This window comes from Bradyrhizobium sp. USDA 3364, assembly GCF_054056355.1.
The window spans coordinates 5,945,949-6,003,619 of the sequence record NZ_JBSRYG010000002.1 but is presented as its reverse complement, the minus strand read 5'-3'; the positions used below and the strand labels follow the sequence as shown (position 1 = coordinate 6,003,619).

At 63.8% G+C, this 57,671-nt stretch carries 47 protein-coding genes and 1 pseudogene (2 of these 48 cut by a window edge); 15 read left to right on the top strand and 33 right to left on the bottom strand.

The window, feature by feature from the left end:
• Both ACVILL_RS28120 and ACVILL_RS28115 read left to right on the top strand, forming a co-directional pair.
• Positions 1–5,195 carry the 3' portion of a glycosyltransferase gene (locus ACVILL_RS28120; RefSeq protein ID WP_456734380.1) on the top strand. It extends 520 nt beyond the left edge of the window, so only the last 5,195 of its 5,715 coding nucleotides appear in the window; the start codon falls outside the window, past its left edge; the stop codon is at positions 5,193–5,195.
• Positions 5,192–5,773 (top strand): hypothetical protein, encoded by a 582-nt coding sequence (locus ACVILL_RS28115; protein WP_456732026.1) that lies wholly within the window; start codon positions 5,192–5,194, stop codon positions 5,771–5,773. The genes ACVILL_RS28120 and ACVILL_RS28115 overlap by 4 nt, the downstream gene beginning before the upstream one ends.
• Positions 5,774–6,122: 349 nt before the next feature.
• Here the strand turns inward: ACVILL_RS28115 and ACVILL_RS28110 are convergent, their stop codons facing one another.
• Positions 6,123–6,797: a response regulator transcription factor gene (locus tag ACVILL_RS28110; RefSeq protein ID WP_456732025.1), complete on the bottom strand. Its 675-nt coding sequence runs from the start codon at positions 6,795–6,797 to the stop codon at positions 6,123–6,125.
• A 234-nt stretch (positions 6,798–7,031) separates the two neighbouring features.
• On the opposite strand from ACVILL_RS28110, the gene ACVILL_RS28105 reads away from it, so the two are divergent.
• Complete coding sequence (locus ACVILL_RS28105; protein ID WP_456732024.1) at positions 7,032–8,234, top strand: serine hydrolase domain-containing protein; 1,203 nt, start codon at positions 7,032–7,034, stop codon at positions 8,232–8,234.
• Between the two features lie 22 nt (positions 8,235–8,256).
• Positions 8,257–9,846, top strand: coding sequence for an ABC transporter substrate-binding protein (locus ACVILL_RS28100; RefSeq protein WP_456732023.1), 1,590 nt, complete (start codon positions 8,257–8,259; stop codon positions 9,844–9,846).
• 8 nt (positions 9,847–9,854) lie between these two features.
• Here ACVILL_RS28100 and ACVILL_RS28095 read toward each other — a convergent pair whose 3' ends face one another.
• From ACVILL_RS28095 to ACVILL_RS28055, 9 genes are all read right to left on the bottom strand, one after another.
• Positions 9,855–11,258 (bottom strand): amidase, encoded by a 1,404-nt coding sequence (locus ACVILL_RS28095; protein WP_456732022.1) that lies wholly within the window; start codon positions 11,256–11,258, stop codon positions 9,855–9,857.
• An 86-nt stretch (positions 11,259–11,344) separates the two neighbouring features.
• The gene (locus ACVILL_RS28090; RefSeq protein WP_456732021.1) at positions 11,345–12,106 is read right to left on the bottom strand and encodes an SDR family NAD(P)-dependent oxidoreductase; all 762 of its coding nucleotides are present in this window, start codon (positions 12,104–12,106) and stop codon (positions 11,345–11,347) included.
• Positions 12,107–12,166: 60 nt separating this feature from the next.
• Complete coding sequence (locus ACVILL_RS28085) at positions 12,167–12,877, bottom strand: ABC transporter ATP-binding protein (RefSeq protein WP_456732020.1); 711 nt, start codon at positions 12,875–12,877, stop codon at positions 12,167–12,169.
• A complete protein-coding gene (locus tag ACVILL_RS28080) occupies positions 12,867–13,586 on the bottom strand; it encodes an ATP-binding cassette domain-containing protein (RefSeq protein ID WP_456732019.1) in 720 nt (239 codons plus the stop codon). The genes ACVILL_RS28085 and ACVILL_RS28080 overlap by 11 nt, the downstream gene beginning before the upstream one ends.
• 3 nt (positions 13,587–13,589) lie before the next feature.
• Positions 13,590–14,663 carry a branched-chain amino acid ABC transporter permease gene (locus ACVILL_RS28075; RefSeq protein WP_456732018.1) on the bottom strand — a complete coding sequence of 358 codons (1,074 nt, stop codon included), beginning with the start codon at positions 14,661–14,663 and terminating at the stop codon, positions 13,590–13,592.
• Positions 14,664–14,676: 13 nt separating this feature from the next.
• Entirely contained in the window at positions 14,677–15,543 is an 867-nt protein-coding gene (locus ACVILL_RS28070; protein ID WP_456732017.1) for an ABC transporter permease subunit, read from the bottom strand.
• 92 nt (positions 15,544–15,635) lie between these two features.
• Positions 15,636–16,874, bottom strand: coding sequence for an urea ABC transporter substrate-binding protein (locus tag ACVILL_RS28065; protein ID WP_456732016.1), 1,239 nt, complete (start codon positions 16,872–16,874; stop codon positions 15,636–15,638).
• Between the two features lie 34 nt (positions 16,875–16,908).
• Positions 16,909–17,904 carry an acetamidase/formamidase family protein gene (locus ACVILL_RS28060; RefSeq protein ID WP_456732015.1) on the bottom strand — a complete coding sequence of 332 codons (996 nt, stop codon included), beginning with the start codon at positions 17,902–17,904 and terminating at the stop codon, positions 16,909–16,911.
• A 16-nt stretch (positions 17,905–17,920) separates the two neighbouring features.
• A complete protein-coding gene (locus ACVILL_RS28055; protein WP_456732014.1) occupies positions 17,921–19,321 on the bottom strand; it encodes an amidase in 1,401 nt (466 codons plus the stop codon).
• Positions 19,322–19,740: 419 nt separating this feature from the next.
• Between ACVILL_RS28055 and ACVILL_RS28050 the strand changes: the two genes are divergently transcribed.
• Positions 19,741–20,904, top strand: coding sequence for a transporter substrate-binding domain-containing protein (locus ACVILL_RS28050; protein ID WP_456732013.1), 1,164 nt, complete (start codon positions 19,741–19,743; stop codon positions 20,902–20,904).
• On the top strand, positions 20,901–21,500 hold the full coding sequence (locus ACVILL_RS28045) for an ANTAR domain-containing response regulator (protein ID WP_456732012.1): 600 nt from the start codon (positions 20,901–20,903) through the stop codon (positions 21,498–21,500). Before ACVILL_RS28050 ends, ACVILL_RS28045 begins: the two co-directional genes overlap by 4 nt.
• 10 nt (positions 21,501–21,510) lie before the next feature.
• Here the strand turns inward: ACVILL_RS28045 and ACVILL_RS28040 are convergent, their stop codons facing one another.
• The 15 genes and pseudogenes from ACVILL_RS28040 to hutI all read right to left on the bottom strand — a co-directional run bounded on the left by ACVILL_RS28040 (position 21,511) and on the right by hutI (position 39,751).
• The gene (locus ACVILL_RS28040; protein WP_456732011.1) at positions 21,511–23,799 is read right to left on the bottom strand and encodes a VWA domain-containing protein; all 2,289 of its coding nucleotides are present in this window, start codon (positions 23,797–23,799) and stop codon (positions 21,511–21,513) included.
• Positions 23,800–23,813: 14 nt separating this feature from the next.
• Positions 23,814–24,626, bottom strand: a complete 813-nt coding sequence (locus ACVILL_RS28035) for an AAA family ATPase (RefSeq protein WP_456732010.1) — start codon at positions 24,624–24,626, stop codon at positions 23,814–23,816.
• 50 nt (positions 24,627–24,676) lie between these two features.
• The gene (locus tag ACVILL_RS28030) at positions 24,677–25,696 is read right to left on the bottom strand and encodes an alpha/beta fold hydrolase (RefSeq protein WP_456732009.1); all 1,020 of its coding nucleotides are present in this window, start codon (positions 25,694–25,696) and stop codon (positions 24,677–24,679) included.
• Positions 25,697–25,731: 35 nt separating this feature from the next.
• Positions 25,732–27,066 carry a purine-cytosine permease family protein gene (locus ACVILL_RS28025; RefSeq protein WP_456732008.1) on the bottom strand — a complete coding sequence of 445 codons (1,335 nt, stop codon included), beginning with the start codon at positions 27,064–27,066 and terminating at the stop codon, positions 25,732–25,734.
• A gap of 99 nt (positions 27,067–27,165) precedes the next feature.
• Positions 27,166–28,203, bottom strand: coding sequence for an aliphatic amidase (locus ACVILL_RS28020; protein WP_456732007.1), 1,038 nt, complete (start codon positions 28,201–28,203; stop codon positions 27,166–27,168).
• Between the two features lie 29 nt (positions 28,204–28,232).
• Positions 28,233–28,925 (bottom strand): urea ABC transporter ATP-binding subunit UrtE, encoded by a 693-nt coding sequence (gene urtE, locus ACVILL_RS28015; RefSeq protein ID WP_456732006.1) that lies wholly within the window; start codon positions 28,923–28,925, stop codon positions 28,233–28,235.
• Positions 28,918–29,670 carry an urea ABC transporter ATP-binding protein UrtD gene (urtD, locus tag ACVILL_RS28010; RefSeq protein WP_456732005.1) on the bottom strand — a complete coding sequence of 251 codons (753 nt, stop codon included), beginning with the start codon at positions 29,668–29,670 and terminating at the stop codon, positions 28,918–28,920. The genes urtE (ACVILL_RS28015) and urtD (ACVILL_RS28010) overlap by 8 nt, the downstream gene beginning before the upstream one ends.
• Positions 29,667–30,806: an urea ABC transporter permease subunit UrtC gene (urtC, locus tag ACVILL_RS28005; protein ID WP_456732004.1), complete on the bottom strand. Its 1,140-nt coding sequence runs from the start codon at positions 30,804–30,806 to the stop codon at positions 29,667–29,669. The genes urtD (ACVILL_RS28010) and urtC (ACVILL_RS28005) overlap by 4 nt, the downstream gene beginning before the upstream one ends.
• A gap of 16 nt (positions 30,807–30,822) precedes the next feature.
• Complete coding sequence (gene urtB / locus ACVILL_RS28000; RefSeq protein WP_456732003.1) at positions 30,823–31,692, bottom strand: urea ABC transporter permease subunit UrtB; 870 nt, start codon at positions 31,690–31,692, stop codon at positions 30,823–30,825.
• A 124-nt stretch (positions 31,693–31,816) separates the two neighbouring features.
• Positions 31,817–33,067: a transporter substrate-binding domain-containing protein gene (locus tag ACVILL_RS27995; RefSeq protein WP_456732002.1), complete on the bottom strand. Its 1,251-nt coding sequence runs from the start codon at positions 33,065–33,067 to the stop codon at positions 31,817–31,819.
• Between the two features lie 127 nt (positions 33,068–33,194).
• On the bottom strand, positions 33,195–33,836 hold the full coding sequence (locus ACVILL_RS27990) for an ANTAR domain-containing response regulator (RefSeq protein ID WP_016845707.1): 642 nt from the start codon (positions 33,834–33,836) through the stop codon (positions 33,195–33,197).
• The gene (locus ACVILL_RS27985; protein WP_456732001.1) at positions 33,833–34,987 is read right to left on the bottom strand and encodes a transporter substrate-binding domain-containing protein; all 1,155 of its coding nucleotides are present in this window, start codon (positions 34,985–34,987) and stop codon (positions 33,833–33,835) included. The genes ACVILL_RS27990 and ACVILL_RS27985 overlap by 4 nt, the downstream gene beginning before the upstream one ends.
• A 306-nt stretch (positions 34,988–35,293) precedes the next feature.
• Positions 35,294–36,961, bottom strand: a complete 1,668-nt coding sequence (hutU, locus tag ACVILL_RS27980; RefSeq protein ID WP_456732000.1) for a urocanate hydratase — start codon at positions 36,959–36,961, stop codon at positions 35,294–35,296.
• Positions 36,962–36,979: 18 nt separating this feature from the next.
• Positions 36,980–38,540 (bottom strand): annotated as a pseudogene (gene hutH, locus ACVILL_RS27975) (histidine ammonia-lyase).
• Positions 38,537–39,751, bottom strand: coding sequence for an imidazolonepropionase (hutI, locus tag ACVILL_RS27970; protein ID WP_456731999.1), 1,215 nt, complete (start codon positions 39,749–39,751; stop codon positions 38,537–38,539). Before hutI ends, hutH begins: the two are co-directional and overlap by 4 nt.
• 85 nt (positions 39,752–39,836) lie before the next feature.
• Between hutI and ACVILL_RS27965 the strand changes: the two genes are divergently transcribed.
• The 5 genes from ACVILL_RS27965 to ACVILL_RS27945 all read left to right on the top strand — a co-directional run bounded on the left by ACVILL_RS27965 (position 39,837) and on the right by ACVILL_RS27945 (position 44,572).
• Positions 39,837–41,195, top strand: coding sequence for a formimidoylglutamate deiminase (locus ACVILL_RS27965; protein WP_456731998.1), 1,359 nt, complete (start codon positions 39,837–39,839; stop codon positions 41,193–41,195).
• Entirely contained in the window at positions 41,192–41,935 is a 744-nt protein-coding gene (hutC, locus tag ACVILL_RS27960; RefSeq protein WP_456731997.1) for a histidine utilization repressor, read from the top strand. Before ACVILL_RS27965 ends, hutC begins: the two co-directional genes overlap by 4 nt.
• Before the next feature lie 137 nt (positions 41,936–42,072).
• Positions 42,073–43,017 (top strand): ABC transporter substrate-binding protein, encoded by a 945-nt coding sequence (locus ACVILL_RS27955; RefSeq protein ID WP_456731996.1) that lies wholly within the window; start codon positions 42,073–42,075, stop codon positions 43,015–43,017.
• A complete protein-coding gene (locus ACVILL_RS27950) occupies positions 43,017–43,790 on the top strand; it encodes an ABC transporter permease (protein WP_456731995.1) in 774 nt (257 codons plus the stop codon). The genes ACVILL_RS27955 and ACVILL_RS27950 overlap by 1 nt, the downstream gene beginning before the upstream one ends.
• Positions 43,787–44,572 (top strand): ABC transporter ATP-binding protein, encoded by a 786-nt coding sequence (locus ACVILL_RS27945; protein ID WP_456731994.1) that lies wholly within the window; start codon positions 43,787–43,789, stop codon positions 44,570–44,572. The genes ACVILL_RS27950 and ACVILL_RS27945 overlap by 4 nt, the downstream gene beginning before the upstream one ends.
• Before the next feature lie 3 nt (positions 44,573–44,575).
• On the opposite strand, the gene ACVILL_RS27940 is transcribed toward ACVILL_RS27945, so the two are convergent.
• The 7 genes from ACVILL_RS27940 to urtA form a co-directional block, all read right to left on the bottom strand.
• Complete coding sequence (locus tag ACVILL_RS27940) at positions 44,576–44,923, bottom strand: FmdB family zinc ribbon protein (protein WP_456731993.1); 348 nt, start codon at positions 44,921–44,923, stop codon at positions 44,576–44,578.
• A 98-nt stretch (positions 44,924–45,021) separates the two neighbouring features.
• Positions 45,022–46,251, bottom strand: a complete 1,230-nt coding sequence (gene fmdA, locus ACVILL_RS27935; RefSeq protein ID WP_456731992.1) for a formamidase — start codon at positions 46,249–46,251, stop codon at positions 45,022–45,024.
• Between the two features lie 35 nt (positions 46,252–46,286).
• Positions 46,287–46,976, bottom strand: coding sequence for an urea ABC transporter ATP-binding subunit UrtE (urtE, locus tag ACVILL_RS27930; protein ID WP_456731991.1), 690 nt, complete (start codon positions 46,974–46,976; stop codon positions 46,287–46,289).
• An 11-nt stretch (positions 46,977–46,987) separates the two neighbouring features.
• Positions 46,988–47,743 (bottom strand): urea ABC transporter ATP-binding protein UrtD, encoded by a 756-nt coding sequence (gene urtD / locus ACVILL_RS27925; protein WP_456731990.1) that lies wholly within the window; start codon positions 47,741–47,743, stop codon positions 46,988–46,990.
• Between the two features lie 12 nt (positions 47,744–47,755).
• Positions 47,756–48,889 (bottom strand): urea ABC transporter permease subunit UrtC, encoded by a 1,134-nt coding sequence (gene urtC / locus ACVILL_RS27920; protein WP_456731989.1) that lies wholly within the window; start codon positions 48,887–48,889, stop codon positions 47,756–47,758.
• Between the two features lie 17 nt (positions 48,890–48,906).
• On the bottom strand, positions 48,907–49,833 hold the full coding sequence (urtB, locus tag ACVILL_RS27915) for an urea ABC transporter permease subunit UrtB (RefSeq protein WP_456731988.1): 927 nt from the start codon (positions 49,831–49,833) through the stop codon (positions 48,907–48,909).
• A gap of 118 nt (positions 49,834–49,951) precedes the next feature.
• Positions 49,952–51,214 carry an urea ABC transporter substrate-binding protein gene (urtA, locus tag ACVILL_RS27910; RefSeq protein ID WP_456731987.1) on the bottom strand — a complete coding sequence of 421 codons (1,263 nt, stop codon included), beginning with the start codon at positions 51,212–51,214 and terminating at the stop codon, positions 49,952–49,954.
• 173 nt (positions 51,215–51,387) lie between these two features.
• Here urtA and ACVILL_RS27905 point away from each other — a divergent pair, with 173 nt between their 5' ends.
• The gene (locus ACVILL_RS27905; protein ID WP_456731986.1) at positions 51,388–54,756 is read left to right on the top strand and encodes a hybrid sensor histidine kinase/response regulator; all 3,369 of its coding nucleotides are present in this window, start codon (positions 51,388–51,390) and stop codon (positions 54,754–54,756) included.
• Complete coding sequence (locus ACVILL_RS27900; RefSeq protein ID WP_456731985.1) at positions 54,746–55,672, top strand: response regulator; 927 nt, start codon at positions 54,746–54,748, stop codon at positions 55,670–55,672. Before ACVILL_RS27905 ends, ACVILL_RS27900 begins: the two co-directional genes overlap by 11 nt.
• An 8-nt stretch (positions 55,673–55,680) precedes the next feature.
• Here the strand turns inward: ACVILL_RS27900 and ACVILL_RS27895 are convergent, their stop codons facing one another.
• Positions 55,681–56,643: an AraC family transcriptional regulator gene (locus ACVILL_RS27895; RefSeq protein ID WP_456731984.1), complete on the bottom strand. Its 963-nt coding sequence runs from the start codon at positions 56,641–56,643 to the stop codon at positions 55,681–55,683.
• A gap of 132 nt (positions 56,644–56,775) precedes the next feature.
• On the opposite strand from ACVILL_RS27895, the gene ACVILL_RS27890 reads away from it, so the two are divergent.
• Both ACVILL_RS27890 and ACVILL_RS27885 read left to right on the top strand, forming a co-directional pair.
• Complete coding sequence (locus tag ACVILL_RS27890) at positions 56,776–57,312, top strand: carboxymuconolactone decarboxylase family protein (protein ID WP_456731983.1); 537 nt, start codon at positions 56,776–56,778, stop codon at positions 57,310–57,312.
• Between the two features lie 36 nt (positions 57,313–57,348).
• On the top strand, positions 57,349–57,671 hold the 5' portion of the coding sequence (locus tag ACVILL_RS27885; RefSeq protein WP_456731982.1) for a YkgB family protein. It continues 184 nt past the right edge of the window; only the first 323 of its 507 coding nucleotides appear in the window; the start codon lies at positions 57,349–57,351; its stop codon lies off the right edge, out of view.

The window sequence follows — 57,671 nt, the reverse complement described above, 5'->3', positions numbered from 1 at the left end:
GCGACAAATCAGAGCGGGATATCCGACTGCTCGAAGCGGCGCTCGAACTTGAGCCCGACAACGCTCGGTACTGGTTTTATCTTGCGTGGTCCTACCGAGATGCCGGCCAATATGGCAAAGCCGCCGCAGCCTTTGCCAAGCGCGCGGGTATGGGAGGCTGGGACGAAGAGGCGTGGATGGCGCGGCTGCAGCACGCACGTTGCCTGCGAGATCTGGGCGACGAGGATGGATTCGTCAGCAAGGCACTCGAAGCATTCAAGCAAAGGCCGACACGCGCGGAGCCCCTTTACGATCTAGCACGATACTATCGAGAACGCGGCAGGCATGAGACGAGCCTCCACTTTTCCGAGCTCGGACTTTCTATACCTGCCCCCGAAAACGACATCCTTTTCGTCGAAACCGACGTCTATCAGACCGGTCTGCGTGAGGAGTTCTCGGTCGCCGCAAATTATTGTCAGGATGCCGCTCGCTGGGACCGTGGCTACTCGATCTGCAACGATCTGGCGCTCGACCGAGCAATTCCGGACGCCCCACGTGAGCTTGCGCGGACAAATCTGTTCTTTTACCTGCAGCCGGCAGAGCGGCTCTTTGGATCATTTTCTGCACGACCGGTGGATTACGATGTCCCCCAAGGCTATCGGCCAACCAACCCCTCCGTCTCGCGTCATGGAAATGACCTCTATCTCGTGCAGCGGGCAGTGAATTTTCGGCTGCTCAAAGACGGCACCTACGAGACGGACAACGGCGCTCCCATCCGAACGCGCAACTTTCTGCTACGGCTGAACGCGGACCTCGGGGTGCAAGCGGCGGCCGAACTTCTGCAGCCCGCCGACTACCCAACAGCCCAATTCGAGGAAGTGCAAGGACTCGAGGATATTCGTCTGTTCAGCTGGAATGGCTCGCTATGGGGCATTTCATGCGTCCGCGAACTGAATGCCGAGGGCTGGTGCGAACAGTTGATCGCCCGGATTGAACAGCGAAGCAATACGGAAACCCGGCTCGCTGAGTGGCGCGTGCTCCGTCCTGAGGGCCCACGCCTCCACGAAAAGAACTGGATGCCACAAGCCAACGGCGCCGCTCTGCGCTTCGTCTACTCGTGCGACCCGACCAGGATTGTAGACGATAGGGGTAAATTCGTCTCAGCGAATGCTGCTGGCTTTGCGGTCGAACAGTTCCGAGGCGGAACGCAACTCATTGAATTCGACGAAGGCTGGCTCGCACTCGTCCACGAAGTTCACTGGCAGAACGATCGAAGGTTCTATCAGCATCGCTTTGTATGGTTCGATCGCGAAAGCAATCTGAGCCGGCTTAGTCGCCCGTTCTATTTCAAGGACAAAGGGGTCGAGTTCGCGGCCGGTCTGGCCTGGCATCCGGACGGCCGTCGCTTGCTCGTATCCTACGGTGTCGCCGATAGCGAATCCTGGATCGCCTCGATTGAGGCAGCCGAAGTGCGTGCTTCACTTGAAGGTAATTCGGCGGCGCCAACCGAGGTTTCTGCTGCGCCGTCTCCCCATCGGTCCGAGAACGAGCGCAGAAGTAAAGAACCCGCGGTCAAGGAGTCAGGGTTGTCGAAACCAAGTGGAAAGTCGATCGGCCTGTGCATGATCGTCAAGAACGAGGCGGCGGTTATCGTCCGTTGCCTCGACAGTGTCCGACCGATGATCGACTATGTGTTGATCGAAGACACCGGCTCGACCGACGGCACGCAGGACATCATTCGACAGTGGCTCGACAGGAACGGATTGGCGGGCGAAGTCATCGACGAACCCTGGCGCGATTTCGCATACAACCGGTCGCATGCGCTCGCTTGCCTGCGTCGGAACCCGGACGTCGATTACGCCCTCATCATCGACGCCGATGACGCCCTCACCATCGAGCCGGAATTTGACATCGCCGCGTTCAAGTCTGGCATGACCGCAGACCTCTATGACGTCACCATCAACCACAACGGCGTCCGTCATTATCGACCGCACCTGTGCAGTAACAAGAAGGAGTTCCATTTTCGCGGCGTCCTGCACGAATTCGTGGAAGCGCCGGCCGATGCCCACGGTCGGGAGACCGCCTCGGGCTTTGCGATCCAGATTGGCGGCGGCGGTGCGCGCAGCCAGGACCCCACGAAGTACCGCAAGGATGCTGCGCTGCTAGAGGGCGCCCTACAGAACGAGACGGACGCGTTTCTCCGCTCCCGTTACACGTTCTACCTTGCTCAAAGCTATCGCGACTGCCACGAGCCTGAGAAGGCTCTCAGGCACTACTTGGCCCGGGCTGAAATGGGCTTTTGGCAGGAAGAGGTTTTCATTTCACTCAATGCTGCGGCGCGACTCAAGGAAGCGCTCGATCATTCTGAAGACGACGTGATTGCGGCCTATCAGCGAGCCGCCGATTCTCAGCCCGCGAGAGCTGAAGCATTGCACGGTGCGAGCCGCTACTGCCGTTCAAAGGGTCGCAACAAGGAGGGAGCTGACTTCGCCCGCCGCGGCATTGACCTACCGATACCTATTGGAGCGCTCTTCGCCGAAGAATGGATCTACGAGTTCGGGCTACTCGATGAATTCGCCGTCAACGCATATTGGTCTGGCGATTATCAAGACTGCATAGACGCCTGCCTTCGTATTCTTCAAAGCCGGTCAATCGATGAAGGCCTGAGGCGCCGCGTAGAAGACAATCTGCGCTTTGCGACGGACCGGATCTCCGAAAGCATCGACCCACCGAATGTAGCCGACGTACCCGACGAAAATCGCCCGCTTCCTAAAGTACTGATAGCAATCCTTGCCAAAAGCAAAGCTGGCCACCTGCCGTTGTTTCTGGAGTGCATCGAGGCGCTCGACTATCCGTCGGAGCGGATCGCGCTTTACATCCGGACCAACAACAATCGGGATGATACCGCCGAAATTCTCCGGGACTGGCTTCAGCGTGTCGGACCGCGGTATTCGCACGTAGAATTCGACGATAGTGATGTATCGGAACGCGTTCAGGACTTTGCGGACCATGAGTGGAACGGCACTCGCTTCTCCGTGCTAGGTCGAATCCGCCAACACAGCATGAACCAGACTCTGGCTCTGGGATGCGACTACTATTTCGTGGTCGACGTCGACAACTACCTGCGCCCCCTCACCCTGCGGCACCTTGTAGAGCTCAATCTTCCGATCGTGGCGCCTCTGCTCAAGTGTGTCGACGCCGATCGGCCGCTGTACTCGAACTATCACCAGAAGATCGACGCGAACGGATATTTTCTTCCGAGCGACGAATACAACAATATTCTCAGCCGGTCGTCGCCAGGCCTCCACGAGGTGCCGGTGGTACATTGCACATATCTGGTTCGCGCAGACGCCATACCGCAATTGACCTACGATGACGGATCGGGCCGCTATGAATATGTCGTATTCGCCCACAGCGCGCGCCGCGCGGGATTGTCCCAGACATTGGACACTCGCGAAATCTACGGATGGCTGACCTTCGCGTCCGATGGGGAGGCAATCCGACCGCTGATCGCCGCAGAACTTCCAGCAAAATCGGCGCAGAAAGCAGCAAGAGAGGACGGCGCTCCGCTCAGTAGTGGGAAACGAACGATACGGCTGAAGGAGTATCCTGCGAACATATCCTTGTCTCACACACCTTCAGATGAATACGTCGAGAGTCGAAAGCACAGCCTCGTCCGCAAGCCTTATCTCCTGGAGACTGATGCCATCGGCTTCATTCGCGGATCAAAATCTCCGGCTGTAGCGGCTCAAAGTGTGATTGTTCTAGGCGACAGCGTGGTCGAGGGCATGTACCTCGATCCCGATGACCGGTTTTGCGCGAAGCTCGAGACGATTCTTCGCAGCGAGAAGCAGCTTGATGTTATCGTAAGAAACGGCGGCTACAGCGGAGCTACGACGCTCCATATGCTGAATTTGTTTCTCAACAAGATCATTCCGCTCAAGCCCGACCTCGTCATCCTGATGACGGGGATTGTCGATGTCGACGTGGCGAACCTGGAGGCCAGCTTTTGGAGTCGTGATTGCTGGCTCGAGCCGATCATTGACCTGAACACAAACAACTCGTGGCGGGATCACAACACCCTCTCTACACCGACCTTTGAGGATCGTCGTCGACTGCTGGATATCTTTTCGTCCGTCGCTCGATCCTTTGGCATCGAACTCTGGTTCGCGACCGTTCCCCATCGCCAGGGCGAAGGAGCCGATCCGGCTGTGGAGCGAAGTCGCTTGTCCATCAACGAGACGACACGCGCTGTCGCTCGTGCGGGAGGGCACGCCCTTTGTGATTTAGAGGCACAACTCGCCCACCGCACCGATATTTTTCAAGATGCTTTTCACCTAAACTCGGTCGGCGCCGAGGTCGTGGCTCGCTCGATCATTGCAGATGGCCTAGGTTCGTTCCTCCTCGCAAAGGAATCGACGGTGCCTGACCTCCCCATGGAGAAGGACGGGCGATCAAGGGATGAGATTTGTGTACTCAACTTGGACCAGAGCACCATTCGCTGGGACAAGTTCAAAGCCCGCAATGCCCACCTGGCCAACTTTGAACGAATTTCAGCGATCGAGGGCACCAAGCTAGATCGCCTCCAGCTCGAAAAGCAGGGCCTCATCGCGCCCGGACTTGACTACGGCGCCGGAGCCTTGGGCTGTGCGCTCTCTCACATTCAACTTTGGCAAAAGGCTGCGTCTCAAGAACATCCTGTGACGATTTTCGAGGACGACGCCCTTAGCCATCCCGCGTTCGACGAGCATCGAGCAGCCGTGCTGGCACAACTTCCCGCCGACTGGGATATCATCTTATGGGGCTATGTTTACGATCCGCTTTTCCTTTGGGTCGATCTTGGATTCTCAGCTGCGGAGCTTCGGTTTTACGATCGAGCCGAACCCTTTGCCTGGAGCGATACCACGGACGGCCGCCCAATTTATCGTCCCCATCGTCTTAGACACGCTTTCGGCACGCAGGCATACTCGGTCAGTCCACGTGGAGCGAGCCGTCTCTTGAATGCAGTGCTGCCCCTCAGGAAGCAATTGGTACCGTTTCCTGGAACGCCAATCGTAAATCAGGATCAGGGGATCGACGGCGCCATGAACAATGCGTACCAGACAATGCGTAGCTTCGTTTGCATTCCTCCCCTCGTCGTCCCAGCGCGACGATGGTCTCAGCGACCGCTTGAGAAGCGGATAGTCGCGTATGCCGCCAGTGCGGAAATGCCGTGAACAATTGCGACCTTAAGAAGGGAAACGACTTGAGACTGCAAAACGTCCCCTTGTTGGAGGTCCAGGCACGATGGGGCTACAGCGAGTTGACCGGTTCTCCGGCGGCCCGGCATTATTCTGATTTAGGGCATCTTGTCGCGAAGCGATTGGACGGGACTTCGTTCGAGCAGCTCTCCGACGCCGAACAATATGAACTTGCTTTTGGTACGGCGTGCGCTCGGCCGGTCCTGCTCGCGTTTCTGACGGGAGTGACTTCGTTCGACCTTGTTAAGGTTGGACGGACCAGATTGGGCTCGATGTTCGTGCCGCCAAATGTGTGGGATCCTGAGAGCGAGGGACGTTTCGTTTCGTTCGCTGAATACATGGGAACGACCAGCGCCAAGCCGGACGATCCCAGAAATGTAGTGCCTAGGGGAACCAACTATGAGTCTCCCGCAGATCCGATTACGTTCGGTCGGTCGTTTAGCTTTCCAATATTGATCGATGGCTTTCACCGCGCCGCCGGCTTCTGGAAGTACGGTCCACCCAACGGGACGTTGCCCGCCTACTTTCCGTCAGGTCTGGTGATAGAGGACTGAGTTCCGCTCGTCGGTAACCCTGCGAAGCGGTTACCGTGCTTTCTACCTTTGCGTGGGGCCCATGGGTGCGATCGGCGCCCGGCTTTCCCTGCGCCCTCTTCGAGAGATGCCGGAACGAAGGGCAAAGCTCAGACAATTCATGTCGCGAGAACGCGGATGTTTGACTCCCGCTGGCGCAACATACTCGATGTAGTCCCGGGCAAGCCCAACGCGACCCATAACCACCAACGATCATTGCTGCACGACGCTGGGGCCGCAGCTTTCTCCTACGCAAGCCTGTGGTAACGGGTCCCTGCTTTCGCGGGACGACGCCGGAATGCAGCCGAAACGCCGCGCCCGGCACCACGACCTAATGCGGCCGCGACATCAGCGCCACGACGGCCGAGCGGGTCTCGACGCCGAGTTTCTCGAAGATATGGATCAGGTGCGTCTTCACCGTCGCGAGCCCGATGTTCAGGCACTCGCCGATCTCGCGATTGGTCCGGCCGCAGCACAACAGTTCGACGACCTCCATCTCGCGCGAGGTCAGACCGTAGCGCGCCGGCTCGTCGGCATTCGACGACAGGCGGCCGGTCAGGTTGAACTCGAGATAGTCATGGATCTTCTCGGCAATATGCATGCTGCCGTCGGGGATTGCACAGCCCGGCGCCCACAGCACGCTCATTCCGGCCACGATCCGGTCGTTGCGGCGGAAGAAGAACTCGATCATGTCGGCCACGCCGCATTGGCCGGCGAAGGCACGGTAGGTCGCCGCTTCCTGCGACGCGCATTGGTCGAGCGCGACGCTGAGCCGCGCAATCGGCCGGTTGCTGGCGGAACGCGGATGCAGCGGATCGAGCCGGTTCATGCCGGCGAGATACTGGTCGTGAAAGCTCGGCGGGACGTTGCTGGAGAGCACGAAGCGGTTGAGCGTCAAATTGCCGTCGACCTCGTAGAACGCGGTCGCGGAGCCCTCGAGAATCCCCCGTGCGAACTGGATGGCTTGCGTGGTTGCCGGATCCGGTCGGCCCAGAAGCGCGATCATGACCTACCTCCCGATGTTTCCCGATGGCGAACGTCTGCGCGTCGCATGGTTGTCACGCTGGGGCAGCCGCGGGGCATAGTCAAGCAAATTGCGGGCCAAGCGCACAAAGCGCACATCCGGGAAAACAGTTACGCCGAAGTAACCCGGCGGCCCCCTCCACCATCCGGTTGATTGCGAGCGGCGCGGCGCATGCGGAACTTTTGCCCGTCTTCCAATGGCATTGCTGGATCAAGAATGAATTCGCGTCGCATCATGGCCGCCTTCCCTCCCGCGGCCGACGAACAGGTCACGCTCGCCAACTGGCGTCAGCATCCGTTTAGTGAATGGGCATTCCGCAATGTCCGCGAGCTGCTGCCCACCGCGAACATCGCACGCGGCGCGACGCCGGCGCCGCTGTCCTTTGCGCCGCGCTATCTCGATGATGTCAGCTTCGCCAACCCGCGCGGCGAAACGGTGGGTGTCGGCGAGGCCCTGCGCGCCAGCCACACCGACGGCATCGTGGTGTCGCATCGCGGACAGGTCGTGTTCGAATGGTATGCCCACGGCCTGACGCCTGATACCCCACATCTGATCTTCTCCGTCAGCAAGTCGGTCGCTGGAACGCTCGGCGGCATCCTCACCGATCGCGGCATGCTCGATCCCGATGCGCCGGTGACGCGCTATATCCCGGAGATGGATGGATCGGCCTATGGTGGCAGCTGCACGGTACGCCACCTGCTCGACATGAGCGTCGGCATCCGCTTCGACGAGGATTACATGGCGCGCGACGGCGACGTCATGAACTACCGGCGCTCGACCGGCTGGGAACCGCCGGATCCATCCGTTCCGCCGAGCAACCTGCGCGACTATCTGCGCACGCTGCGGCCAAACGGCGCGCCGCACGGACAGACCTTCCACTACGTCTCGACCAACACCGACGTGCTCGGCTGGGTCTATGAGCGCGCCTGCGGCATGTCCTACGCAAAAATCCTCTCGCAATATCTGTGGCAGCCGATGGGCGCCGAGCACGACGCCTACATCACGGTCGATTCGCACGGCGCGGCGCGGGTCGCCGGCGGCATCTGCGCGACGGTGCGCGACCTCGCCCGCTTTGGCGAGATGATGCGCAATCACGGCATCAGCAATGGTCGCCAGGTCGTGCCCGGCTGGTGGGTCGACGACATCAGGCGGAACGGCAATGCCGAGGCGTGGTCGCGCGGTGATCTGACCAAGGTGTTTCCGAACGGCAACTACCGCAACAAGTGGTACACGATCGACCGGCGCGAAACGCCGTTTGCAGCCGTCGGCATCCATGGCCAATGGATCTACATCGATCCGGCCAGCGAGACGGTGATCGCGCGCGTCTCCTCGCAGCCGCTGCCGATGGACCTCGATCTCGATCACATGTGGATGCGCGGCTATCGCGCGATCGCGGCGAAGCTTGCCGGGAAGGCCTGAGGGCTCGCGACAGGGGGACATCATGGGACCATCGATCAACCGCCGCCGTCTGCTGCAGCTCAGCGCAGGCGCAGGCCTCGGCCTCGCGATGCCGCGCATCGCAAGGGCGAGTTCGAAGACGATCACCGCGGTGATGCACGCACCGCTGCGTGCCACCGATCCGATCATGACGACGGCGTGGACGGCGCGCAACCACGGCTACATGATCTACGACACGCTGTTCTCGACCAACTCAAAATTCGAGATCAAGCCGCAGATGGTCGAGGCCCGGGAGGTCTCCGCCGACAGCCTGACCTACACGTTCCGCCTGCGGCCCGGCCTCAAATTCCATGACGGCAGCGCGGTGACGTCGGCCGACGCAATCCCTTCGCTGCAGCGCTGGGCCAGGCGCGACACGATGGGCCAGAAACTGTTCGAATTCGTCGCCGAGCTGAAGGCGGTCGACGAGCGCACCTTCCGAATGGTGCTGAAGGAGCCGTGCGGCTTCGTACTGGCGGCACTCGGCAAGCCGACCGCCAACGTGCCCTTCATCGTGCCCGCTCGGATCGCGGCGACGCCCGCCGACCGGGCCATCACGGATCATCTCGGCTCCGGGCCATTCCGCTTCGTGACGTCAGAATTCCAGCCCGGCGTGAAGGCCGCGTACGAGAAAAATCCGGACTACGTGTCGCGCGAGGAACCGTCCGACGGCACCGGCGGCAGCAAGGTGGTGAAGATCGGCCGCTACGAATGGATCAGCGTGCCGGACTTCCAGATCGCGACCAACGCGCTGATGAACGACGAGATCGACTATTTCGAGGTGCCGCCGCACGATCATCATGCGATGCTCGCGCGCGCCGCGAATGTCGAGCTGACCGATTACAACACGCTCGGCTTCTCCGGCATGTGCCGGATGAACTGGCTGGTGCCGCCGTTCGACCGGCCGGAGATTCGCCAGGCGGTGCTGCACGCGGTGAACCAGAAGGACTGGCTCGACACCCAGATCGGCAACCCCGATTACTACAAGGTCACGCCCGCGATCTTCATCGCCGGCACGCCGTTCGAAAGCGCGGTCGGTTGGTCGACCAAGGCGGACACCGCAAAGGCCAAGGAACTGCTCAAGCAGGGCGGCTACAAGGGCGAGCCGATCACGATCCTGCACGCGACCGACGCCCCGATCATCACCGCGCTCGGCACGGTCACCGCCGAGGCGCTGCGCGCGATCGGGATGAACGTCAATTTGCTGGCGATGGACTGGGGTTCGGTGGTGGCGCGGCGCGCCAAGCAGTCGATGCCGGCCGAGGGCGGCTGGTCGCTCTATCATTCGACCTGGGCCAGCGCCGACCTCGTCAATCCGATCGGCAATGCCTGCGTCAACGGCAAGGGCAAGAATGGGGGCTTCTTCGGCTGGGTCGAGGACGCCGAGCTCGAGCGGCTGCGCGACAGCTTTGCCCGCGCCGCGGCGACGCCGGATCAGAAGGCGCTGGCCGACAAGATCCAGGCGCGCGCCTATGAGGTGGTCACCCACGTGCCGACCGGGCAGTACAATCAACCGGCCGCGACGCGGAAAGCGCTGAAGGACATCGTCCGCGCGCCGGTGCCGCTGTTCTGGAACGTCGACAAGACCGGTTGACGGGCCTCCTATTCGATCGGCGGCCGCCGCGTATGCCAATCCGTGACCGACTGGAACGCGCAACCGGCGCGGACCAGTACGTCTTCGGAAAGATGCGGGCCGACCAGTTGCATGCTAAGCGGCATCTGGTCCGACGCGATGCCCATCGGCAGCGTGATGGTCGGGCTGCCCGAGAAGTCGAATACCGCGGTGAAGCGCAGGATGCTCAGGAGCACGCTGGGATCGGCGCCGTATTCGCTCATCTTCGTCAGCGTCGGGATCGGCACCGGCATGGTCGGGATCAGCAGCAGGTCGATATCCTCGAACATCGCAGTCAGACTGCCAGCGAACTTCAGCCGCTCGTGATGGATCGCGGCAACATCGACGCCGCTCGTCGCCCTGCCCTGCTCGATCAGCTGGGCGAGGTCCGGTCCATATTCCGACTTCTGCGACGGGTAGGTGTCGAGATGCGCCTCCGCCGTCTCGACCGAGCACATCGCAATCCACTGGCTGACCAGCTTCTGATAGGGCGGGAAATGCACCTCGCGGATGTCGGCACCGAGCGCGGCGAGCGTGCGCTCGGCCTGCAGCAGGGCCGTCACAACCTGGCGGTCGATGCCCTCCTGGGTGTACCTGCGATCGACGCCGATCCGAAGGCCCCTGATGCCATCGCCTGTCCCGGCCAGATAGTTCGGCACCGGCGCCCGCAACGCGGTCGGATCGTTGACGTCGGCGCCCGCGATGACGCCGAGCACCGCAGCTGCATCGGCGGCGCTGCGGCACATCGGTCCGACATGATCGAGCGAATCCGCCAGCGGGAAGACGCCGTGCCGGCTGACGCGCCCCCAGGTCGGCTTGATGCCGGTCAGACCGCAGGTCGCCGACGGAAACCTGATCGAGCCGCCGGTGTCGCTGCCGATCGAGCCGTAGCAGAGCCCGGCCGAGGTCGCGACGCCCGACCCGGTCGACGACGAGCCGACCCAATAGTTCACGTTCCACGGATTGAGTGGCGCCTGGATTGCCGGATGGTGGCTGGTGTAGGCGCCCTCCGTCATCTTGAGCTTGCCGAGCGTCACCGCGCCGGCAACTTCGAGCCGGTCGACGATCGTGGCATTGAACGACGGCACGAACCTGGCGTGGATCGTCGTGCCGCCCGCGGTCGGCGCGAACGACGTATAGCAGAGGTCCTTCAGCCCAATTGGAACGCCATGCAGCGGGCCGCGCCAGATGCCCCTGGCGATCTCGGCGTCGTATTGCCTGGCCTGGGCCATCGCCCGCTCCGCAAGCACGAGCGCGTAGCCGTGAAACTGTCCGTCCAGCTTTGCGATCCGGCCCAGGATCGCCTCCGTGATCTCCGAAGGCTTCGCCTCGCCGCTTCGAATGAGCCCGGAGATCTCGGTAATCGGCTTGTAGTGCAGAGGATCCGCTGACATCTGACGCCCCGTTGTTATTTGAGAATGCCGGCGCGGACCGCCGCTCCGAGCGGCGGTCTCGCAGCTGTGCTGACGGCGTGATGCGCCTAGAACTGAACGCGGCGCGTCAACGCACCGTCCACAACGAGGTTGGTCCCCGTGATGAAGCTCGCCGCCTTGCTCGCAAGGAACACGGCGGCGTTCGCCATCTCCTGCGGCGTGCCCATGCGGCCGGTCGGATTGAGCGCCAGCGCGCTCTTGTACAGTTCGGGATTGCCGTCCTTGATCATGTTCCAGACGCCGCCCTCGAAATAGGTATTGCCCGGCGACACCGAATTGGCGCGGATGCCCTTGGCCGCGAGCTGGTAGGCCAGGCCCTGGGTGTAGTGGATGATCGCGGCCTTGAACGTGCCGTAAGGACCGCTGGCGAAATCGACCTCGCGGCCGGACACGCTGGAGATGGTGACGATCGCGGCGGCCTTGCTCTTCTCGAGATACGGCATCGCGGCATTGACGAGGCGCACCGTCCCCATCATGTCGGTGGAGAATTCCTTCTCCCAGCTCTCCTCGTCCTGTCCGATCGACAGCGCGCTGACATTGGCGACCACGACATCGATGCCGCCGAGTTTCGACGCCATGTCGGCGACCCAGGCCTTCAGCGCCGGTCCGTTCGAGACGTCGACCGCAGCGCCGAACGCCGCCACGCCCTTGGCCTTGATTGCGGTAACTGCGCCGTCGACGTCAGCATGGTTGCGCGCGCAGATGCCGACATTGGCGCCCTCGGCCGCAAATGTGTCCGCGATCGCCCTGCCGATGCCCTTGGTGCTGCCGGTGACGAGAACCTTTGCTCCCTTGAGTCCGAGATCCATGTCCATTCCCTCCGTTATTATCGATTATGGAAACTGCACTTCACCACGTGGCGCAGCCGGTCAAAGCAGCAGCTGCGCGCGAACATTGTCTTCGTTGACCTCCTCGCCGGCCAGCGATCGCGTGATCTTGCCCTTCTCCATGATGTAGCAGCGCTGCGCGATCTCCAGGATGGTGTCGAGATTCTGCTCGACGAAGATGATCGTGGTCCCAAGCTCGGTGCGGAACGATTTCAGCGCCTCGCAAATGTGCTGCACGATCGAGGGTTGGATGCCCTCCGACGGCTCGTCGAGGATCATCAAGGCCGGGTTGCCGATCAGCGCACGGCCGATCGCCAGTTGCTGCTGCTCGCCGCCCGACATCGTCCCCGCGATCTGCCGCCGGCGCTCCTTGAGGCGCGGAAAATACTGGTAGACGAGCTCCGGCATCTTCTTCCCTTCGGGGCCGCCGATCAGCTCGCCGACCTGGAGGTTTTCCTCGACGCTCATCTGCGGAAACACATCGCGGCCCTGCGGGATGTAGCCGAAGCCGGCGCGCGCCCGCGCGTCGGCCTCGAGCTGCGTGACATCCTGGTCCATGAAGGTGATAGTGCCGCGCCAGCTCTGCAGCAGGCCGATCAGGCACCGCATCAGGGTCGACTTGCCGACGCCGTTGCGGCCGATCACCCCGACGATCTCGCCGCGCGCAACCTGCATGCTGACGCCCTGCAGGATCGGCGTCGCGCCGTAGCCCGCCCACAGTCCCGAAACGTCCAGAATGCGATCAGTGGGCATGAGTCTTGCCCAGATAGATCTCCGCGACCTTCTCGTCTTCCAGGATGGCCTCGAGGCTGCCGCGCGCGAAGATCTTGCCAAGATGCAGAACAGTAACGCGCTGGGCGACCTGACGCACGAATGCCATATCATGCTCGACGACCAGCACCGTCATGCCCTCCGCGTTGAACGACTTGATCAGCTCGCCGGTCTTATAGGTCTCTTCCGGCGACATGCCGGCGGTCGGCTCGTCGAGCAACAGGAGTTGCGGCTGCAACGCCAGCGCCATCCCGATCTCCAGCCATTGCTGCTGGCCGTGCGACAGCGCGCCGGCAAGCTTGCCGCTGTCGTCAGACAGATTGAGCAGCGCCAGCAGCCGCTTCTCCTCGGCAACGCGTTCGGCGCCCGAAAGACGTTCCTGCAACGCGACCTGGATGTTCTGCCGCACCGGCAATTCCTTGAACACGCTCGGCGCCTGCATCTTGATGCTCATGCCGCGCTGCACCCGCGCGTAAGGACGCTCGGCGGTGATATCGATGGAATCGAAGAAAATGCTGCCCGCGGTCGGCGGATAGAGGCCGACGATCAGCTTGAACAGCGTGCTCTTCCCGGCTCCGTTAGGCCCGATCAGGCAGTGCACCTCGCCGGCGTTGACCGTCAGATCGACGTCGGAGACCGCGGTCAATCCGCCGAAACGCTTGGAGACGCCTTTCACATCGACCAGTGCCATGGATCAGGTCTCATCCGATTGCAGGCGGCCGGTATCGGCCACTGCGGGGCTCTCGTCGTGACGACGGCGCCGGTTCCACCAATCGACAACGAGCTTGCCGATGCCGAGCACAAATCCCTGCGGCGCCAGCATTACGGTGGCGAGCAGCAGCACGCCCATCAGCACCAGCGCCGCCTGCTGGCTGTAGACCGTGATGGTCTGAAAGCCGAACAGCAGCAGGAACGACCCGACCAGCGTCGCGGTCAGATCGTTGCGTCCGGAGAACGCCACCCACACGATCGGCATGGCAGCCGCCGGCAGGCCGATGCTGGACGGGGTGATGAACTGGCCCCAGGACGTGTACAGCGCGCCGCTCAGCCCCGCGAGGCCGCTCCCGATCACAAAGGTCAGAAGCTGATACTTGCGGACATCGTAGCCGAGCATCTCGGCGCGCTGCGGATTCTCCCGTGTCGCCACGATCACGTTGCCGACGCTCGAGTTCACCAGCATGCGCAACGCGATGTAGACGATCACGATCAGCGCGATCATGAGGTAATAGAGCGCCGATCCCTCGATATCGAAGTCGCCGACGGTGAGCGGGTCCATCCCCTTCATGCCGTTGAAGCCGTTCAGGCGGGCCGGCCCGATATGCCATTCGGGTCCGGCGGTCTGGCCAAGGAAGAAGGCCAGCACCAGCGTCGCCGACAGCGTCACAATGCCGAAGAAGATCCCGCTAATGCCGCCCCAGATCATGAAGTAGCCGAGGACCCCCGCCGCGATCATCGCGATGACGACCGAGAGAACGAGCGCGGCGATCGTGGCCGTTCCGCCGCCCATGTTGATGGCAAGCACGCCATAGCCGTAACCGGCGATACCGAAGAAGAAGGTCTGGCCGAACGACAGCATCCCGCCATAGCCCCACATCAGGCAGAGCCCCAGCGCCATGAAGATCCAGATCAGGAAGTAGGCGAAATTGCCGACATCATAGGAATCGGCGAACAGCGGATAGATCAGCGCGCCCGCCAGCACGGCAAGGAAGCAGGACCAGAAGATCTTGCCGCGTCCGAGCGTCTGCGGGCCGTCGAGCAGCTTCAACATCGGAAATTCCCGTCTAGCGCCCACGACGCACCAGCACGCTGGATAGCCCTTCGGGCAGCACACGTATGATCAGGATCACGGCAAACAGCATGCCGATCTGCCCGATGATCTGCCCATAGCTCGCATTGAGCGCCATCCTGATCATCGCCAGGAACACCGCGGCCGGCGCGGTCCCGAGCAGCACGTTGGCGCCGCCGATCACGACCGTGACGAAGCTCTCGACCACGAAGGTCGCTCCCATGGTCGGGATCAGCGTCATGGTCGGCGCGTAGAGCGCGCCGCACAGCCCCGCGAGCGCCGTGCCGATCCCGAAGCTGATGGAGTAGATGCGCCCGGTGCGCGCCCCGAGCGCCTTCGCCATCGCGGCGTTCTGCATCGTCGCGCGCGCGATCACGCCAAAGCGCGTCTTCATGAAGATGATATAGAGCCCCGCCAGCACCGCCACCGCGCAACCGAACAGCACCAGCCGGTAGGTCGAGAACGTGTAGCCACCGATCGCAAAACTTCCTTCCGGCGTACCGATCCCGCGCACGGCGGAGCCGACGATCAGCAGCATCGACTGCGTCACGATCAGGCTGAGGCCCCAAGTCGCGAGCAGCGAGTCGAGCGGACGCTTGTAGAAGCGGCGCACGATCAGCAGCTCGACGATCATGCCGATGACCCCCGCCGTCAGCGCGGCCAGGATCTGGGCAATCGGGAGCGGCACGCCGAGATTCACCAGGCCGACCGTCACATAGGCCCCGCACATGATGAACTCGCCATGCGCCATGTTGATGACGCCCATCATGCCGAACACGATGGCAAGGCCCGCAGCCGACAGGATCAGGAACGCGAAAACGTCGGCGAACTGATAGAATACCGAGAAGAGTTCAGCCGACATTCCGGTCTCCGTGATCACGGCGCCGCATCATTGCGGCGCCGGTTCGTTTCGAAGCTGTGATGCAAGGCACGAGCAAGATTCGTGCCCGCGCATCAAGATTTGCTGGGAAGATGACTCGGCGTGTACTGATCCTTGTCGTTCTTCTTGGTCAGATCGCAGCCGATCTCGCCGAGCCAGTACGGCTGGATCGTTCCGTAGTCCTTCTCGACCGTTACCTCGTGCTTGGGCCCGACCGAGATCAGGCGCATGCGGTGCGAGGTATGCTGGCTCTTCGGATCGATGCAGACCTTGCCCTCGGGCGCATCGATGCAGGCATCGCCCGTCGCAATCACCTTGCGCATGTCCTCGAGCTTGGTAGACTTCGCCTTCTCGACCAGCGTCTTGTACATGTAGAGCGCGTTGTAGGCGTTGTAGCCCATGTCGTTGATGTAGAGCTCGTCGGGGAATTTGGCGTGCCAGCGCTTCTTGAAGTCGTTGGCTTCGGGCGTATCGATCTCCTCGAACCAGTTGGCGGTCGCATGCATGTTGTTGAGTGCCGGCGGCTTGAACCGCTTGTGCTCGAAGCCGAGCATGATCTTGATCGAGGACCCCATCGGCAGATTGAGATTGGCCGCCGCCGCCTGCTCGAAGAACGAGTCCTGCGCGGCGCCGACATTGATCGTCAACAGCCAGTCCGGCTTCGCCTTCTGGATGTTCTGGATCGTCTGCGCGAATTGCGACACGCCGAGCGGGATGAATTCCTCGCCAACGACCTCGCCGCCGAGGTCCTTCATGATCTTCCGGTTCCACTCGGCGGAGATCTGACCGAAATTGTAGTCGGCGGCGATGACGTAGACCTTCTTGCCGAACTTCTGGACCATCCAGGGGATCAGGGTCGAGAACTGCTGCTCGGGCACCGCGCCCATGCTGATCATGCTGGCGTCGCAGACGCCGCCTTCATACTGGTTCGTATAGAAGTACGGCGTGGTGGTGCGATCGACGATCGGACGCAGCGCCTCGCGCGAGGCCGAGGTGATGCCGCCGATCAGCACGTCGACCTTGTCGCGGTTGAGCAGCCGTCGGCCGAACTCCTGATAGCGGGCATTGTCGCCCTGGGGATCAAGGTGGATCAGCTCGATTTGGCGGCCGAGAATGCCGCCGCTCTTGTTGATCTCCTCGACCGCCAGCTGCGAGCCGTGCAGCTTCGGCATGCCCATGAACGCGAGGTCGCCGGAGACGTCTTCCAGCAGGCCGACCTTCAGCGGCGGCTCGGCCGCCCGAGCGCTACCTATCGCCATCGTCCCGAGCACGACACCAAGCAACGCCATTCCGACCATACGCCCCGAATACATCTCGATATCCCCTGTCGTTGAAGGATGAATGAAGTCACGCCTTGAGGTAATTCTTCAGAATCGACGCCCCCATCGTGTATTTGGGGTCGACCATGTTGCCGAGCCGCATGCGGCCGGCCTGGCTGAGCAGCATGTAGGCGTCGATCTCATCGAAGCCGTAATCGGCGCTCATCCACCGCACGAGCTCGCGATAGGCGATCCGCGCCGCGTCTTCGAGCGGTCGCGCGCTGCCGATCGTCATGATGAAGTCGCGGGTCTCGAGCCGCGGCCAGGCGAAGCTCCAGTTCTTGATCAGATCGATCTGCAGCGTCACGGTCGCACGCTGTTCGAGCGCGACGCCCGAAAGCTCGCCGTCGCCCTGCGTGGCGTGGCAGTCGCCGACATAGAGCAGCCCGCCTTCGGCATGCACCGGAAAATAGATGATCGCGCCCGGCGCGACGTCGGGCAGGTCCATGTTGCCGCCGTGATAGTCGGGCTGCAGCGAGGAGATCGCCTCGATCTCGGGCGATACGCCGATCGTGCCGATGAACGGCTCATAGGGCAGCGTGATCTTGTCGTTCCAGCGCACGCCGTTGCGATCGACATGCAGCTTCTTGACGCGCTCCGGCAGCGGCGGATTGAGCATTGCCGTCGACGCCGTCCCGACCAGGCCGCCGAACTCCGGAATGATGCAGGTCGTCCCGGCCGGCTGCGCGCCGCGGGTCTCGACGTCACGGATATAGACCGCGAGGCAATCGCCCTTTTTGGCGCCCTTGACGGCGATCGGCCCGCATTGCGGGTTCAGGTACGGGAAATTCAGCTTCGCCGTAGGGCTGTCGGTCTCGCTCGTGAGCACGCCGCCGAACGCATCCTCGGTCTCGACGACGACGACTCCACCGGGATCGATCGACAAGGTCGGCTTGGCATAGGGTCCGTAGACGTAATGGAAGCCACCCTGCTGCTCGATCGTCAGACTATGGGTCGTACCGGTCGCGCCCTTGGCGACGGCGCGATTGGCCATTATGGAACTCTTCAACCAATCTTCGGTCATGCGAACGGCTCCTCACTCAGATCGCGGGATGGCGCTTGTGCCACTCGGTGACGCGCTGGAAGGCATCGCCCGCGCGGACGAGGCTTGCCTCGTCGAAGTGACGGCCGACGAACTGGAAGGCGATCGGGCCGCCGTTCGGCGCAAAGCCGCCGGGAAGCGTCACGGTCGGGCTGCCGGTCATGTCGAACGGACAGGTGAAGCGCAGCAGCCCGGTAATCAGCGACGGGTCCTCACCCAACGCCGCCATCTTGGCCAATGTCGGCGCGGCGAAAGCCTGGGCCGGGACCGCGATCAGGTCGACGGTCTCGAACAGCAGCCGCACCGCTCCGCGGAACGCTTCGCGCCGCAGCACGATCTTCTGATAGTCCATGCCGGATTGCGCCCGACCGAGATCGAGCAGGCTTGCGAGCGCCGGACCGTATTCGTCCTTGCGCGCGGGGTAGGTTTCCGCGTGCGCGACGGCGACTTCGATGCCGCACAGCGGGAACCAGTCCTCGATCACGGCCTTCGGATCGGGGAACGTGATGTCCTTGATCTTGGCACCGAGGTCGGCGGCAACACGCAGGCCTTCGCTGAGCACCTTGCCGGCGGGCTCATCGGTGCCCTCGCTCGTCCAGCGCCGATCGACGCCGATTGACACGCCGCGCAAATCTCCGGTCAGGCCGGCGAGATAGTCCGGCACCGGCAACGGCACCGACGTCGTGTCCTTGGGATCCTGGCCGGCGATCACGGCAAGGATTGCGCCGCAGTCGACGGCGCTGCGTGCCATCGGACCGATATGATCCAGCGTTGCCGCGAGTTCGAAAGCGCCGTATCGGCTGACGCGGCCCCAGGTCGGCTTCAGCCCGGTGACGCCGTTGGCGGCCGAGGGAAACCGGATCGAGCCGCCGGTGTCGGTTCCAAGCGAACCAAAGCAAAGCCCCGCTGCGGTGGCGACGCCGGAACCGCTCGAGGATGCGCCGGACCACAGATCAGCATTCCATGGGTTCTTCGGCGGATCGATCTTCGGGTGATGGTCGGCATAGGCGCCTTCGGTCTGCTGCAGCTTGCCGAGGATAACAGCGCCGGCGTCCTTCAGCCGCGCAACCACCGTGGCATCCTCGCTCGGACGGAAATCGCGGTGGATGGTCATGCCATGCGCGGCAGGCGCGCCCTTGGCCCAGCACAGGTCCTTGACCGCGATCGGCACGCCGTGCAGCGGCCCCTTGATCTTGCCGGACGCGATCTCCTTTTCGGCTGCGGCCGCTTCGGCAAGCGCGGCCTCGCCCATCACATGGGCGTAGCTCTTGAGCTTGCCGTCGAGCTGCCCGATCCGCCCGAGCATCGCCTTGGTCACCTCGACCGGCGAGAGCTTCCCGGCCTGGATTTGCTGCCCGACCTCAATCAATCCGAGATAGTGAAGATCCGTCGTCGCCATCGTTTCTCATCCCCGCACTTGGCACGACACAAGCGCAGGCACCGCCCATCACCGCGCATGCGCCTCCGGCTTGACGACACGGGCGTGTCGCCAATTTGTTTCGCGGCAAAAGCAAAAAGCCACCCGCCCCTCCAAACGAAGGTGACGAATGGCCCAAATGCCGCGGCTATGAACTGTCGCAAGGGACCGTGATCGAACGGAGCACTCTGCGCGGCGATCGGGACGTCATCGGCCAAATCGACGCGCGCAAGGTTCGACAGGAAGCCCTGTAGGAGAAAATTCTAAGGAAGTGTGCAGCGCATTGTCAACGAGGCTGACTGCACAAATTTCGCGAGGTGCATGCGCAGCAAATCGGCATGACCTCTTGCCCCGACCTCTGCGAAGATGATTTCCTTACTGAGTTGCAATGAAAGCCGCCGATGACAAAGCCGTCCATTCCCGTTGGCATCATCTGCTCGCAGCACGGGCCTTATCAGGCCATGGGCCGCGAGATCCTCAAGAGCGCCATGATGGCGGTCGACGAGATCAACGAGCAGGACGAGTTCGACTTCTCGATCGCAGCGCATGTCCGCGATCCCCACGGAATCATTTCGGAATACCATACGGTCTGCGACGACCTCATTCGCAATGTCGGGGTCGAGCATATCATCGGCTGCTACACTTCGGCCTCGCGCAAGCAGGTGCTGCCGATCGTCGAGCGCACCGACCGCCTGCTCTGGTATCCGGCGCGCTACGAGGGATTCGAATGTTCCGACAACGTCATCTATGTCGGCGCCTCGCCCAATCACAATGTGCTGCCGCTGGTACGTTACGTGCTCGACAATTTGTCACGCGAGATCTTCTGTGTCGGCTCCAACTATGTCTGGACCTGGGAAACCAATCGCGTCACCCGCGAGCTGGTGACGGCGGCGCGCGGAAAGATTCTCGCGGAACGCCTGCTCGAGCTCGGCGAAAGCGCGGTCGCGCACATCGTCGACGAGATCGTGCGGCGCCGGCCGCCTGTCGTGTTCAACACGCTGGTCGGCAGTTCGAGCTATGATTTCATCCGCGCCTTTCATGCCGCAACCAGCGCGGCGGGCCTCGACATTCCGATGCTGAGCTGCAGCCTGTGCGAGCCCGAGCTCAAGATCGCGGGTCCCGCATCGGCCGGTTGCATCACCTCGTCGGCCTATTTCGAGAGCATTCGCCTGCCCGAGAACCGAGCCTTCGTCGCGCGCTGGAAGGCGCGTCATGGCGACCACTCTAGCCCGTCCGTGGATGGCCAATCGGCCTATGTCGCGGTCTATCTGCTGGCCCGCGCGCTGCAGCGCGCCGGCACATCCGATATCGGCGACGTGCGGCGCGCCGCGGCCGGCCATCGCTACAATTCGCCGCAAGGTCCGGTCTGGATCGACGGCAGCAACAATCACTGCGTCCTGACGCCGCGGCTCGCCGTCTCCAACGCCGAAGGACAGTTTGATATCTTCTGGGAAGCTGAAGCTCCAGTTAAGCCGGATCCCTATCTGACGCAGCTCGACATCGCCGCAAGCCCCGCAAGGGATGGGACGCTGCCGAATGCGCCACATTTGCGGGTGGTGAAATGAGCAAGCCGTCGTCATTTTCGTTGCGCGGACGCAAGGCGCTCGTTGCCATCAAGGACGAGCGCGACGCCGCCATCGTGAGGCGCCAGTTCGAGCGTCTCGGGATCGACATCGTCACATGGCATGGCGGCTGGGATGGCGGCGCCAAGATCGACTGTCGGCCGGACGTGACGTTGATCGACGACGAGTTCCTGCCGCTCACCTCAGCGGCGCAGCGCGCATCGCTTGGACGAAGCCCGGTGATCGCCCTGCTCGGCACCGAGACGCCGAGCCGCTTGAAGCTGGTGCTCGACCTCGAGCCGGCATCGTTCCTGGTCAAGCCGCTGCGCTCGGCCGGCATCTATGCCGCGCTCGTGCTGGCCTTCGAACGAAGCGAGCGGACCCACGAACTGAAGCAGCAGGTGCTCAAGCTTGAGCAGCGGTTGCGATCACGCCGCGTCGTGCTCGCGGCGGTGCTACAGGTCATGCACACCCATGCGCTGGCCGAGCCGGCCGCCTTTGCGCTGATCCGGCGCGCCGCCATGGAGCAGCGCAAGACCATCGAGGAGCTCGCTGCCGAGATCACGGCAAAGGGATCCCTGCCCCGGGCGACGGGCTAGATCGCTGCGACTATTTCTTCAGCTCCGCATAGAGCTGCATCACCCGTTGCGGTAGCACCTCGATGCGCGGCACGCGCAGCGCATAGCGATCACCGAAGATGCGATCGAGCTGGGGAAATCTGTCTTCGCCTATCCCAAAAGCGAAAAGATCGGTACCGCGCCGCCGCAGCTGCTGCGCGGCACGGCGCGCGTCCTCCACAAGATATTGCGGGTCGGGCGCATCGACGTCGGACGGCTCGCCGTCGGTCAGCACCAGCAGCACCTTCCGGAATGCGCGTCGTCCGGCGAGGTAGCCCCCGGCATGGCGCAACGCCGCGCCCAGCCGGGTGGAATGGCTGCTGCCGAGCCCCACGAGACGAGAGCGAACGACGGCGTCCATCGGCTCCTCAAAACCCTTGATGCGCAGATAGCGCACGCGCTCGCGGCCGTCGGAGCTGAAGCCATGCACGGCGATCGCGTCATTGGCAGCGTCGACCGCCGACGCCATGATCGCGGCGGCCTTCTGCTCGACGTCGAGAACCGTTCGGCCACGGCGGTCACGGTCCGCCGTCGATTGCGACAGGTCCAGGAGCAGCAGAATGGCGAGATCGCGCGGGCCCGGCGCATCGCGCTGATAGACCCTGGGCTCGCTGATGCTGCCGCCACGCCGCTCGATGGTGAGCGCGATCGCCGCGTCGATGTCGAGCGCATCGCCATCGCGCTGGCCCTTGTGCCTGATACGACGGCCGATCGACGCGTCGCGGGTCAACTCGGTGATCCAGCGCATCGCCTCGGTGTCCGTCGAAGGATCGAACGGCTGCGCGGACACCGCGGCGTCGGCCTCCAGGATCGTCGTCCAGTCCGCCCGCTCCGTGCGCGCGGCATAATCCCATTCCGGATAGGTCGCGACCGGAAATCCGTCCAGCAGCGTCACCGCGCTGGCTTTTGCGCGCAACGTCTCGTCCGGCTCGGCGTTGTCGTCGGTGGATTTTCCACCTGCATCGTCGCGACGCTCGATCCGCACGGAATCGACCGCAAGTTCGATCGTCTCGGTCGGACTGTCCGGCTGGTCGCCAAAATCCCACAGCGCCAGATTGTCGTCGCGGTAAGCGGGCTCGACGACATAGCTCTTGGCGTTGAATTGCAGCCGCATCTGCCCGATGTCGTTGCCAAGCAGTCCGCCGATCTCGCGACTGATCGCCGGATCGGTCCAGCGGCCGGCGGCATCGGCAAACAGCGTACGTCCTTTAGTCACCCACGCATCAGGATCCTGATAGTCCGGATCGATCAGCGCCCGCGCCAACCGCATCATCAGCCCGCCTGCTGTTGCTTGCCCCGATGGTGTGGCAGCGTGGAACGGCAGCCACAGCCGGCGCAACCCGGGCATCTCGCGCAGCGCCAGCGCCTCGACCCTGGCGTCCTCGAGCAGCGAGACCAGCGCAATCTGCAGTGCCTTCAGCCGCCCCACGGGAAAGCGGACGGCGGAATGCACCAGATGCGCGCCGGCATGCGCGATCGCCGCAAGATAGACCATATCGGCGCCCTCACCTTCGAAGCCGGGAAAGGTCTCTGGGAAGCCGATAAAGCCGGCGGCGAGCGAGGGACGCCGCGGCACCGGCGTCGGCGCAACGCCAAGTTTGCGGAAACGCGGCTTTCTGTTCCACAGCGCGAGCGTGGTTGCGGCGAGGCGCTGCTCCAACCGTGCGAAATCATCGCCGGTCCGGCCGACGGCGAACAGCCGCGCCGACAGGGGATCATCGAGCGCGAAATAAGCCCGTCGTCGCGCAGCACGACCGCCGCTTGCGCGCAGGCCCGCTGAAACCCAGGCAGAAAAATCTTCGCCGCCGGCATGCGCAAGCAGTGGCCCCAGCCGGTCGATCGCAAGGCCCACGGATTCCGGCCCTGTCTCCGCGAGCTGGCCGAGCGCGGCAAGAACGGCGGTGAGATCTCCGGCACCCGCGAGCCGCGGCAGCACCTTGGCCATTTCGGTCAGCAACGCGTGCGCGACGCGGCTTCCGGCGTTTCGGCCGATATCGCCGGCGGCGTGGCCAATCGCGATCAGATCATCGATCGATCGCTGCGCCGGCCATTGCTCCGATAGACGCAGAAAGCCGAGCACCACGGTCTGGCCGAGGTTCGCCTCGAACAGGTCATGCACAGTCCCGTCCCAGGCCGCGAGATGATCGAACGGCCCGGTCCGGTGCAGTGCAGCCCGCGCCGCCTGCACGGCTGAACTGATGTCATCGTGACCGCGCAGCAGTGCCGCAAGCCGACGTCCGGATCGGAAGCTATCGAACGAACTGATTTGCGCGACCGCCACCTCAAGACTTCCGTTCACGCGCAGGCCGAGATCACGTCGCGCAACGTGTTCCTGGTGTCCGCGTCATCGGTCAAGGGAACGACGATCGTGGTCTCGCAGGCCTTTTCAAGGCTGATGCCGCATCCGATGAGGCGGCCGGCATTGACCAGCATCCGGGTCGAGGCGCCCTCGTCGAGACCCTGGCCCTTCAGGTTGCGACTGTGCCGGGCGATCTTCACCAGGAGATCAGCGAGATCAGGCTCGATGCCGGCTTCGCGCGACACCACCTCGGTTTCCGCCGATCGGTCTGGATAGCCGAAATCCAGCGCCGCGAAGCGCTGTTTGGTGGATTCCTTGAGGTCCTTGATCGCGCTCTGGTAGCCCGGATTGTAGGAAATCACGAGCTGGAAGTCGGAATGAGCGTGGATCAGCTCACCCCGCTTTTCCAGCGGCAGCACGCGGCGATCGTCGGTCAAGGGATGGATCACGACGGTGGTGTCCTGGCGCGCCTCGACGATCTCGTCGAGATAGCAGATCGCGCCGAGGCGTACGGCTGTCGTGAGCGGCCCGTCGCTCCACACAGTCCCCTCGGCATCGAGCAGCCAGCGCCCGACCAGATCCGCCGCCGTCATGTCCTCGTGACAGGCGACCGTGATGAGCGGACGGCCGAGCCGCCAGGCCATGTATTCGATGAAGCGGGTCTTGCCGCAGCCGGTGGGGCCTTTCAGCATCACCGGCATGCGGTTCGCATAAGCTGCACCGAACAGTTCGACCTCATCCCTGAGGGGCCGGTAGTACGGCTCCTCCCGGATGCGGTACTGGTCAAGCAGCAAAGCGGGATTGGACAAAGCTCACGCCTCCCATGATCGCACAGGCAACCGTTCGCAATCGTTCGAACTCACGATGCGAGCAGCTCCTTGAGCTTGCTATCGATGAAGGCGACGTCGACCGGATTGGTCCCCGGCCCGCCCGCGAAGTGGCCCCAGATCGACGGCACCGGCACGAACTTGGCGTTCGGCATGTTCGCGACCTCGAACTCGCTGTCTTCAGGCGGGAAGTAGAGATCGGTCTGCCCCGGCATGACATACGTCTTCGCTTTGATCGCCTTCAGAGCGGCCTTGAAGTCACCGTTGTAGATCTCGTTGGCGCTGATGTCACCGTTCTGCCAGGTCCACAGCATGGTGAGCAGGTTGTTGGCATCCTTCGGCAGGAAGAAGCCTTCCCAGAACGCCACCAGGAAATCCTCCAGCGACGAATAGCCGAGCGTCTTGATGTCGAGCTGCTCGCGGTAGAAGGCCTGCGAGAAGCCCCAGCCGGCATAGACCCGCGCGGCGGCGCGCAGGCCACGGGCCGGCTTGTCGGTGTACCAGCCCTCCTTCCAGGCGGCATCCGCGGTGAGTGCCGCCTTGACGCCTTCGAGGAACACAAAATTGTGGCGCGAGCATTTTGCCGAGCCGCAGAACGGCGCCAAAAGGTCCATCATGTCCGGATAGAGCGCGCCCCAATGGAACGTCTGCAACGCGCCCATAGACCAGCCGACCACTAGGCGGATGTGCTTGATGCCGAATTTCTCCGTCACCAAGCGGTGCTGGGCGCGGACATTGTCATAGGCCGTCACCTGCGGGAAGCGCGGTCCATTATAAGGTTCCGGTGTGTTGCTCGGCGACGACGACAGGCCGTTGCCCAGCATGTTCGGAATGATGATGAAGTATTTCGACGGATCGAGCGCCCTGCCCGGTCCGATCAGCCATTCATTGTCGTAGTGCTGGCCGGAGTACCAGGTCGGATAGACGATGACGTTGTCCTTGGCCGCGTTGAGCTGGCCATAGGTCTTGTACGCGAGCTTGCAATCGCGAATGGTCGCGCCGCGCTGCAAGGCCAGATTGCCGAGATCATGGATCTGATAGTCGACGCTCATTTGATATACCCTTCTTGCTTGATCGAGATCGTCGCTTACGCGGGACGCGCTACCTTCTCTGCCGACGACTCCACCCGCGCGATCGCCCCGTAGACGATGCCGGCGACCAGCGCGGCTGATATCGCAGTGGACAACCCCGGCATCAGGTTTTCAACCGCAAAGGCGCACAGCGACCCGATGCCCCAGGCAATGAACGGCTTCGCGCGCCAGTCCGCGTCCGCCCGTGCCTCGGCGCGCAACAGATACTGATCGACCAGGATGATCGCGCCGATCGGCGGCACGAGGATGCCGAGCAGCGACAGCCACTGGATGAAGAACGCCCAGACATTGCCCGCGGCGACGACGATGCCGATGGCGCCGAGGATCACCGCCATCAGGCGCATATTGGTGCCGAGGATCCGCGACCAGCCGGTCGCCGCATTGTAAAGGCAGTGCGAGCAGACCGAGCCGAGATTGGTGTAGAGGAAGATGAAGGCGAGAATGCTGAGCCAGGTCAACTGCTTGCCGTTCATGTAGCCGAACATGTTGTCGACCCCGAACGGATTGGCGTTTGGCACGGCAAGCGCAGCGGTCATCACGCCGCCGACCAGCATCGCCACCAGATTGGCGAACGGAAACGCGCTGAACGTGGCGAACAGCGACGCCCGCGAACTCGGCGCCCAGCGGTTGAAGTCCGCCGTCACCGTTCCGGCGTCGATGAACAGCGCCAGCACCACCGTCAGGCCGACGCCCATCGACATGCTGGCCGCGCCATTGTTGCCGGCATAACCGAAGATCGCGGCTGACGTCGTGGTCGACGCCGCATCGGCCGCGACCCAGAGGCCGAGCACGACGAACAGCGGCACCGATGCCAGCCCGATATAGTGCAATCCCTTCACACCGACGAAGGTGATCCCGATATACAGCACGCCCGCGACGATGGTCATCGCCACGTAGTTGAGGCCGTAGGTCGAGGAGATCAATGCGCCGGTGATGCCGGTCTGCACCGCATACCAGCCGAGCAGCAAAGTCGACAGCAGGCCGGACGCTAGCACGTAGCCCTTCTTGCCGAACACGATGCTCGCGATCAGCGCGAAGTTCATGCCGCGCCGGGTGCCGATCAGGCCGAGCGCGCCGACATAGGCAAACATGATCAGATTGCCGATGATCATCGCCACCAGCGCATTCTTGAAGCCCATGCCCAGCACCAGCAGCGATCCGGTCATCGCGCCGGTGATGATCATCGGAAAGCCCAGCCACACCATCGTGACCGAGAAGGCGCTGCGCCGGGCGCTGATCGGCACCGGCTCGTGCTCGAATTCGTGGCCGAGAAGATCGTCGATCTGTTCCTCGGTGTGATGAACCAGCCCGCTATTCGATTGACCGCTCATGATGTCCCCCCCCCCTTTTTCCTCTACGAGGAAGTCTCCGCCGCTGCATCGAACCACGCCGGCGCGAAACATCGCGCCGGCGCAGATCGTCGATATCGCCTAGCGATGTGCGACTTTCTGGTTCGGAATGCCCTCGATCGGGCACTCGTCGGTTCCGACGGTCGGACGGGTCATGGCCTCGACCATCTCGCGCGTGCCCTCGGGGTCAGTGATCCAGTTCTTGTAGAAGGTGTAGGGGCAGACCGCGTGGCCGCGATCACCGTCGCCGGAGTTGATCAGGCCGGTATAGCCGCGGTGCATCAGCTTGAAGAGATGGTTCTGCGACTGCATGTTGCGGCGAGCATCGCGGATCAGCGACACCGAGAGCTGCGCGTACTGGATGCCGTTCTCCTCGGTACCGCACTCCCCGAGCGTGCGGCCGTCGAAACCGATCAGCGCCGAGTGGCCGAAGTAAGAATAGACGCCGTCGAAGCCCGAGGCGTTGGCGACCGCGACGTAGCAGTTGTTGGCCCAGGCCATCGACTTCGAGATCTGGATCTGCTGCTCCTTGGCCGGGTACATGTAGCCCTGGCAGCGGACGATCAGCTCGGCGCCACGCATGGCGCAGTCGCGCCAGATCTCCGGATAGTTGCCGTCATCGCAGATGATCAGGCTGATCTTCAGCCCCTTCGGACCATCAGAGACGTAGGTGCAGTCGCCGGGATACCAGCCCTCGATCGGGACCCACGGCATGATCTTGCGATACTTCTGGACGATGTCGCCCTTGTCGTTCATCAGGATCAGGGTGTTGTACGGCGCCTTGTTGGGATGCTCCTCATGCCGCTCGCCGGTCAGCGAGAATACGCCCCAGACCTTGGCCTTGCGGCAGGCGTCGGCGAAGATGCGGGTCTCCTCGCCCGGCACCGACGACGCCGTCTCGTACATCTCCTTGGAGTCGTACATGATGCCGTGGGTCGAGTATTCCGGGAAGATCACGAGGTCCATGCCCGGCAGGCCGAGCTTCATGCCCTCGACCATTTTGGCGATGTTGCGCGCGTTATCCAGCACCTCGGCCTTGGTGTGCAGACGCGGCATCTTGTAATTGACCACGGCAACGCCGACCGTGTCTTTGCTGCTCGATATGTCTCCATGCAACATGTCTCGACTCCCTTTCTTGATAATTCCCGCTACACGGCCATGTGCAGCTGGATGAGATCATCCGTGAGCTCACCGATCGCGCCCTTGGCGACGACGCGACCCTTTTCGAGCAGCGCGAAGCGGTGAGACGCGCGCCGCGCGAACGCGACATTCTGTTCGACCAGCACGACCGTGATGCCGCGCTCGCGATTGAGCCGCGTGATCACGTCCTCGATCTGCTCGACGATGTTCGGCTGGATGCCCTCGGTCGGCTCGTCCAGCAGGATGACCTTGGGCTGAGCCAGCAGCGCACGCGCGATCGCGAGCTGCTGCTGCTGGCCGCCGGAGAGATTGCCGCCGTACCGATTGAGAAAATCCTTGAGCACCGGAAACAGCTCGAGCACCCATTCCTCGATGCCGCCGGCGGATTTCGCAGCGAAGGTCCCGAGCGTCAGATTCTCCCGCACAGTGAACTTCGGCAGGATCCCGCGGCCCTGCGGCACATAGGCAATGCCGGCCTTGGCGCGCTGATAGGTGCGGAGCGGCGAAATGTCCGCACCATCGAGCGACAGGCGTCCGGTGCACCGGTCCATCAGGCCGAGGATGCTGCGCATCAGCGTGGTCTTGCCGACGCCGTTGCGGCCGAGCACCGAGAGGAACTCGCCACTGCCGACCATCAGGTTGATGCCCTGCAGAGCGCGGCTGTTGCCGTAGAAAGCGTCGACGTCGGTCAGCTCAAGCATGGCTGATGCCTCCCGATCCCAAATAGGCGCGGCGCACCTCGGGATGCGCCTCGACTTCCGCCGCGGTACCCTCAGCCAGCATCTGGCCCATATGCATCACCGAGATGATGTCGCCAATCGCCTTCACAAAACCCATGTCGTGCTCGACCACGATCAGCGTGTGCCTGCCCTTCAGGCGCGCGAACAGTTCGGCGGTCTTGCGGGTTTCCTGCGCCGTCATGCCGGCGGTGGGCTCGTCCATCAGGATCAGCTCGGCGTCTTGGGCGACCAGCATGCCGATCTCGAGCCACTGGGTCTGGCCGTGCGATAGATAGGCGGCGGGCCGGTCGAGCTGCTCGGTGAGCCCGACCAGTTCGGCGAGACGCTCGATATCTTCCCGTCCGGAGTTGCCGATACTCCAGCGGAGATTGCCGAGCACGGAGGTCCGGCGCGCGCGGGCCACGTCGAGATTCTCGGAGACCGTGAGCTCCCGGAACACGCTCGGCACCTGGAACTTGCGGCCAACGCCGGCGCGGGCAATCTCGTATTCTTCGAGATCCTGCAGCGCGGTGCCGTCGAAGCTGACGGTGCCGGCGCTCGGCTTGACCTTGCCGCAGATGATGTCCAGCGCCGTGGTCTTGCCCGCGCCGTTCGGCCCGATCAGGCAGCGCAACTCGCCCTTGCGCACGCTCATGTTGAGCGCGTTGAGCGCCTTGAAGCCGTTGAAGCTGACCGAGACGTCACGAAGGTCGAGATGCGAGCTCATGTGCTGCCCTCCGTCTGGCCGACGCTTTGCGCAACGCCGCGGCCGGCAGCCTGCCGGCGCTGCGCGATCCAGCGCAACACGACCTGCGCGAGGCCGGCGAGCCCCTTCGGCAGGAACAGCACCACGAGCACGAACAGCGCGCCCATCACCAGCGTCCAGGTTTCCAGGAACGCCGCGGACTCCGACAACGCGCCCTGCATGCCCGCGACCAGCACCGCGCCGAGGAACGCGCCGACCAGGCTCTGCCGGCCGCCGACCGCGCACCACACCACGACCGAGAGCGAAAGCTGCACGCCGAGGAAGGTCGGCGAGGCAAACTCCATCACCACCGTGTAGAGCATGCCGGCAAGGCCCGCGATCGCCGCCGACAGCGCGAACACGAAGATCTGGTAGAGCGCGACGTCGTAGCCGAAGTAGCGCACCCGGCTCTCGTGGTCGCGGATCGCCTGCACGATCAGGCCGGCCTTGGACTTCGTGAAGGCGAAGGCAACCAGTAGGCTGAACAGCACGCATCCGGCGACGAGGTAGTAGGTTGCGCGGCCATAGGCATCGAAGGCGACGCCGAAGATCTCGAGCTGGGCGAGATCGGTGATGCCGTTGAAGCCGCCGGTGTAGCTCTGCTGGTCGATGATCACGAGATTGATCACCACCATGGTCGCGAGCGTGATGATCGAGACGTAGACGCCGGTGACCCGGCCGCGGAACATGAACCAGCCCAGCGCCGCCGCGACCAGCGCCGGCACGATCAGGCCCGCGGCGATGGCGAAGGACAGCGAGCGGAACGGTTCCCAGAACCACGGCAGATACTGGACGTTGTTCCAGACCATGAAGTCCGGCAGGCCACTTGCTCCGGTGTGCACAGGAACGGTCTTGAGCTTCAGCGCCATCGCCATGGCGTAGGAGCCGAGCCCGAAACTCATCGCCTGGCCGAGATTGAGGATGCCGCCGAATCCCCAGGACAGCCCGAGCGATATCGTGAGAATGCCCAGCACCAGGTAGCGCGCGACCTTGTTGAGCAGGAAGTCATTGTTGAGCAGCACCGGCAGCGCAAACACGATCGCACAGACGATCAGTATCGGTGCAAGCTGCGCGATCAGGCGCTGCAATCCGCTGGAGTTGGGAACATTCGACGACATGAATGAGCGATCTGTCTCAGATCCGCACGCGCGCGGTGAAAAGCCCTTCGGGGCGGAAACGGATGAGGACGACGATGGCGAGCAGCACGATCGCCTTGGCCACCGTGTCGTTCTGCAGGAACGCGATGCCGCCGGAGAGCTCGCCGAGGATGAAGGCGCTCGCCACGGTTCCGGCGAGGCTCTGCACGCCGCCGAGCACGACCACCATGAAGGCGTCGACCACATAGCCGGTGCCCATATCGGGCGACACGCTCTTGAGCGGCGACACCAGCGCGCCGGCAAGTCCCGCAAGCCCCGCGCCATAGGCGAAGGTCAGCGCATAGACCCGCTTGGCATTGATGCCGAACGAGGCGGCAACTGAGCGGTCCTGGATGATGGCGCGCAGCTTCATCCCGACCGTGGTGCGGTTCATCAGCAGCCAGGTCGCACCGAACAGCGCGATCGAGATGATGAACAGGAACACCCGATACGACGAGATCGGGATGCCGAACACGTTCATGCTGTCGGATAGCGCCGGCGGCAGCTGCACGTAGCGCAATTCGCTTCCGACCATCAGCCGCACCGCCTGCTGCAGCATGATGCCGACGCCCCAGGTCGCGAGGATCGTATCGAGCGGCCTGTTATTGAGCAGGCTCAGGACGTAGCGCTCGATGACCCAGCCGAACGCGGCGACCACCAGGAAGATCGGCACCAGGCTCGCCAGCAGGCCGAGCCCGAGATAGGTGTGGAACACCCAGGCGGCGTAGGCCCCGAGCATCACGAACTCGCCATGGGCGAGATTGATGATGCCCATCGACCCGTAGATGATCGACAGGCCCAGCGCCACCAGCAGCAGGATCGACCCGATGCTGAGGCCGGTGACGATTTGTTCGATGAATTGGTCCACGCCGGGATCCGCTCTTCGGTGTTCGTTTGCTGCGCCCTGCCCTCGCCCGATGCGCGCGAGGGTGGCATTCGTCCGGAAGCCGGCCGCCGCCGCCGCACGCCGACGGCCTTCGTCAGCCCCGCCGTCAGCTCTTCTCGACCAGGCCCTTCTCGGTGCAGGACTGCCCGGGATAGGCCGCATAGGGCACCGGCTTCAGCCACTCCTTGGCCTCGACGAGAATCTCGAACTGACCGTTCGATTTGGCCTGGGCGATCTTCGGCCACAGCCAGGTGTGCAGGTTCTCCGACTCGATCTCGACCTTGCCCTGCGGCGCAATCATGCTCTGGCCCTTGACCGCATCGCGGATGTTCGGCGGCGTCAGGTCGCTGGTCGCGAGCTTCTCGACGGCCTGCTTGAACAGATAGGTCTGGAAGTAGCAGGCCTCCGACACGAAATGCGTGACCTTGTCGGCGCCCCAGCGCTTCTTGTAGGCCTCGACGAACTTCTCGTTCTCCGGCGACTTGTGCACCATGAAGTATGGCGCCGAAGTGAAGTGACCGGCGGCCGCCTCACCGCCCATCGCCGCGACCTCGTTCTCGGAGGTCGTCAGACTCGCCATCGGCATCTTCTCGGGATCGAGGCCTGCGGCCTTGTACTGGCGATGCAGCGCGACCACGGAATCGCCGACCACGGTGGAGAAGATCACGTTCGGCTGCGTCGAGCGGATCTTGTTGATGACGGAAGAGAATTCGGAATGGCCGAGCGGTACATATTCCTCCGCCACCACCTCGCCGCCGAGCTTCTCGAGCAGCTTCTTGCAGTAGTTGTTCTCTTCCTTCGGGTAGATGTAGTTCGACCCGATCAGATAGAACTTCTTGCCGAACTTCTTGACCAGCCAGGGTACGAACTCGTCCTGCTGCTGGTTCGGCACCGCGCCGGTGTAGATCACGTTCTTGGAGCACTCGCGGCCTTCATAGAGCGTCGGATACCAATAGAGGTTGTTCTGCCGCTCGAACACCGGCAGCACCGCCTTGCGGCTCGCCGAGGTGTAGGAGCCGAACACGCTGACGCATTTGTCGCCGACGACGAGCTTGCGCGCCTTCTCCGAGAACGTTGCCGGATCGGATGCGGGATCCTCGACGATCGGCACGATCTTGCTGCCCTTGATGCCGCCGGCTGCGTTGATCTCCTCGATCGCGAGCAGCGTCGCCTTGTTGAGCGATTCCTCGATGATCGCGGTCGTTCCCGTCAGCGAGAACAGCACGCCGACCTTGATCTCGCCGCCGGCGGCGTAAGCGAGGTCGGCGTTCTTGATCCAGATGTGCGGCAGTCCGGCACCGGCAAACGCGCCAAGCGCCGCGGTATTCCTCAGCAAAGTCCGCCGTGAAATGCTCATCCCTTGCTCCCTTCAGGACTGAAAAAACAAAAAGCCCTCCCGATGCGCGCTGACGCGAGCATTGGGAGGGCTTTGTTGCCGGTTGTGTCGAAGGCGGCGCTGTCGCCGCCGGCCCCGCTATTGGGGCTTACTGTTGATGATCGTAGCCAAGCAGTTCGAACGAGTCAACAATCGCCGCGGCGACTGCGCTTGCGGACACGCGACGATCCATCGCCTGCCGTCTGATGAATCCGTAGGCCTCGGTTTCCGGCATCTGCCGCGTCGCCATCAGGATGGCCTTGGCGCGTTCCACCGTGCGCATCGAGCGCAGATTGTCGTCGAGCTTCTCGATCTTGCTGCGCAGCCGCCGTTCGTAACCGAACTGGCTGCGCGCCAGCACGAGGCTGGACAACACCGCATTCTGCGTGAACGGCCGCGGCAGCACGGCGTTGGGCGTTGCATGACACAGCGCGTCGGCGTGAACGGTTTCCGTCGCCGGCAGGATCACGACCAGCGCCGAACGCGCGTCGCCCGGAATCCACGGCAGCCGCCGCGCCAGATCAGGCGAATATTCGCAATACACCACGTCGGCATCGGCCGGCACGCTCTCCGGCATCGGCCAGACCTGACGCACCCGCATCCTGAAGCGCTGCAATTCGCGCAGCAGCATGCCGACCTGATCGTCGACCGGCGCGACCACCACGGCCGACAGATCGGCAAGCTCCTGGACCATGGTCTTGCGTCCGCCGACGTCTCGGCTCAGCGACGGCTTACGTGACATCTCGTTCATTGGACGCTTCCTGTTTGCGTTGCACGACCATATCCGATCAGGAACGGATCCGCATGCACCGGCTCTTTTGACTGACTGACGACGTCGAACTGTCCCTGGCGGTTGGCGCGCCCGATGCGGGTCCATAGATCGGTATGCCCCGACATCGGGTTGACGGTCACGGCACCTTGCGGTGCATCAAAGCTGGTGCCGAACACCATGGAGCGCAACACTTCGGTGTCGAGCGAATTGACCTGCTCGAGCGCTTTCGCGAACAGATGCAGCTGGAAATAGGATGCCTCGGCACACATGTTGGTCGAGACATCGGCGCCGAACCGCTTCTTGAAGCGCTGCACAAAGGCGTTGTTGGCGCTGCCCTCGACGCCCTGGAAATACGATGCCGCCGTGACGTGTCCCTCGCCGACGTCGAAGCCCATGGCGGCGATCTCGGCTTCCGTGGTCGTCAGGCTGGCGATCGGCACCTGCTTCGGATCGAGCCCGACATTGGCATAGGCCTGATAGAGAAATACCGTGCCTTCGCCGACGACCGTCGAGAAGATCACGTCGGGCCTGACCCGCTTGATGTCCTGGATGATCGGCACGAAATCCTGCCAGCGCGCATAGACATTGACATAGCGCTCGCCCACCACCGAGCCGCCGTTGCTCTTGAGCAGTTCCCGCATCACCCGGTTCGACTCGCGCGGGTAGATGTAATCTGATCCCACGAAATAGAACCGGGTCCCGAACGTATCCATCAGATAGCGGCACAGCGCGAGGCTGTTCTGGTTCGGCGAGGCGCCGGTGTAGATCACGTTGGGCGACGCCTCGAAACCCTCGTAAAGCGTTGGATACCAAAGCAGACCGTTCAGCCGTTCGACCACCGGCAGCACGGCCTTGCGGCTCGACGAGGTGTAGCAGCCGAAGATGGTGCTGACCTGGTCCTCGACCATCAGCCGCTTGGCGTAATGGCCATAGGCGGCCGAGTCCGAGCCGGGGTCATAGGCAACGGGAACCAGCTCGCGGCCGCAGACGCCGCCCGCTTCGTTCACCTCTTCGATCGCGAGTTGCGTGCCCTGATACTGGGTCTCCTCGATCACCGACATGAAGCCGGTGCGCGAGAACAGCACTCCTATCCGCCACGGAGCGGAGGTTGTCTGGGTAAGGTTCGACATGATCAGGCCCTCGACAGAATTGGAGGGACGAGAGGGATTATTGTTCTTGTTGCTCTCGAACAGCTTTGCCGGGAGCGGAAGATTGCATGTCATCTGCCGCGAGACAAGGACCCTCGCCGCTCATCCTGTCAGCGACGCTGACGCGAAAGCAGGCAACGGCGGCGGATTAAAGGTGCAGCGGTCCACCGGATATCTATCTCCGGTAGACCTGCGATCGATTTCCCGTATCAAGGCGTGTCCGGTCAACTCGCGTACATCAACCGGAAGGTTGAGAGCCGCAAGGAGACCTCGCGCTATCCTTCGCCGTCAGCGCAGGCTCGGCAGATCAAGCCCGTTGGCGCGCGCGCATTCGATCGCCGTGTCGTAGCCGGCGTCGGCGTGGCGCATGACGCCTGTCGCCGGGTCGTTCCAAAGCACGCGTTCCAGCCGCCGCGCCGCCTCCGGCGTACCGTCCGCGACGATCACCATGCCGGCATGCTGTGAATAGCCGATGCCAACGCCGCCGCCGTGATGCAGCGACACCCAGGTGGCGCCGCTCGCACAATTGAGCAGCGCGTTGAGCAGCGGCCAATCCGACACCGCATCGGAGCCGTCGCGCATCGCCTCGGTCTCGCGGTTCGGGCTCGCCACCGAGCCGCTGTCGAGATGATCGCGGCCGATCACGATCGGCGCCTTGAGCTCGCCGCGCGCCACCATCTCGTTGAAGGCAAGACCAAGCCGATGGCGGTCGCCAAGGCCGACCCAGCAGATCCGCGCCGGCAGCCCCTGGAACTTGATGCGTGCCTTCGCCATGTCGAGCCAGTTGTGCAGGTGACCGTCGTTGGGCATCAACTCCTTGACCTTGGCGTCGGTCTTGAAGATGTCCTCGGGATCGCCCGACAGCGCCGCCCAGCGGAACGGACCCACGCCGCGGCAGAACAGCGGACGGATATAGGCCGGAACGAAGCCCGGAAAGTCGAATGCCTGCTTCAGGCCCATGTCCTTGGCCATCTGGCGGATGTTGTTGCCGTAATCGAGCGTCGGGATTCCCTGCGCGTGGAAATCCAGCATGGCCTGGACGTGATCGACCATCGAGGTCTTGGCTGCCGTCTCGACCGCCTTCGGGTCAGCAGCGCGCCGCGCCTCCCATTCGCCGAGCGTCCATCCCTTGGGCAGATAGCCGTTGATCGGATCATGCGCGCTGGTCTGATCGGTGACGATGTCCGGCCGCACACCGCGCCGCACCAGCTCCGGAAAGATCTCGGCCGCATTGCCGAGCAGACCGACCGACACCGGCTTCACGGTCTTGGCGGCGTCGGCAATGATCGCCAGCGCTTCGTCGAGCGTCGCCGCCTGGCGGTCGAGATAACCCGTGCGCAGCCGCATCTCGATGCGGCTCGGCTGGCACTCAACGGCGAGCATCGAGGCTCCGGCCATGGTCGCCGCCAGCGGCTGGGCGCCGCCCATGCCGCCGAGGCCCGCGGTGAGGATCCATTTGCCGGCGAGGTTGCCGCCATAGTGGCGACGCCCGACCTCGACGAACGTCTCGTAGGTCCCCTGCACGATGCCCTGGCTGCCGATATAGATCCATGAGCCCGCCGTCATCTGGCCGAACATCATCAGGCCCTGGCGGTCGAGCTCGTTGAAATGATCGAGCGTTGCCCAATGCGGCACCAGGTTCGAATTCGCGATCAGCACCCGCGGCGCGTCGGCATGGGTGCGGAAGACGCCGACCGGCTTGCCGGATTGCACCAGCAGCGTCTGGTCGCCCTCCAGCTTGCGCAAGGAGGCTGCGATCCGGTCAAAGCTCTCCCAGTCGCGCGCCGCGCGGCCGATGCCGCCATACACCACGAGCTCGCTCGGACGCTCGGCGACATCAGGATCCAGGTTGTTCATCAGCATGCGCAGCGGCGCCTCGGTCAGCCAGCTCTTCGCGCTGATGTCGCTGCCGCGGGGAGCGCGGATGATACGTTCATTATCCAGTCGGCGGTTCATGACGGATGTCCCTGTCGGCTAAGCAAGTTTTGGAAACGGATCGGTCGAAAGTGCCGCGATCGCGGCGGCGGGCAGCGCGTCGGCCTCGATCAGCCGTGCTGCCCGCGCGAGATCGTCGGCCATGTAACGGTCGGCAGCGAGTGCCGGAACATGCGCGCGCAAACGCGGCGATGACCGCGGCGAGCGGCGCGCTGGTCGAATGCGGTGCGCGCAGCGTGATGCCCTGCGCCGCGACCAGCAGCTCGATGCCGAGGATGGCCGCGAGATTGTCGGCCATGTCAGACAGCCGGCGCGCGGCATGCGCGGCCATCGAGACATGATCCTCCTGGTTGGCGCTGGTCGGCGTGGAATCGATCGAGCACGGCATCGCGCGCTGCTTGTTCTCGGCATAAAGCGCCGCCGCCGTCACCTCGGCGATCATGAACCCGGAATTGATGCCGGGCTCCGGCGTCAGGAACGGTGGCAAGCCGAAGTTCAGCGCGGGGTCGACGAGGGTCGCGATCCGGCGCTCGCTGGTCGCGCCGATCTCGGAGAGCGCCAGCGCGATCTGATCGGCGGCGAACGCCACCGGTTCGGCGTGGAAATTGCCGCCGGACACGATCTCGCCGGTCTCGACCAGGACCAGCGGGTTGTCGGTGACGGCATTGGCTTCAATGACGAGCCCGCGCGCGACTTGCGCGAGCAGGTCGAGCACGGCGCCCGCGACCTGCGGCTGGCAGCGCAGGCAATAAGGATCCTGCACGCGCTCGTCGCCCTCGAGATGCGATTGCCTGATGTCGCTGCCGTCGAGCAGTGCCATCAACGCCGCAGCCGCGGTGATCTGCCCGTCATGGCCGCGCAATGATTGAATCTCGGGGCGAAACGGCACTGTGGAGGCCATCGCCGCATCGACCGACAACGCGCCTGTCACCAGCGCGGTACACGCCAGCCGATGCGCGCGCAGCAGACCGGAGATCGCATAAGCGGTCGAAAACTGCGTGCCGTTGATCAGTGCGAGCCCTTCCTTCGGACCGAGCGTCAACGGCGCGAGCCCGGCCGCTGCAAGCGCTTCGTGGCCCGGCGCGACCTTGCCATCAAGGATCGCCTGCCCCTCGCCGATCATCACGGCGGTCATATGGGCGAGTGGCGCGAGATCGCCGGAGGCGCCGACCGAGCCCTGCTGCGGCACCAGCGGAGTGACGCCGCGCGCCAGCATGCCCTGCAACTGCTCGATGACGTCGCGGCGCACGCCCGACGCGCCGCGTCCGAGCGAGATCACCTTCAACGCCATCATCAGGCGCACGATCGGCTCGGGCGTGGCCGCGCCCACGCCGCAGCAATGCGACAGGATCAGGTTACGCTGGAGCAGCGCGGTCTGGTCGGGCGCGATCCGCGTCGAGGCCAGCTTCCCGAAACCGGTATTGATGCCGTAGGCGGGAACGTCGATCTGCGCGGCCTTTGCCACGATCGCCGCGGCCGCCTCGACGCGCGGCCAGAACGATGGATCGAGCACGACGGGCGCGCCGTCGAGCACACGCGCCAGAACGTCGAGGCCGACGGTGCCGGGCCTCACGACGACAGGCGCGGCAGGAGCGTTCATTGTCCCCTCCACACCCTGCTGTGCAGCGGGTTGAAGCCAATGCGGTAGACCAGTTCGGCCGGGCGTTCGATGTCCCAGATCGCGAGATCGCAGTATTTGCCGGCTTCGAGCGTGCCGGTCTCGGCGAGCATGCCGAGCGCGCGCGCCCCTTCCCGCGTCACGCCGGAGAGGCATTCGGCGACGGTCATCCGGAACAGAGTCGCGCCCATGTTCATGGTCAGCAGCAATGAGGTCAGTGGCGAACTGCCGGGATTGCAGTCGGTCGCCAGCGCCATCTTTACGCCGTGCTTGCGAAACAGTTCGACCGACGGCTTCTGCGTTTCACGGATAAAGTAGAACGCGCCGGGCAGCAGCACCGCGACTGTTCCCGATTTCGCCATCGCGGCGATGCCGGCCTCGTCGGTGTGCTCCAGATGATCGGCCGACAGCGCGGCAAAATTTGCGGCGAGCGCCGCGCCGCCAAGATTCGACAGCTGATCCGCATGCAGCTTCACGGGCAGTCCAAGCGCGCGCGCCGCCTCAAACACCCGCGCCGTCTGCTCGCCGGAAAATGCGATGCCCTCCATGAAACCGTCGACGGCATCGGCAAGGCCGGCCTTGGCCACGGCCGGCAGCATCTCGTTGCAGACCAGATCGATGTAGCGGTCCTTGTCGCCATTGGCCTCGGGCGGCAGCGCATGTGCACCGAGAAACGACGTGCGGATCGCAACCTGCCGCAGGCGGCCGAGGCTGCGCGCGGCCGCAAGCTGTCGCATCTCGGTCTCGGCATCGAGACCATAGCCGGACTTGATCTCGACGGTGGTTGCGCCCTCGCCGATCAGCGCGTCGAGCCGCGGCAGCGCGCCCGCAACGAGCTCGGCCTCGGTCGCCTTGCGCGTCGCTGCAACGGTCGAGACGATGCCGCCGCCCGCGCACGCGATTTCTTCGTAGCTCGCGCCCTTGAGGCGAAGCTCGAACTCATGCGCACGATTGCCGCCGAACACGAGATGCGTGTGGCAATCGACCAGCCCGGGCGTGATCCAGCGGCCGCCGCAATCGATCCGCTCGACGGCGTCTGCATTCACAGGAAAATCCGACCGCGTGCCCGCATAAACGATGCGGCCGTCGCGCGCCGCGATCAGGCCCTGCTCGATCTCGCCGAGATCGGCGCGGTCGCTGCGCATCGTGGCGAGGTGGGCACTGTGCCAGATACGGTCGAAGCGCTCTGCCATGCGATCGTCCCTTCGAGGTGGGATGCTTGACTTATATGTCTAGACATATAATCGTGTCCGGGTTCTGTCCAGCCGGCGTGGAAAAATGACACGATTGCATTTCGCATGCGCGCTGCTGCCCACCGGCTGGGCCAATGACGTGCGGGTCGAGGTTGCCGACGGCGCGATCGCCGTGGTGACGGCAGGCGTCGCGCCGGCCGGGGACGACGAACGACACCAATTGGCGGTTCCAGGCTTGGCGAGCCTGCACAGCCACGCCTTTCAACGCGGCATGGCCGGCCTTGCCGAACTACGCGGCGATACGACCGACACATTCTGGACCTGGCGCGAGACGATGTATCGCTTCGCGCTGACGATGACGCCGGACGACGTCACAGCCGTTGCAACACTCCTTTACGTCGAGATGCTCGAGCGCGGCTTTACCCGCGTCGGCGAGTTTCACTATCTCCACCATGATCGCGACGGCTCGCTCTACGCCAATCCCGCCGAGATGGCCGTGCGCATTGCGGAGGCAACCGAAGCCGCGGGCATCGGACTCACGCTGCTGCCGAGCTTCTATGCGCACGGCACCTTCGGCGGTGCAGCGCCGCATGCCGGGCAACGCCGCTTCATCTGCTCGGTCGATCAGTTCGCGGCGCTGATGGCCGGCTCGCGCGAAGCGATCCGGAAGCTGCCGGGCGCCAATATCGGCATCGCCCCGCACAGCCTGCGCGCCGTGGCGCCGGATGAACTCGCCGCGATCATTCCGCTTGCCGGGGCCGACCCGATCCACATCCACGCCGCCGAACAGGTGCGCGAGGTGGAGGATTGTCTGGCCTGGTCTGGGCAACGGCCGGTGCAATGGCTGCTCGAACATGCGCCGGTCGATCAGCGCTGGTGCCTGATACACGCGACCCACATGACGGACAGTGAAGTCGCCGGACTTGCCGCCAGCGGCGCAGTCGCCGGCCTTTGCCCCGTCACCGAAGCGAGCCTCGGCGACGGCATCTTTTCGGCGCGCGAATTCCTCGCGGCGGGCGGCAGCTTCGGCATCGGCACCGATTCCAACGTGCTGGCCGGGGTCGCCGACGAGCTTCGCCAGCTCGAATACGGCCAGCGCCTGAAGCACCGTGAGCGCAACGTGCTCTCGGGGCGGCCCGGCGCGTCCACCGGCCGCGCCTTGTTCGACCACGCGCTTGCGGGCGGCGCGCAGGCGCTGGCGCAGACCAAGGCTGGACTTGTCCCCGGCGCGCGCGCCGACATCGTCAGCCTCGACGCCGCGCATCCGTCGCTGGCGGGACGGTCGGGCGATGCGGTTCTCGACGGTTGGCTGTTTGCGACCGGCGGCGACGCGATCGACTGCGTATGGGCCGGCGGCGATAAGGTGGTCGCGGGCGGACGGCACCGGCTGCGCGACAGAGCGCGCGAGCGGTTCAATGCAAGCGTCAGGAGGCTCGTCGCATGAGCCTCGCCTCCGATCGGGTCAAGCCCCGTGCGGCCGGCAAGCCGACGCTCTACAGGCGGATCCGGCTCGACATCGAGACGCGGATCCTGACCGGCGAATGGCCGCCCGGCCACCGCATTCCCTTCGAGCACCAGTTGATGGCGCGCTATCGTTGCTCGCGGATGACTGTCAACAAGGCGCTGTCGGAACTGGCGCAGGCCGATCTGATCGAGCGAAGGCGGCGGGCCGGCACCTTCGTGCGCCGTCCGCAGCACATGTCGGCGGTGCTCAAGATCGCCGACATCAGGGCCGAGATCAACGCGCTCGGCCGCAGCTATGGCTACCAGCTGATCGATTGCCGGCGGCGCACTGCGACGGCGGCCGATCGTGCACGGCTCGGCGTGAGCACGGCCGGCAAGGTGGTCGCGATCGCCTGCCGGCACAGCGCGGACGATGTGCCGTTCGCCGTCGAGGACAGGCTGATTGATCTTTCCACGGTTCCGGAAGCTGCAACCGCGGATTTCGCCCGCGAACCGCCGGGATCATGGCTGCTGCATCACGTGCCGTGGACGGAAGCTGAGCACACGATCAGCGCCGTCATTGCTGACGATCGCACCGCCAAGGCACTGGGAATCGCCGTCGGTGCGCCCTGCCTCGTGATCGACCGCTACACCTGGCGCAGCGCGCGCACGCTGACAGCGGTGCGGCTGCATTATCCAGGCGAGACGCACCGTCTGGTGGCTCGCTTCAAGGGAGGCTGAGATGATGTTCGGGTCGGCACAATTCATGCAACGCATGATGGACCGCCGTCCGTCCAAGTTGTTTCATGCGGCAATCCGCCGCGACTGACGTGGGACAATCAACAGGGTTCAATCCAACATTCGGCAGGGGGTCAATCATGCGTTCTTTCAAAGTATTTCCGGCAATCGTCGCGCTGCTCGCATCCACAGCCGCGTTCGCGGATGACGTCAAGGTCGGAGTCGGCATCTCGGGATGGACCGGCTTCGCACCGCTGACGCTCGCCAAGGAAGCCGGCATCTTCAAGAAGAACGGCCTCGATGTGACGCTCAAAAAGATCCCGCAGAAGGACCGGCATCTCGCCATCGCCTCGGGCGACATCCAGTGCGCGGCCACCACGGTCGAAACCTGGATCTCCTGGAACGCCAATGGCGTCGCGACCAAGCAGATCTTCCAGCTCGACAAAAGCTACGGCGCCGACGGCATGGCCGTGCGCAATGACGTCGCCGCGATCAAAAACCTCAAGGGCAAGACCGTCGCGGCGTCGGCGCCGGGAACCTCGCCCTATTTCGCGCTGGCCTGGATGCTGAAGAAGAACGGCCTCTCGGTGAAGGACGTCACCGTGGTGAACCTGGAGCCGGCCGCCGCGGCGCAGGCCTTCGTCTCCGGCCAGAACGATGCCGCGATGACCTACGAGCCCTATCTGTCGACCGTGCGCGCCGCTCCCGACAAGGGCAAGATCATCGCTACTACGCTCGATTATCCGATCGTGATGGACACCTTCGGCTGCACGCCGAAATTCCTCACCGACAATCCGAAGGCGGCGCAGGCGCTGGCCAACAGTTATTTCGACGCGCTCGACATGATCGCCAAGGATCAGGCCAAGTCCTACGAGATCATGGGCGCGGACGTGAAGCAGAGCGGCGAGCAGTTCGGCAACTCGGCAAAATATCTGCGCTGGCAGGACAAGGCCGCCAACCAGAGGTTCTTCGCCGGCGACTTCCTCACCTTCAACAAGGAGGCCGCTGAGCTCCTGCTGGAGGTCGGCATCATCAAGGCCGCACCGAAGGTCGAAGACATCTACGACGCCAGCTTCATCAAGTAATGCGTCCTCTCGAGCCCACCACATCGACGCAGCGCGTGGCGTATGGCTTCGCGTTCTTCGTGCTGTTCGTCGCCCTCTGGTCCTGGGCAACCTTCGGCGGCCATGTGTCGAAGACCTTCCTCGCCAACCCGCTGACCATGGTGCAGGAAGGCTACGAGCTGCTCGCCAGGCGAGGCTTCCTGTTCGACATCGGAATGACGATCTGGCGCGTCATCGGCGGGTTTGTCCTCGCCGCCATCATCGCCGTGCCGCTCGGCGTGCTGATGGGGGCCTACAAGCCGGTCGAGGCCTGCCTCGAACCGTTCGTGTCCTTTGCGCGCTATCTGCCGGCCTCGGCCTTCATCCCGCTGTTGATCCTGTGGGCCGGCATCGGCGAGTTGCAAAAGCTGCTGGTGATCTTCATCGGCGCGGTGTTCCAGATCATCCTGATGGTCGCGGTCACCGTCGGCGCCACCAGGCGCGACCTGGTCGAGGCCGCCTATACACTCGGCGCCCGCGACAGCGGCATCATCCGCCGCGTGCTGCTGCCTTCCGCGGCGCCCGAGATCGCCGAGATCCTCCGCCTGGTACTCGGCTGGGCGTGGACCTACGTGATCGTGGCTGAGCTGATCGGCTCGTCGTCCGGCATCGGGCACATGATTACCGACAGCCAGGCGCTGCTCAACACCGGGCAGATCATCTTCGGCATCATCGTGATCGGGCTGATCGGCCTGATCTCCGATTTCCTGTTCAAAGCGTTCAACGCCTGGCTGTTCCCGTGGAAGCTCGCATGACCCTGCTTCGGATCGATCAGGTCTCGCGAACTTTTCCGGCGCGCGCCGGCAACGCGCCGACCAGGGCATTGGAGCCGACCACGCTCGATGTCGGCGACAACGACTTCGTCACCATCCTGGGCCCCTCCGGCTGCGGAAAGTCCACGCTGCTCCGGATCATCGCGGGCCTCGACCGGCCGAGCAGCGGGCGCGTCACGCTCGATGGGCGCGAGGTCACCGGGCCCGGCGCCGATCGCGGCATGGTGTTTCAGTCCTACACGCTGTTTCCCTGGCTGACCGTGCGCGAGAACATCGCCTTCGGCCTGCGCGAGCGCGGCGTGCCGGAGAAGAAACGCCACGACATCGCCGATGCGTTCATCCGCCGGGTCGGGCTGTCGGGCTTCGAAAACCACTGGCCCAAGCAGCTGTCGGGCGGCATGCAGCAACGCACCGCGATCGCCCGGGCGCTGGCCAACGATCCGAAAATCCTGTTGCTCGACGAGCCGTTCGGCGCGCTCGACAACCAGACGCGGGCCTTGATGCAGGAGATGCTGCTCGGCATCTGGGAGCGCGACCAGAAGACGGTGCTGTTCGTCACGCACGACATCGAGGAAGCGATCTTCCTCGGCAGCCGCGTCATCGTGATGAGCGCGCGTCCCGGCCGCATCAAGGCGGAGATCGCGGTCGACCTGCCGCACCCCCGCTCCTACAAGATCAAGACCACGCCCGAATTCGTCGCCCTCAAGGAGCGGCTGGTGGAGGAGATCCGCACCGAGGCGCTGAAGGTCGCCGAACAGGCCTGATGATTAGTGGCTGATCATCCAGGGACGTGCCGTCGGAAAGCCCTTGGCGCCGTTTTTCGTCTTCGTCATCAGCCGCGCCGGCTTCTTCTTTCCCGTGGAGCAGCAGCCGCAGCCCGGGCCGTGCGCGGCCTTGTACTGATCGAGCGTCTTCGGCGCGTGGCGGTTCTCTTCGTTGGTGGCGTGCGCCTTGCGCTTGTCGGAGGGCATGCAGAAGAACGCGGGCGCAGTGAGGAGCACCCGCGGCGACGTCGCCTCGCATTGCGGGCAGTCCTGCGGCAGATCGCATTCCGCCATCGGTCGCATATCGGTGAACGGGCCGCAGTCGTTGCAGAGATATTCGTAGATCGGCATGTCCCAAATCCTTGCGCAGTCGTGACATCCGGCGATGGATGCGGGGCGGCCAATACGCAGCCGTCCCACACCCTTCGCGCAGGGATTCACTTGCAGAATCACTTATCCGGCGAGATCGGCATCTGGATGTCGCCCTTGATGTGCTTGATCGGTCCCGCCGACGATGGCATGACGTCGAAGTCGAATATCTCGGTCGGCAGCCACAGCGTGGCGCAGGCGTTGGGCACGTCGACCACGCCGGAGATGTGGCCCTGGCACGGCGCGGTGCCGAGGATCGAGTAGGCCTGGGCGCCGGAGTAGCCGAACTTCTTCAGATACTCGATCGCGTTCAGGCAGGCCTGGCGATAGGCGATGTGGACGTCGAGATAGTGCTGCTTGCCGGCCTCGTCGACCGAGATGCCCTCGAAGATCAAGTAGTCCTTGTAGTTCGGCGTGATCGGCGACGGCTTGAACACAGGATTCTTGATGCCGTATTTCGAGACGCCGTCCTTGATGACGTCGACCTTGATGTGCAGCCAGCCGGCCATTTCGATGGCACCGCAGAAGGTGATCTCGCCGTCGCCCTGGCTGAAATGCAGGTCGCCCATCGAGAGGCCGCCGCCTGGCACATAGACCGGGAAATAGATCTTCGAGCCGCGCGAGAGGTCCTTGATGTCGCAATTGCCGCCATGCTCGCGCGGCGGCACGGTGCGGGCGCCTTCGAGGCCGATCTTGGCCTTGACGTCGCCCTTGGCTTGTCCCGCATGCGCGGTCGGCGCGAACGGCGGATTGGCGAGGCCCGGCACGCGGGTCGGGTTGGTCGCGATCAACTCGGCTTCGCGCGCATTCCAGGCCGCCAGCATCTTGGCATCGGGCAGACAGCCGATCAGGCCGGGATGGATCAGGCCTGCGAAGTTGACGCCGGGAACGTGGCGCGACGAGGTGTAGAGGCCCTTGATGTCCCAGATCGACTTCTGCGCCAGCGGGAAATGGTCGGTGAGGAAGCCGCCGCCGTTCTGCTTGGAGAAGAAGCCGTTGAAGCCCCACAGGCTCTCCTTCAGCGGACCGACGTCGAGCAAATCCACGACCAGAAGATCGCCGGGCTCGGCGCCCTTGACGCCGATCGGGCCGGACAGGAAGTGCACGATCGACAGATCGATGTCGCGCACGTCGTCGGCAGAATCGTTGTTCTTGATGAAGCCACCGGTCCAGTCGACGGTCTCGATGATGAAGTCGTCGCCCGGGCTGACCCACTCGACGATCGGAACCTCAGGATGCCAGCGGTTGTGGATCTTGTCGTTTTCATAGGCCGACTTGCTGAGATCGACCTTGATCAGTGTGTCTGGCATCGCGATGCTCCCCTTGGGTTACTGATGGTGGTTGGTTACACGGACAGATATTTGGAGATCTGCCCGGCATCGACGCTGGCGCGCGGATCGTCGCGGACGATCTCGCCGTTCTCGATGACGAGCACGCGGTCGGCGATGTCGAGCGCGAAGCTCAGCACCTGCTCGGAGACGACGATCGATAGCCCCCGCTCGTCGCGGATCCGCTTCAGGGTGCGCGCCATGTCCTTGATGATCGAGGGCTGGATGCCTTCGGTCGGCTCGTCGAGCAGCAGCACCTTCGGCTTGGTCGCCAGCGCACGCGCGATCGCGAGCTGCTGCTGCTGACCGCCCGAGAGATTGCCGCCGCGGCGGCCTTTCATCTCGAGCAGCACCGGGAACAGCTCGTAGATGTCGCCGGGTACCTCGGAGCCGCCGGACACCACGAGCCCGGTCTCGATGTTCTCCTTGACCGTCATGGTGGAGAAGATCATGCGGCCTTGCGGCACGTAAGCGAGACCCTTCGCCACCCGCTCGTAGCTCTTCATGGCGCCGAGCTCGGCGCCGTCCATGGTCACCTTGCCGCTCTTGGCCGGCAGGATGCCCATCAGCGACTTCATCAGCGTGGTCTTGCCCATGCCGTTGCGGCCCATGATCGCGACGATCTCGTTGGGCGCGACGGATACGTTGAGGCCGTGCAGCACCTCGCTCTGGCCGTAGGCGACATGAAGATCATTGATTGCCAGCATCGTTCTCGTCCTCAATGACCCAGATAAACTTCAATGACCTTGGGATCGTTCTTGACGTGCTCCATCGTCCCCTCGGACAGGATCTGTCCCTGGTGCAGCACGGTGACCTTGTGGGCGATGTCCTCGACGAACTTCATGTCGTGCTCGATCACCAGCACCGAGCGGTCCTTGATGATGCGGTTAAGCAGCTCGGCGGTCTTGGCGCGCTCGGACACGCTCATGCCGGCGACCGGCTCGTCGAGCATCAGCAAGTCCGGATCCTGGATCAGCAGCATGCCGATCTCGAGCCATTGCTTCTGGCCATGGCTGAGCTGATCGGCATAGGTGTTGAGCTTGTCCTTGAGGAAGATCATCTCCGCGACCTCCTCGACCCGCTGCTTGACGGTGTCGTCGCGCTGGAAGGTCAGCGAGCCGAACACGGTGCGTCCGCGCGGGAAGGAGATTTCGAGGTTCTCGAACACGGTGAGATCCTCGAACACCGACGGCGTCTGGAACTTGCGCCCGACGCCGGCCTGCACGATCTCGTTCTCGCGCAGCTTTGTCAGCTCCTGGCCGCGGAACTGGATCGAGCCCGACGTGGCGCGGGTCTTGCCACAGATCAGGTCGAGCACCGTGGTCTTGCCGGCGCCGTTCGGGCCGATGATGACGCGGATCTCGTTCTCCTCGACGTAGAAGGAGAGATCGTTGACGGCCTTGAAGCCGTCAAAGGACACGGTGAGGCCGGAGACCGCGAGCAGGAAGTCCTTGGGCTGATGGCCGACGAGCATGATGATCCCTCCTCACTCGGCCGGTGCGCCGTCGGCGATCATGCCGGCCGCCGATTTCGATTTGCGTGATGCCAACAGCCGGTCGATGCGGGGCTGGACGTGATCCGCCCAGATGCCGGAGAGCCCGTTCGGGAAGGCCAGCACGACCGCGATGAACAGCGCGCCGAGGCCGAACAGCCAGAGCTGCGGGAAGGATTCCGACAGGCTGGTCTTGGCGAAATTGACCAAGAGCGCACCCCAGACTGCGCCGAAGATCGACATCCGGCCGCCGACGGCGGTGTAGATCACCATCTCGATCGACGGCACGATGCCGACGAACGACGGCGACATGAAGCCGACCTCGAGCGTGAACATGGCGCCGCCGATCGCAGCGAACACCGCCGCGGCGCAGAATGCGAAGATCTTGAAGTTGGCGACGCTGTAACCGGAGAAACGCACGCGATCCTCCTGCTCCCGCATCGCCACCAGGATGCGCCCGAGTTTTGTCAGGCGGATGAACTGCGCGGCGACGATGCATCCGAACAGCAGCACAACCTCGACGAAATACAGAATGAACTTGGCGTGATCGGTACGGATGTCCCAACCGTGCAGGGTGCGCAAGTCGGTAATGCCGTTGATGCCGCCGGTGTAGCCCTGCTGTCCGACGATCAGGATGGTGAGGATCGCCGCAATCGCTTGCGTGATGATCGCAAAGTACACGCCGCCGACCCGGCGCTTGAACATCGCGGCGCCGATGATCAGCGCGAAGAAGGCGGGAACCAGCAAGATCGCCAGCAGCGTAACCGGAAAGCTGTGGAACGGCTTCCAGAAGAACGGCAGCGAGGTGAGCTGGTTCCAGTCCATGAAGTCCGGGATGCCCGGCGTCGACTGGATCTTGGTGTTCGCGACCGAAGACGCCTCGAGCTTGAGGTACATCGCCATGCAGTAGCCGCCGAGGCCGAAGAACACGCCCTGCCCCAGGCTGAGGATGCCGCCATAGCCCCAGCACAGCACGAGGCCGATGCCGACGAAGGCGTAGGTCAGATATTTGGCGACCAGGTTGAGGCGAAAGATATCGAGCGACAGCGGCAGGATGACAAACAGCAGCACCGCGAGCGCAAGGAAGCCGAGCAGTTCGGAACGATTGAAAAAGCGCGAGTTGATCATGACCAGCCTGCTTGTTCTTATTTGCGGACCTTGAGCGCGAAGAGCCCCTGCGGACGCACCATCAGGATCGCGACGATGGTCAACAGCGTGATCACCTTGGCCATCGATCCCGACAGGAAGAACTCCAGCGTCGACTGGGTCTGCGAGATCGAGAAGGCGGAGGCGATCGTGCCGAACAGCGAGGCCGCGCCGCCGAACACGACGACCAGGAAGGTGTCGACGATGTAGAGCTGGCCGGCGGTCGGCCCGGTCGAGCCGATCATGGTGAAGGCCGAGCCCGCGATCCCGGCGATGCCGCACCCGAGCCCGAAGGTGTAACGGTCGACCTTCTCGGTATTGATGCCGACGGCACCCGCCATCACGCGGTTCTGCACCACCGCGCGCACCTGCTTGCCCCAGCTCGACCAGAACAGGATGTAGAAGACGACGATCGTGATCAGGATGGTCAGCCCCATCACGAACATGCCGTTGATCGGGATCTGGATGGAATCGGTCGCCTGCCAGGAGCCCATCATCCATTCCGGCAGCTCGACGCCGACCTCGCGCGCGCCGAAGATCGAGCGGTAAGCCTGCTGCAGGATCAGGCTGAGGCCCCAGGTCGCGAGCAGCGTATCGAGCGGACGCTTGTAGAGATGGCGGATCAGCGCCCACTCGACCAGCATGCCGAGCGCACCGGAGGCGATGAACGCCAGGATCATGGCGATGAAGAAGTAACCGGGGAACAGCCAGGGCGCGACGTGCTGCACGGCGTTCGACGTCATCCAGGTGACGTAAGCCCCCAGAATCATGAACTCGCCATGGGCCATGTTGATGACGCCCATCTGGCCGAAGATGATGGCAAGCCCGAGCGCCATCAGCACATAGACGGAGAACAGGATGAGCCCGGCAAAGCCCTGCATCGCAAGGATGGCGCCGAGATCGCTGATCGAATAGTCGCCGAACATCAGTCGTCCTCCAGTCCAAGGGGCATGCGCCGCGACGCGAGCGGCGCCCGATCGGCGGCGTGGGCGATGACGTCCACGCTGCGATGCTTGATGTGAGCTGCGCCTTAGGCGCTCGATCTCACTGGTAGCCCTTGGGGAACGGATCCGGCTCGACGAGATCGGCGGTCTCGTAGATCAGCTCGTACTGGCCATCGGCCTTGGCCCGCCCGACGCGGGTCTTCGACCAGAGGTGATGGTTTTCGTGGATCCGGACGTAGCCTTCCGGCGCGCCCTTGAACTCGACGCCGGGGGAAGCCGCCGCGATCTTGTCGATGTCGAAGCTCTGCGCCTTCTCCACCGTCAATTTCCACAGCCACGGACCGAGATAGGCGGCTTGCGTGACGTCGCCGATCACGGTCTTCTCGCCCCACATCTTCTTGAACGCGGGCACGAAGGCCTTGTTGTTCGCATTGTCGAGCGACTGGAAATACTTCATGCAGGCATAGGCGCCCGCGATGTTCTCGCCGCCGATGCCGTCGATCTCGTCCTCGGTCACCGAGATCGTGAGCAGCGTCTGCTTCGACAGATCGATGCCGGCCGCCTTGAGCTGCTTGTAGAACGCGACGTTCGAGCCGCCGACGATGATCGCGTAGATCACGTCCGGCTTGGTCAGCTTGATCTTGTTGATGACCGAGTTGAATTGAGTCGAGCCGAGCGGGAAGTATTCCTCACCGACCACCTTGCAGCCCTGCAAATGGTTCTCGATGTGCTTGCGCGCGATCTTGTTCGAGGTGCGCGGCCAAATGTAGTCGGAGCCGAGCAGATAGAAGCTCTTGGCGCCCTTGGTCTTGTTGACCCAGTCCAGCCCGGCGATGATCTGCTGCGTCGCCTCCTGGCCGGTGTAGATCACATTCTTGGACTGCTCGAGGCCCTCATAGAAGGTCGGGTAGTACAGCATGCCGTTGTACTGCTCGAACACCGGCAGCACCGCCTTGCGCGAGGCCGAGGTCCAGCAGCCCATCACGGCGGCGCATTTGTCGTTGACCAGGAGCTTCTTGGCCTTTTCCGCGAAGGTCGGCCAGTCGCTGGCGCCGTCCTCCTGGATGAACTTGATCTTGCGGCCGAGCACGCCGCCGGCGGCGTTGATCTGCTCGATCGCGAGCTTCTCGGCCTCGACCGACCCGGTCTCGGAGATCGCCATGGTGCCAGTGACGGAGTGCAGGATGCCGACCGTGACTTCGCTATCGGTGACTGCAAGGCCCGTGGTGTTGACCGCGGAGGTTGCGGGAAAGTCGGCAAATGCGGGACGGCCCAGCATCGAGACCGCCGGCAAAGCCGCCATTCCCATCAAGAGCTTGCGCCGGAGCGGAGACTTCAGGCCTGGTCTTGTTTCGTCTGACATGAGCACCCCATCTGGTTCGAGAACGCTTATTGATGGGGCGAGGATTGCTCAGTTTTGTGCACCGCACTGATACGTGAGATCGCGTATACGGCACCGCAAAATAGCGACGTAGATTTTGGTACGGGATTTGCTCGCGACACGGTCGGAGCATCACGGACCAGGAGTACGAGCGGGTGGCAGGGCGGCAGCGGATAGACCGCGTCAGGCGCCAATACAATCAATGGGTCGCCAACCAGACGCTGGAAGACTACGCGCTGCGCTTCACCGCCAAGAGCGCGCGGCGCTGGTCCGCCGCCCGCGTCGCCAACACCGCGCTCGGCGCGATCTCCTTCCTCGCGCTGGAAGCGATCGGCGGCACCATCACGCTCAATTATGGCGCGATCAACGCCTCCGCAGCGATCCTGGTGGTCAGCGTCATCATCTTCCTGTGCGGATTGCCGATTGCCTACCATGCCGCAAAAAGCGGCATCGACATCGACCTGCTAACCCGCGGCGCCGGCTTCGGCTATATCGGCTCGACCATCACCTCGCTGATCTACGCCTCCTTCACCTTCATCTTCTTCGCGATCGAGGCGGTGATCCTGGCCAGCGCGCTCGACATGTGCTTCGGCATTCCGCGGCCGATCGGGTATCTGATCAGCGCGGTCGTGATCATTCCGCTTGTCATCTACGGCATCACGCTGATCAGCCGCTTCCAGCTCTGGACCCAGCCGCTGTGGGTCATCCTCCACATCATGCCGTTCGCGGCAATCGCCTGGGCCAATCCGCATTCGTTCACGGAATGGCGCAAATTCGCCGGCGACCACGGTGATCCCGCAGGGAATCTCGACCTGCTGCTGTTCGGCACGGCGGCCTCCGTCGTGTTCGCGCTGGTGGCGCAGATCGGCGAGCAGGTCGACTTCCTGCGCTTCCTGCCGCGCGACCGCCGTACCTCGCGCAAGGCCTGGTGGATCGCGCTGCTCTCCGCCGGTCCGGGCTGGATCGTGCTCGGCGCGCTCAAGCTGCTGGCCGGCTCCTTCCTGGCCTTCTTCGCGCTGAGCCACGGCGTCTCGGCCGAGCACGCGGCCGAGCCCGCCAACATGTATCTTGAAGCGTTTCGTTACGTGCTGTCGCAGCCGGACCTCGCGATGGCGCTGACCGGGACGTTCGTGATCCTGTCGCAAGTCAAGATCAACGTCACCAACGCCTATGCCGGCTCGATCGCCTGGTCGAACTTCTTCTCCCGCCTCACCCATTCGCATCCCGGCCGCGTGGTGTGGCTGGTGTTCAACGTGGTGGTCGCGCTGCTGTTGATGGAGATCGGCGTCTACAAGGCGCTGGAGCAGACGCTCGCGCTCTACTCGAACGTCGCGATCGCCTGGGTCGGCGCGCTGGTGGCCGATCTCGTCATCAACAAGCCGCTTGGCCTGCGGCCGCAGCACATCGAGTTCAAGCGCGCCCATCTCTGCGACATCAATCCGGTCGGCGTCGGCGCGATGACCATCGCGACCGTGGTGTCGATCAGCGCGTTCTACGGCCTGTTCAGCCCGACCGCGAAGGCGCTGTCCGCTTTCGTTGCGCTGGCGGTCGCGTTCATCACGGCTCCCCTGATTGCCTGGGCGACCGGCGGCAAGTATTACATCGCGCGCAAGCCGAAACGGAGCTGGCAGAACATCGAATCGATCCAGTGCTGTATCTGCGAGCATGCGTTCGAGCCCGAGGACATGGCCGCCTGCCCGGCCTATGCCGGCCCGATCTGCTCACTGTGCTGCTCGCTCGACGCGCGCTGCCACGACCTCTGCAAGCCGCATGGCCGGATCGGCGCGCAGGTCTCGGACACGCTGGGCAAGGTGATGCCGCGGCCGATCTACGCCCGCATCAACTCGCAGCTCGGACATTACCTCGGCGTGTTCGCAGTCTCGGCCGGCCTCGTGGCGCTGGTGCTCGGCCTGATCTACCTGCAGACCACAGCGGCCGTGCATGCCAACGAGTTGCTCGCCGACGTGCTGTGGAAGGTGTTCTTCGCGCTGACCCTGATCATCGGCGTGGTCGCCTGGCTGTTCGTGCTGGCGCAACAGAGCCGGCGCGCCGCGGAAGCGGAGACACGGCGGCAGACCACGCTGCTGATCCAGGAAATCGACGCCCACAAGCGCACCGACGCCGAGTTGCAGCGCGCCAAGGAAGTCGCGGAGTCCGCAAATCTTGCGAAGAGCCGCTATGTCGTCGGCCTCAGCCATGAACTCCGCTCGCCGCTGAACGCGATCTCCGGCTACGCGCAGCTGCTGGAGCAGGACGACAGCCTCCATATACGGCCGCGCGAGCAGGTGCGCGTGGTCCGGCGCAGCGCCGACCATCTGTCGGGCCTGATCGATGGCATCCTCGATATCTCCAAGATTGAGGCCGGCCGGCTCTATCTGTCGCGCGACGAGGTGCGGCTGAACGATTTCCTCGAGCAGCTGGTCGGCATGTTCCGCCTGCAAGCCGCCGCAAAAGGCATCGACTTCGTGTTCAGGCGGCCCGCTGTGCTGCCCGTCGTTGTCTATGCCGATGAAAAGCGGCTGCGGCAGATCCTGATCAACCTGCTGTCGAACGCGATCAAGTTCACCCAATCCGGCCAGGTGCAGTTCGTGGTGCATTACCGCAGCCCGGTCGCCGAGTTCGAGGTGATCGACACCGGGCCGGGCATCCAACCCGACGACCTCGAACGCATCTTCGCGCCGTTCGAGCGCGGTGCGCTCGGCGTCACCCAGCCGCAGACCGGCACCGGGCTCGGCCTGACCATCAGCCGCCTGCTCGCGGGTGTGATGGGCGGCGACATCAAGGTTTTGAGCACGGTCGGCACCGGCAGCACGTTCCGCGTCAAGCTATTGCTGTCCGAAGTCACCAATCCGCGCCGCGATGCGCCGGTCGACGCTCCCGTGTACGGCTATCACGGCCCGCGCAAGACGATCCTGATCACCGACGATGACCCGACCCACCGCGACCTCCTGCGCGAGATCCTGGCGCCGCTCGGCTTCATCCTGCTCAGTGCGCCGGACGGGCCGGGCTGCCTTGCCCTCGCCCAGCATTGCCGGCCGGACATGTTCCTGCTCGACATCTCGATGGCCGGCATGGACGGCTGGAGGGTCGCCGAAACCCTGCGCTCCGAAGGCCATCATCAGGCGCGCATCCTGATGATCTCCGCGAGCGCATTGGAGGCTCACGGCGCACCGCTGGCGCAACCGTTCCACGACGGCTATCTGATGAAGCCGATCGACATCCCGCGGCTGCTCGAGACCATCCGCCAGCTGCTCAAGATCGAGTGGCAGTACGAGGCCGAGCAGGCTCCGCCTCCGCAATGGAAGCCGGACACGGGCTCGCGCCCGCCGGTGAAATATGTTGAGGAGCTGATCAGCCTCGGCCAGCTCGGCTATGTCAGGGCGATCCAGCTCAAGCTCGACGAAATCGGCAACGAGTATCCCGAACATGCCGATTTCGTCGGCCAGATGCGCACGCTGATCGACCGGTTCGATCTCGATCAATTTATGGCGACGTTGAAGACATTGCACAGCTATGACCATTGAACAGAGAAAGCGCGACGTCGCGCTCGTCGTCGACGACTCGCCGGAGACGTTGCGTCTGCTCACCGACGCGCTCGACGGCGCCGGCATGACCGTGATGGTCGCGCTCGACGGGGCGTCTGCGATGCGCATCGTCGACCAGATCACGCCCGATATCGTGCTGCTCGATGCCGTGATGCCCGGCATGGACGGGTTCGAGACCTGCAAGCGGCTGAAGCGCGATGCCGGGCTCGACGGCGTCCCGATCATCTTCATGACGGGGCTGGCCGAGACCGAGCACATCGTGCGCGGGCTGGAGGCCGGCGGCGTCGACTATGTGACGAAGCCGATCGTGGTCGAGGAGATGCTGGCACGCATCCGGGTCCATCTCGCCAATGCGCGGATGACGCAAAGTGCCCGCGCGGCGCTCGACGTCTCCGGCCGCTACCTGCTCGCGGTCAACAGCGCAGGCGCGCTGTTGTGGGCGACGCCGCAAGCGCAGCGCCTGCTGTCGGACACGCTCGCCGATGCCGCCGACAATTTCGTGCTGCCGGGCCCGATGCCGCAATGGCTGGAGCAGGCGCACAAGGGCAAGGCGGCACCAAAGACCGCGACGGTGGCGTCCTTCCCCGGCAACGAGCAGCTGCGGCTGCAATATATGGGCAAGCTCGGCCCCAATGAGTTCCTGCTGCGGCTCGCCAAGGACACCAGCGGCGACATGCCCGCCGAGTTCTCCAGCGAGCTCGGCCTCACCACCCGCGAGGGCGAGGTGCTGTCCTGGCTCTCCAAGGGCAAGACCAACCGCGACATTGCACAGATCCTGGGTCTCAGCCCGCGCACCGTCGACAAGCATCTCGAGCAGATCTACGCCAAGCTCGGCGTCGAGAACCGCACCGCCGCCGCCGCGATCGCCGTCAACGCACGACATCGCAAGTCGTAGCATCCGGATCAATTGTCGCGGGAAGGCTCCAGCGACACTTCCTGCTCGAGCGGCTGCGCCTTTCGCCACTGCGCCGGCGTCACGCCCATGTGGCTCTTGAAGGCCCGCTGAAACGCGGCCTCCGACTGGTAGCCGACCATTTCCGCAACGGCGCCGGTCGAAAGCGACGATCCCTTCAACTCGTTCGCCGCGAGCGTCATCCTGATATCGGTGAGCAGGTCGCTCGCTGATCGGCCAAGCTTCTCCTGGAATTGCCGCGCAAGCGTCGCGCGCGACATGTTGCACAGACGCGCGAGCTCCGGCAGCGACCATGCGCGCGCGGGCTCGTTGAACATCGCAGCCACCGCCGGTGCAAGGCGAGGATCACCGGCCAGCGCAAGCAGACCGCGTGTCGTGGCGTCGCTCTCGCTCGCAAGCCGCAGCACGAGTGCAAACATCGCCGTGGACAGCGCGTTGAGCATGGCGCACCCGCCGAGATGATCGTCCGCGGTTTCCCCCCGCATCAGCGAAACAAGTCCGGTGAGTTGCGCGGCCGTCCCCTTGCCCATACGCGTGCCGGCATGCACGACGAGACGCGGCGGAAGATAGCCGCGCAACAGACGGTCGTGTGGGGGCGCAACCGCGAAGTGCCCGCACAACAGGTCAAGCCGCTCGTCCGACCCGAGATTTTCGCTGATCGCGAAATTCTGCGCCGCCCGGTTGCGCGCCGGCAGCGGTCTCGCCCCACTGCCGTCGTGCATCACGTGTCGCGGGTTGCCGGGAAGCAGAAGGATGTCGCCGGGCTTCAGCAGCAACGGCCGTCCGCCCGCGGGATCGTCCAGGATCGCCGAGCCGGCCAACACCGCATGATAGGGGATCTCGTTGGTTGCGCCCGGCCCCTGCTCGATGCGCCAGGGGACGCTGTAGCTGCAGCGAAGGTCGAGCCGACCGCGCACCGGCATCATCTCGAACAGCCGGCTGAGCCAATCCATGGCCGATCCTCCGTTCAGGGGCTTCATGAGACGATTGAGCATATAATCGAGACATATGAACATTCAATGTCTCAAATCTCGCTCCTATTGTGGCTGGGTACTCGTCCACCACCCCAAACAAGGAGCGCCACCATGTCTCGTCTTTCAGTCCCCAATCTCGAAACCGACACCGGCCCGTCGGGCCAGATTTACGCCCAGGTCAAGAAGGCGGCCGGCAGTGTCCCGAATGCCTATTCAGCCATCGCCGCCCACGGCCCGGCCGCACTCAAGTCGATGCTGACAGCCGATGCCGTGCTCGCCGGCGGTACCCTGTCCAAGCGCGAGCGGGAGATCATCAAGCTCGTGATCAGCGCCGCCGGCGGCTGCGACTACTGTGTCGCCGCGCATTCGCACCTCGCCAAGCTCGCCGGCGTGAAGCCCGACGCGCTGAAGCAGATCCGTGATGGCGAGCCGACCGGCGATGCCAAGCACGATGTGCTGATCAATTTCGTCCGCAAGCTCGCGCAGTCGAGCGGCACCGTGAGCGACGAGGATTTCGCCGCGATCAAGGCCGCCGGCTACAGCGACGCGCAGTTGGTGGAGATCAGCCTGGCGTTCGCGACCATCGTCTTCACCAACGTCTTCAATCGCATCAACGACACCGACATCGACTTCCCCGCAGTCGCGTGACGCGACCGGAGTCAGTCGAACGGAAGGATCACGGCTATGACCACGCTTGCCAACACCACACAAAATCCGCTCGTCCGCGCGCTCGACAGGTCCGGTCTGCTCGCGGAGGATCTCGACTACCACGTCGTCCGGGCCGCGATGGTGATCATGTTCCTGTTCTTCGGTTACCAGAAGTGGTTCCCGTACGAGTTCGAACGGCTGGTCCCGTTCATCAGCAACGGGCCGCTGATCTGGTGGCTGTATCCGGCCTTCGGCCACGCCGGCGCCAGCTACTTCCTCGGCGCCTCGGAATGGACGTTCGGCTCGCTGCTGTTCGCGGGTTTCTGGGACAAGCGGCTCGGCGTCCTCGGCGCGCTTGG

What these genes read in the sequence shown, in the direction of transcription:
- ACVILL_RS28110 (WP_456732025.1), bottom strand. Translation starts at nt 6,797, where the DNA reads ATGATCGCGCTTCTGGGCCGACCGGATCCGGCAACCACGCAAGCCATC.
- ACVILL_RS28105 (WP_456732024.1), top strand. Translation starts at nt 7,032, where the DNA reads ATGAATTCGCGTCGCATCATGGCCGCCTTCCCTCCCGCGGCCGACGAA.
- ACVILL_RS28100 (WP_456732023.1), top strand. Translation starts at nt 8,257, where the DNA reads ATGGGACCATCGATCAACCGCCGCCGTCTGCTGCAGCTCAGCGCAGGC.
- ACVILL_RS28095 (WP_456732022.1), bottom strand. Translation starts at nt 11,258, where the DNA reads ATGTCAGCGGATCCTCTGCACTACAAGCCGATTACCGAGATCTCCGGG.
- ACVILL_RS28090 (WP_456732021.1), bottom strand. Translation starts at nt 12,106, where the DNA reads ATGGATCTCGGACTCAAGGGAGCAAAGGTTCTCGTCACCGGCAGCACC.
- ACVILL_RS28085 (WP_456732020.1), bottom strand. Translation starts at nt 12,877, where the DNA reads ATGCCCACTGATCGCATTCTGGACGTTTCGGGACTGTGGGCGGGCTAC.
- ACVILL_RS28080 (WP_456732019.1), bottom strand. Translation starts at nt 13,586, where the DNA reads ATGGCACTGGTCGATGTGAAAGGCGTCTCCAAGCGTTTCGGCGGATTG.
- ACVILL_RS28075 (WP_456732018.1), bottom strand. Translation starts at nt 14,663, where the DNA reads ATGTTGAAGCTGCTCGACGGCCCGCAGACGCTCGGACGCGGCAAGATC.
- ACVILL_RS28070 (WP_456732017.1), bottom strand. Translation starts at nt 15,543, where the DNA reads ATGTCGGCTGAACTCTTCTCGGTATTCTATCAGTTCGCCGACGTTTTC.
- ACVILL_RS28065 (WP_456732016.1), bottom strand. Translation starts at nt 16,874, where the DNA reads ATGTATTCGGGGCGTATGGTCGGAATGGCGTTGCTTGGTGTCGTGCTC.
- ACVILL_RS28060 (WP_456732015.1), bottom strand. Translation starts at nt 17,904, where the DNA reads ATGACCGAAGATTGGTTGAAGAGTTCCATAATGGCCAATCGCGCCGTC.
- ACVILL_RS28055 (WP_456732014.1), bottom strand. Translation starts at nt 19,321, where the DNA reads ATGGCGACGACGGATCTTCACTATCTCGGATTGATTGAGGTCGGGCAG.
- ACVILL_RS28050 (WP_456732013.1), top strand. Translation starts at nt 19,741, where the DNA reads ATGACAAAGCCGTCCATTCCCGTTGGCATCATCTGCTCGCAGCACGGG.
- ACVILL_RS28045 (WP_456732012.1), top strand. Translation starts at nt 20,901, where the DNA reads ATGAGCAAGCCGTCGTCATTTTCGTTGCGCGGACGCAAGGCGCTCGTT.
- ACVILL_RS28030 (WP_456732009.1), bottom strand. Translation starts at nt 25,696, where the DNA reads ATGAGCGTCGACTATCAGATCCATGATCTCGGCAATCTGGCCTTGCAG.
- ACVILL_RS28025 (WP_456732008.1), bottom strand. Translation starts at nt 27,066, where the DNA reads ATGAGCGGTCAATCGAATAGCGGGCTGGTTCATCACACCGAGGAACAG.
- ACVILL_RS28020 (WP_456732007.1), bottom strand. Translation starts at nt 28,203, where the DNA reads ATGTTGCATGGAGACATATCGAGCAGCAAAGACACGGTCGGCGTTGCC.
- urtE (WP_456732006.1), bottom strand. Translation starts at nt 28,925, where the DNA reads ATGCTTGAGCTGACCGACGTCGACGCTTTCTACGGCAACAGCCGCGCT.
- urtD (WP_456732005.1), bottom strand. Translation starts at nt 29,670, where the DNA reads ATGAGCTCGCATCTCGACCTTCGTGACGTCTCGGTCAGCTTCAACGGC.
- urtC (WP_456732004.1), bottom strand. Translation starts at nt 30,806, where the DNA reads ATGTCGTCGAATGTTCCCAACTCCAGCGGATTGCAGCGCCTGATCGCG.
- ACVILL_RS27995 (WP_456732002.1), bottom strand. Translation starts at nt 33,067, where the DNA reads ATGAGCATTTCACGGCGGACTTTGCTGAGGAATACCGCGGCGCTTGGC.
- ACVILL_RS27990 (WP_016845707.1), bottom strand. Translation starts at nt 33,836, where the DNA reads ATGAACGAGATGTCACGTAAGCCGTCGCTGAGCCGAGACGTCGGCGGA.
- ACVILL_RS27985 (WP_456732001.1), bottom strand. Translation starts at nt 34,987, where the DNA reads ATGTCGAACCTTACCCAGACAACCTCCGCTCCGTGGCGGATAGGAGTG.
- hutU (WP_456732000.1), bottom strand. Translation starts at nt 36,961, where the DNA reads ATGAACCGCCGACTGGATAATGAACGTATCATCCGCGCTCCCCGCGGC.
- hutI (WP_456731999.1), bottom strand. Translation starts at nt 39,751, where the DNA reads ATGGCAGAGCGCTTCGACCGTATCTGGCACAGTGCCCACCTCGCCACG.
- ACVILL_RS27965 (WP_456731998.1), top strand. Translation starts at nt 39,837, where the DNA reads ATGACACGATTGCATTTCGCATGCGCGCTGCTGCCCACCGGCTGGGCC.
- hutC (WP_456731997.1), top strand. Translation starts at nt 41,192, where the DNA reads ATGAGCCTCGCCTCCGATCGGGTCAAGCCCCGTGCGGCCGGCAAGCCG.
- ACVILL_RS27955 (WP_456731996.1), top strand. Translation starts at nt 42,073, where the DNA reads ATGCGTTCTTTCAAAGTATTTCCGGCAATCGTCGCGCTGCTCGCATCC.
- ACVILL_RS27950 (WP_456731995.1), top strand. Translation starts at nt 43,017, where the DNA reads ATGCGTCCTCTCGAGCCCACCACATCGACGCAGCGCGTGGCGTATGGC.
- ACVILL_RS27945 (WP_456731994.1), top strand. Translation starts at nt 43,787, where the DNA reads ATGACCCTGCTTCGGATCGATCAGGTCTCGCGAACTTTTCCGGCGCGC.
- ACVILL_RS27940 (WP_456731993.1), bottom strand. Translation starts at nt 44,923, where the DNA reads ATGCCGATCTACGAATATCTCTGCAACGACTGCGGCCCGTTCACCGAT.
- fmdA (WP_456731992.1), bottom strand. Translation starts at nt 46,251, where the DNA reads ATGCCAGACACACTGATCAAGGTCGATCTCAGCAAGTCGGCCTATGAA.
- urtE (WP_456731991.1), bottom strand. Translation starts at nt 46,976, where the DNA reads ATGCTGGCAATCAATGATCTTCATGTCGCCTACGGCCAGAGCGAGGTG.
- urtD (WP_456731990.1), bottom strand. Translation starts at nt 47,743, where the DNA reads ATGCTCGTCGGCCATCAGCCCAAGGACTTCCTGCTCGCGGTCTCCGGC.
- urtC (WP_456731989.1), bottom strand. Translation starts at nt 48,889, where the DNA reads ATGATCAACTCGCGCTTTTTCAATCGTTCCGAACTGCTCGGCTTCCTT.
- urtB (WP_456731988.1), bottom strand. Translation starts at nt 49,833, where the DNA reads ATGTTCGGCGACTATTCGATCAGCGATCTCGGCGCCATCCTTGCGATG.
- urtA (WP_456731987.1), bottom strand. Translation starts at nt 51,214, where the DNA reads ATGTCAGACGAAACAAGACCAGGCCTGAAGTCTCCGCTCCGGCGCAAG.
- ACVILL_RS27900 (WP_456731985.1), top strand. Translation starts at nt 54,746, where the DNA reads ATGACCATTGAACAGAGAAAGCGCGACGTCGCGCTCGTCGTCGACGAC.
- ACVILL_RS27895 (WP_456731984.1), bottom strand. Translation starts at nt 56,643, where the DNA reads ATGGATTGGCTCAGCCGGCTGTTCGAGATGATGCCGGTGCGCGGTCGG.
- ACVILL_RS27890 (WP_456731983.1), top strand. Translation starts at nt 56,776, where the DNA reads ATGTCTCGTCTTTCAGTCCCCAATCTCGAAACCGACACCGGCCCGTCG.